The sequence below is a fragment of the Sphaerisporangium sp. NPDC049003 genome (assembly GCF_043197795.1).
Lineage (GTDB): Bacteria > Actinomycetota > Actinomycetes > Streptosporangiales > Streptosporangiaceae > Sphaerisporangium.
The window spans coordinates 113558-168183 of the sequence record NZ_JBICTU010000013.1; the positions used below are offsets into that span (position 1 = coordinate 113558).

Annotated in this window: 57 protein-coding genes (1 of these 57 cut by a window edge); 28 read left to right on the plus strand and 29 right to left on the minus strand. The window is 71.2% G+C overall.

Features of this window, described 5'->3' with window-relative positions; all coding sequences use genetic code 11:
• The 3 genes in view from ACGFIV_RS16220 to ACGFIV_RS16230 are tightly spaced (each overlapping or abutting the next) and all read right to left on the minus strand, a layout consistent with a single transcriptional unit that may run on beyond the window.
• A protein-coding gene (locus ACGFIV_RS16220; protein WP_358561220.1) for a VWA domain-containing protein crosses the window boundary here: on the minus strand, positions 1-628 show its 5' portion. 320 nt of this gene lie to the left of the window's left edge; only the first 628 of its 948 coding nucleotides appear in the window; it begins with the start codon at positions 626-628; its stop codon lies off the left edge, out of view.
• On the minus strand, positions 625-1608 hold the full coding sequence (locus ACGFIV_RS16225) for a DUF58 domain-containing protein (RefSeq protein WP_392835718.1): 984 nt from the start codon (positions 1606-1608) through the stop codon (positions 625-627). Before ACGFIV_RS16225 ends, ACGFIV_RS16220 begins: the two co-directional genes overlap by 4 nt.
• Positions 1608-2636, minus strand: coding sequence for an AAA family ATPase (locus ACGFIV_RS16230; protein ID WP_358561217.1), 1029 nt, complete (start codon positions 2634-2636; stop codon positions 1608-1610). The genes ACGFIV_RS16225 and ACGFIV_RS16230 overlap by 1 nt, the downstream gene beginning before the upstream one ends.
• A gap of 74 nt (positions 2637-2710) precedes the next feature.
• Between ACGFIV_RS16230 and ACGFIV_RS16235 the strand changes: the two genes are divergently transcribed.
• A complete protein-coding gene (locus tag ACGFIV_RS16235) occupies positions 2711-3463 on the plus strand; it encodes a hypothetical protein (RefSeq protein ID WP_392835542.1) in 753 nt (250 codons plus the stop codon).
• Between the two features lie 19 nt (positions 3464-3482).
• Here the strand turns inward: ACGFIV_RS16235 and ACGFIV_RS16240 are convergent, their stop codons facing one another.
• Both ACGFIV_RS16240 and ACGFIV_RS16245 read right to left on the minus strand, forming a co-directional pair.
• Positions 3483-4757 (minus strand): MFS transporter, encoded by a 1275-nt coding sequence (locus ACGFIV_RS16240; protein ID WP_392835545.1) that lies wholly within the window; start codon positions 4755-4757, stop codon positions 3483-3485.
• Positions 4754-5563 (minus strand): DeoR/GlpR family DNA-binding transcription regulator, encoded by an 810-nt coding sequence (locus ACGFIV_RS16245; RefSeq protein ID WP_392835547.1) that lies wholly within the window; start codon positions 5561-5563, stop codon positions 4754-4756. Before ACGFIV_RS16245 ends, ACGFIV_RS16240 begins: the two co-directional genes overlap by 4 nt.
• Between ACGFIV_RS16245 and ACGFIV_RS16250 the strand changes: the two genes are divergently transcribed.
• Positions 5562-6587 (plus strand): YafY family protein, encoded by a 1026-nt coding sequence (locus ACGFIV_RS16250; protein WP_358551636.1) that lies wholly within the window; start codon positions 5562-5564, stop codon positions 6585-6587. The two genes, ACGFIV_RS16245 and ACGFIV_RS16250, sit on opposite strands and share 2 nt — an antisense overlap.
• On the opposite strand, the gene ACGFIV_RS16255 is transcribed toward ACGFIV_RS16250, so the two are convergent.
• Both ACGFIV_RS16255 and ACGFIV_RS16260 read right to left on the minus strand, forming a co-directional pair.
• Positions 6565-7056, minus strand: a complete 492-nt coding sequence (locus ACGFIV_RS16255) for a universal stress protein (protein ID WP_392835551.1) — start codon at positions 7054-7056, stop codon at positions 6565-6567. The two genes, ACGFIV_RS16250 and ACGFIV_RS16255, sit on opposite strands and share 23 nt — an antisense overlap.
• A 278-nt stretch (positions 7057-7334) precedes the next feature.
• Positions 7335-8159, minus strand: a complete 825-nt coding sequence (locus ACGFIV_RS16260) for a TetR/AcrR family transcriptional regulator (RefSeq protein WP_358551632.1) — start codon at positions 8157-8159, stop codon at positions 7335-7337.
• A gap of 74 nt (positions 8160-8233) precedes the next feature.
• On the opposite strand from ACGFIV_RS16260, the gene ACGFIV_RS16265 reads away from it, so the two are divergent.
• Both ACGFIV_RS16265 and ACGFIV_RS16270 read left to right on the plus strand, forming a co-directional pair.
• Positions 8234-10534, plus strand: a complete 2301-nt coding sequence (locus ACGFIV_RS16265) for an ATP-binding cassette domain-containing protein (protein ID WP_392835554.1) — start codon at positions 8234-8236, stop codon at positions 10532-10534.
• A 28-nt stretch (positions 10535-10562) separates the two neighbouring features.
• A complete protein-coding gene (locus tag ACGFIV_RS16270; RefSeq protein ID WP_358551628.1) occupies positions 10563-11453 on the plus strand; it encodes a siderophore-interacting protein in 891 nt (296 codons plus the stop codon).
• A gap of 66 nt (positions 11454-11519) precedes the next feature.
• On the opposite strand, the gene ACGFIV_RS16275 is transcribed toward ACGFIV_RS16270, so the two are convergent.
• The 5 genes from ACGFIV_RS16275 to ACGFIV_RS16295 all read right to left on the minus strand — a co-directional run bounded on the left by ACGFIV_RS16275 (position 11520) and on the right by ACGFIV_RS16295 (position 15281).
• Positions 11520-12146 carry a hypothetical protein gene (locus tag ACGFIV_RS16275; protein WP_358551626.1) on the minus strand — a complete coding sequence of 209 codons (627 nt, stop codon included), beginning with the start codon at positions 12144-12146 and terminating at the stop codon, positions 11520-11522.
• Complete coding sequence (locus ACGFIV_RS16280) at positions 12143-12751, minus strand: RNA polymerase sigma factor (protein ID WP_358551646.1); 609 nt, start codon at positions 12749-12751, stop codon at positions 12143-12145. Before ACGFIV_RS16280 ends, ACGFIV_RS16275 begins: the two co-directional genes overlap by 4 nt.
• A gap of 130 nt (positions 12752-12881) precedes the next feature.
• Positions 12882-13865, minus strand: coding sequence for an aldo/keto reductase (locus tag ACGFIV_RS16285; RefSeq protein WP_358551624.1), 984 nt, complete (start codon positions 13863-13865; stop codon positions 12882-12884).
• Between the two features lie 151 nt (positions 13866-14016).
• A complete protein-coding gene (locus tag ACGFIV_RS16290; RefSeq protein WP_358551622.1) occupies positions 14017-14817 on the minus strand; it encodes an SDR family oxidoreductase in 801 nt (266 codons plus the stop codon).
• Between the two features lie 14 nt (positions 14818-14831).
• Positions 14832-15281, minus strand: a complete 450-nt coding sequence (locus ACGFIV_RS16295; RefSeq protein ID WP_358551620.1) for a MarR family transcriptional regulator — start codon at positions 15279-15281, stop codon at positions 14832-14834.
• 128 nt (positions 15282-15409) lie between these two features.
• Between ACGFIV_RS16295 and ACGFIV_RS16300 the strand changes: the two genes are divergently transcribed.
• The 9 genes from ACGFIV_RS16300 to ACGFIV_RS16340 all read left to right on the plus strand — a co-directional run bounded on the left by ACGFIV_RS16300 (position 15410) and on the right by ACGFIV_RS16340 (position 25483).
• On the plus strand, positions 15410-18697 hold the full coding sequence (locus ACGFIV_RS16300) for an efflux RND transporter permease subunit (RefSeq protein WP_392835561.1): 3288 nt from the start codon (positions 15410-15412) through the stop codon (positions 18695-18697).
• 49 nt (positions 18698-18746) lie between these two features.
• Complete coding sequence (locus tag ACGFIV_RS16305; protein WP_358551616.1) at positions 18747-19166, plus strand: recombinase family protein; 420 nt, start codon at positions 18747-18749, stop codon at positions 19164-19166.
• Positions 19167-19221: 55 nt separating this feature from the next.
• Positions 19222-19710 carry a recombinase family protein gene (locus ACGFIV_RS16310; protein WP_392835565.1) on the plus strand — a complete coding sequence of 163 codons (489 nt, stop codon included), beginning with the start codon at positions 19222-19224 and terminating at the stop codon, positions 19708-19710.
• Between the two features lie 585 nt (positions 19711-20295).
• The gene (locus ACGFIV_RS16315; RefSeq protein ID WP_358551612.1) at positions 20296-21087 is read left to right on the plus strand and encodes an Ig domain-containing protein; all 792 of its coding nucleotides are present in this window, start codon (positions 20296-20298) and stop codon (positions 21085-21087) included.
• Positions 21088-21183: 96 nt separating this feature from the next.
• A complete protein-coding gene (locus tag ACGFIV_RS16320; RefSeq protein WP_358551610.1) occupies positions 21184-21327 on the plus strand; it encodes a hypothetical protein in 144 nt (47 codons plus the stop codon).
• A 473-nt stretch (positions 21328-21800) separates the two neighbouring features.
• Positions 21801-21971, plus strand: coding sequence for a hypothetical protein (locus ACGFIV_RS16325; protein ID WP_358551608.1), 171 nt, complete (start codon positions 21801-21803; stop codon positions 21969-21971).
• Between the two features lie 187 nt (positions 21972-22158).
• Entirely contained in the window at positions 22159-22731 is a 573-nt protein-coding gene (locus ACGFIV_RS16330) for a hypothetical protein (RefSeq protein ID WP_358551606.1), read from the plus strand.
• Positions 22732-22878: 147 nt separating this feature from the next.
• Positions 22879-24309: an adenylosuccinate lyase gene (gene purB, locus ACGFIV_RS16335; protein ID WP_392835570.1), complete on the plus strand. Its 1431-nt coding sequence runs from the start codon at positions 22879-22881 to the stop codon at positions 24307-24309.
• A gap of 130 nt (positions 24310-24439) precedes the next feature.
• On the plus strand, positions 24440-25483 hold the full coding sequence (locus ACGFIV_RS16340; RefSeq protein WP_358551602.1) for a DUF4037 domain-containing protein: 1044 nt from the start codon (positions 24440-24442) through the stop codon (positions 25481-25483).
• 16 nt (positions 25484-25499) lie between these two features.
• Here the strand turns inward: ACGFIV_RS16340 and ACGFIV_RS16345 are convergent, their stop codons facing one another.
• Positions 25500-26477 (minus strand): aldo/keto reductase, encoded by a 978-nt coding sequence (locus ACGFIV_RS16345; protein WP_358551600.1) that lies wholly within the window; start codon positions 26475-26477, stop codon positions 25500-25502.
• Positions 26478-26509: 32 nt separating this feature from the next.
• Between ACGFIV_RS16345 and ACGFIV_RS16350 the strand changes: the two genes are divergently transcribed.
• A complete protein-coding gene (locus tag ACGFIV_RS16350; protein ID WP_392835574.1) occupies positions 26510-26635 on the plus strand; it encodes a hypothetical protein in 126 nt (41 codons plus the stop codon).
• On the opposite strand, the gene map is transcribed toward ACGFIV_RS16350, so the two are convergent.
• Complete coding sequence (gene map, locus ACGFIV_RS16355; RefSeq protein ID WP_392835577.1) at positions 26622-27389, minus strand: type I methionyl aminopeptidase; 768 nt, start codon at positions 27387-27389, stop codon at positions 26622-26624. The two genes, ACGFIV_RS16350 and map, sit on opposite strands and share 14 nt — an antisense overlap.
• Before the next feature lie 56 nt (positions 27390-27445).
• Between map and ACGFIV_RS16360 the strand changes: the two genes are divergently transcribed.
• Positions 27446-27724 carry a helix-turn-helix transcriptional regulator gene (locus ACGFIV_RS16360; protein ID WP_358551594.1) on the plus strand — a complete coding sequence of 93 codons (279 nt, stop codon included), beginning with the start codon at positions 27446-27448 and terminating at the stop codon, positions 27722-27724.
• Between the two features lie 251 nt (positions 27725-27975).
• Positions 27976-28542: an NUDIX domain-containing protein gene (locus ACGFIV_RS16365; RefSeq protein WP_358551592.1), complete on the plus strand. Its 567-nt coding sequence runs from the start codon at positions 27976-27978 to the stop codon at positions 28540-28542.
• Between the two features lie 158 nt (positions 28543-28700).
• Here ACGFIV_RS16365 and ACGFIV_RS16370 read toward each other — a convergent pair whose 3' ends face one another.
• From ACGFIV_RS16370 to ACGFIV_RS16385, 4 genes are all read right to left on the minus strand, one after another.
• Positions 28701-29756, minus strand: a complete 1056-nt coding sequence (locus ACGFIV_RS16370; RefSeq protein WP_358551590.1) for a DUF6183 family protein — start codon at positions 29754-29756, stop codon at positions 28701-28703.
• Positions 29753-30115 (minus strand): STAS domain-containing protein, encoded by a 363-nt coding sequence (locus tag ACGFIV_RS16375; protein WP_358551588.1) that lies wholly within the window; start codon positions 30113-30115, stop codon positions 29753-29755. Before ACGFIV_RS16375 ends, ACGFIV_RS16370 begins: the two co-directional genes overlap by 4 nt.
• A 348-nt stretch (positions 30116-30463) precedes the next feature.
• Positions 30464-30820 carry an ATP-binding protein gene (locus ACGFIV_RS16380; RefSeq protein WP_392835583.1) on the minus strand — a complete coding sequence of 119 codons (357 nt, stop codon included), beginning with the start codon at positions 30818-30820 and terminating at the stop codon, positions 30464-30466.
• A 290-nt stretch (positions 30821-31110) separates the two neighbouring features.
• Positions 31111-32271, minus strand: a complete 1161-nt coding sequence (locus tag ACGFIV_RS16385; protein WP_392835587.1) for a leucine-rich repeat domain-containing protein — start codon at positions 32269-32271, stop codon at positions 31111-31113.
• A 264-nt stretch (positions 32272-32535) separates the two neighbouring features.
• Here ACGFIV_RS16385 and ACGFIV_RS16390 point away from each other — a divergent pair, with 264 nt between their 5' ends.
• Positions 32536-32904, plus strand: coding sequence for a nuclear transport factor 2 family protein (locus tag ACGFIV_RS16390; RefSeq protein ID WP_392835590.1), 369 nt, complete (start codon positions 32536-32538; stop codon positions 32902-32904).
• A 34-nt stretch (positions 32905-32938) separates the two neighbouring features.
• On the opposite strand, the gene ACGFIV_RS16395 is transcribed toward ACGFIV_RS16390, so the two are convergent.
• Positions 32939-34087 (minus strand): winged helix DNA-binding domain-containing protein, encoded by a 1149-nt coding sequence (locus tag ACGFIV_RS16395; RefSeq protein WP_392835593.1) that lies wholly within the window; start codon positions 34085-34087, stop codon positions 32939-32941.
• 63 nt (positions 34088-34150) lie between these two features.
• Here ACGFIV_RS16395 and ACGFIV_RS16400 point away from each other — a divergent pair, with 63 nt between their 5' ends.
• Positions 34151-35110 carry a helix-turn-helix transcriptional regulator gene (locus ACGFIV_RS16400; RefSeq protein WP_392835596.1) on the plus strand — a complete coding sequence of 320 codons (960 nt, stop codon included), beginning with the start codon at positions 34151-34153 and terminating at the stop codon, positions 35108-35110.
• A gap of 426 nt (positions 35111-35536) precedes the next feature.
• Positions 35537-36406, plus strand: a complete 870-nt coding sequence (locus tag ACGFIV_RS16405) for an isocitrate lyase/phosphoenolpyruvate mutase family protein (RefSeq protein WP_358551576.1) — start codon at positions 35537-35539, stop codon at positions 36404-36406.
• 3 nt (positions 36407-36409) lie between these two features.
• On the opposite strand, the gene ACGFIV_RS16410 is transcribed toward ACGFIV_RS16405, so the two are convergent.
• Positions 36410-36970, minus strand: coding sequence for an ArsR/SmtB family transcription factor (locus ACGFIV_RS16410; protein ID WP_392835601.1), 561 nt, complete (start codon positions 36968-36970; stop codon positions 36410-36412).
• Between the two features lie 51 nt (positions 36971-37021).
• On the opposite strand from ACGFIV_RS16410, the gene ACGFIV_RS16415 reads away from it, so the two are divergent.
• Together ACGFIV_RS16415 and ACGFIV_RS16420 are read left to right on the plus strand one after the other, a co-directional pair.
• Positions 37022-37996, plus strand: a complete 975-nt coding sequence (locus ACGFIV_RS16415) for a cation diffusion facilitator family transporter (protein WP_392835605.1) — start codon at positions 37022-37024, stop codon at positions 37994-37996.
• 125 nt (positions 37997-38121) lie between these two features.
• Complete coding sequence (locus ACGFIV_RS16420) at positions 38122-39111, plus strand: sulfotransferase (RefSeq protein ID WP_358551570.1); 990 nt, start codon at positions 38122-38124, stop codon at positions 39109-39111.
• A gap of 86 nt (positions 39112-39197) precedes the next feature.
• Here the strand turns inward: ACGFIV_RS16420 and ACGFIV_RS16425 are convergent, their stop codons facing one another.
• Together ACGFIV_RS16425 and ACGFIV_RS16430 are read right to left on the minus strand one after the other, a co-directional pair.
• Positions 39198-40097, minus strand: coding sequence for a hypothetical protein (locus ACGFIV_RS16425; RefSeq protein WP_358551644.1), 900 nt, complete (start codon positions 40095-40097; stop codon positions 39198-39200).
• A 156-nt stretch (positions 40098-40253) separates the two neighbouring features.
• The gene (locus tag ACGFIV_RS16430; protein ID WP_358551568.1) at positions 40254-40970 is read right to left on the minus strand and encodes a VIT1/CCC1 transporter family protein; all 717 of its coding nucleotides are present in this window, start codon (positions 40968-40970) and stop codon (positions 40254-40256) included.
• A 149-nt stretch (positions 40971-41119) separates the two neighbouring features.
• On the opposite strand from ACGFIV_RS16430, the gene ACGFIV_RS16435 reads away from it, so the two are divergent.
• Positions 41120-41938: an alpha/beta fold hydrolase gene (locus tag ACGFIV_RS16435; protein WP_392835722.1), complete on the plus strand. Its 819-nt coding sequence runs from the start codon at positions 41120-41122 to the stop codon at positions 41936-41938.
• A 171-nt stretch (positions 41939-42109) separates the two neighbouring features.
• On the opposite strand, the gene ACGFIV_RS16440 is transcribed toward ACGFIV_RS16435, so the two are convergent.
• Together ACGFIV_RS16440 and ACGFIV_RS16445 are read right to left on the minus strand one after the other, a co-directional pair.
• Positions 42110-42811 (minus strand): TetR/AcrR family transcriptional regulator, encoded by a 702-nt coding sequence (locus tag ACGFIV_RS16440; protein ID WP_392835610.1) that lies wholly within the window; start codon positions 42809-42811, stop codon positions 42110-42112.
• Positions 42812-42931: 120 nt separating this feature from the next.
• On the minus strand, positions 42932-44107 hold the full coding sequence (locus ACGFIV_RS16445) for an MFS transporter (RefSeq protein ID WP_392835614.1): 1176 nt from the start codon (positions 44105-44107) through the stop codon (positions 42932-42934).
• A gap of 76 nt (positions 44108-44183) precedes the next feature.
• On the opposite strand from ACGFIV_RS16445, the gene ACGFIV_RS16450 reads away from it, so the two are divergent.
• The 4 genes from ACGFIV_RS16450 (at position 44184) to ACGFIV_RS16465 (ending at position 47719) form a co-directional block, all read left to right on the plus strand.
• The gene (locus tag ACGFIV_RS16450) at positions 44184-45839 is read left to right on the plus strand and encodes a TIGR03086 family metal-binding protein (protein ID WP_392835617.1); all 1656 of its coding nucleotides are present in this window, start codon (positions 44184-44186) and stop codon (positions 45837-45839) included.
• A gap of 69 nt (positions 45840-45908) precedes the next feature.
• Positions 45909-46535: a helix-turn-helix domain-containing protein gene (locus ACGFIV_RS16455; RefSeq protein WP_358561643.1), complete on the plus strand. Its 627-nt coding sequence runs from the start codon at positions 45909-45911 to the stop codon at positions 46533-46535.
• A 1-nt stretch (position 46536) separates the two neighbouring features.
• Positions 46537-47286: an SRPBCC domain-containing protein gene (locus tag ACGFIV_RS16460; protein WP_392835621.1), complete on the plus strand. Its 750-nt coding sequence runs from the start codon at positions 46537-46539 to the stop codon at positions 47284-47286.
• Between the two features lie 79 nt (positions 47287-47365).
• Complete coding sequence (locus ACGFIV_RS16465) at positions 47366-47719, plus strand: YciI family protein (RefSeq protein WP_392835725.1); 354 nt, start codon at positions 47366-47368, stop codon at positions 47717-47719.
• A gap of 107 nt (positions 47720-47826) precedes the next feature.
• Here the strand turns inward: ACGFIV_RS16465 and ACGFIV_RS16470 are convergent, their stop codons facing one another.
• From ACGFIV_RS16470 to ACGFIV_RS16480, 3 genes are all read right to left on the minus strand, one after another.
• Positions 47827-48567 (minus strand): SRPBCC domain-containing protein, encoded by a 741-nt coding sequence (locus ACGFIV_RS16470; RefSeq protein WP_392835624.1) that lies wholly within the window; start codon positions 48565-48567, stop codon positions 47827-47829.
• Position 48568: 1 nt separating this feature from the next.
• Positions 48569-49225, minus strand: a complete 657-nt coding sequence (locus tag ACGFIV_RS16475; RefSeq protein WP_358561484.1) for a helix-turn-helix domain-containing protein — start codon at positions 49223-49225, stop codon at positions 48569-48571.
• Between the two features lie 111 nt (positions 49226-49336).
• Positions 49337-50536, minus strand: a complete 1200-nt coding sequence (locus ACGFIV_RS16480; RefSeq protein ID WP_392835629.1) for a carotenoid oxygenase family protein — start codon at positions 50534-50536, stop codon at positions 49337-49339.
• A gap of 82 nt (positions 50537-50618) precedes the next feature.
• Here ACGFIV_RS16480 and ACGFIV_RS16485 point away from each other — a divergent pair, with 82 nt between their 5' ends.
• Entirely contained in the window at positions 50619-51326 is a 708-nt protein-coding gene (locus ACGFIV_RS16485; protein ID WP_358561490.1) for a TetR/AcrR family transcriptional regulator, read from the plus strand.
• Between the two features lie 91 nt (positions 51327-51417).
• Here the strand turns inward: ACGFIV_RS16485 and ACGFIV_RS16490 are convergent, their stop codons facing one another.
• Positions 51418-52842: a sensor histidine kinase gene (locus tag ACGFIV_RS16490; RefSeq protein WP_392835634.1), complete on the minus strand. Its 1425-nt coding sequence runs from the start codon at positions 52840-52842 to the stop codon at positions 51418-51420.
• A gap of 70 nt (positions 52843-52912) precedes the next feature.
• A complete protein-coding gene (locus ACGFIV_RS16495) occupies positions 52913-53698 on the minus strand; it encodes a sugar phosphate isomerase/epimerase family protein (protein ID WP_358561692.1) in 786 nt (261 codons plus the stop codon).
• A gap of 307 nt (positions 53699-54005) precedes the next feature.
• On the opposite strand from ACGFIV_RS16495, the gene ACGFIV_RS16500 reads away from it, so the two are divergent.
• A complete protein-coding gene (locus tag ACGFIV_RS16500) occupies positions 54006-54542 on the plus strand; it encodes an NAD(P)H-dependent oxidoreductase (protein ID WP_358561689.1) in 537 nt (178 codons plus the stop codon).
• Positions 54543-54626: the final 84 nt, after the last annotated feature.

Below are 54626 nucleotides of genomic sequence, written 5' to 3' on the forward strand. Positions count from 1 at the left end.
TCGCCTCGTTGACCGACCGGCCGGAGGTGTTGTCGCCGTCGGACAGCAGCACGATCGCCGACGGCGGCGGGTCGGTCACGGCCCGCTGGTCGAAGGAGCGCACGGAGTCCAGCGAGTTGAACACCGCCTCGCCGATGGCCGTGCCCGGACGGGTGGACAGGTTGCCGATCGCGGTGATCACGGCCAGGTGGTCGGTGGTGGGCGAGATGACCACCGAGGCCGAGCGCGCGAAGGACACCAGGCCGACGTTGAACCGTTCAGGAAGATCCTTGACGAACTGCTGCGCGGCCTGCTGGGCGGCGACCAGCCGCGTCGGGGAGACGTCGGCCGCCTCCATCGAAAGCGAGATGTCCACCGCGACGATGATCGTCGCACGGTCGCGCGGCACCCGCGTGGCGTCGGCCGGCCGCGCGGCGCCGAGCACCAGCAGGCTCATCATCAGCAGGAACAGCGCGGCGGGCAGGTGGCGCCGCCATCCGGGCCGTTCGGGGGCGACCAGGCTGAGCAGGGCGAGGTTGGTGAACCGCACGGCGTACCGCCGGCGGACGAACTGCAGGTAGATGTACGCGCCCACGATCAGGGCGAGCGCCGCGAACAGCCACAGCCAGCCCGGAGAGAGAAAGATCACGCGCCTGCCCTCCTGGTGGGGTGCCGCCCGGCGAGGTGGGCGGTGCGCCGGTGCCTGAGCGTGTACTGCGCGATGTCGAAGACCCAGTCGCGGTCGGTGCGCAGCACCAGGTGCCCGGCTCCGCACCGGCGCAGCGCCACCCGGGTGGCCTCCCGCTGCGCCGCGGCCGCCTCGGCGTAGTCGCGGCGGATCTTCGGCGACAGGTGGATCTCGCGCGTGCGCCCGGTCTCCGGGTCGGTGAGGGCGACCAGTCCCACGTCGGGCAGCTCAAGCTCGCGGGGGTCGATCACCTCCACGGCGAGAACCTGGTGGCGGGCGGCCAGGTGGCGCATCGGCCGCTCCCACTCGCGCTCACCGCCCGGGTCGCCGCCCCGTCCGAGGTCGAGGAAGTCGGACACGATCACGCGCAGGCCCCGCTTGCGGCGCGCGGCGCCGAGCAGCCGGATCGCGTCGGCCAGGCGCGTGGGACCGGGGGCGGGCATCCCCCGTGGCGCGTCCAGAAGCGTCTGCAGCAGCGCGTACATCGCCGGACGGCCGGTGCGGGCCGGGAGGCGGTGTACCTGGTCGCCGTGGATGACGTACGCGCCGAACCGGTCACCGACGCGGCTGGTCAGAAAGCCCATCGCGGCGACCGCCGCGATCACCAGGTCGCGCTTCTCCATCGCCGCGGTGCCGAAGTCCATGCTCGGCGACAGGTCGGCCAGCACCCACGTCTCCCGCTCGCGGTCGGCGACCAGGTCGCGGACGTGCGGGATCGTCGTGCGGGCCGTCACCGACCAGTCCATGCGGCGCACGTCGTCCTCACCCGGCACGTACACCCTGCTGTCGCCGATCTCGCTGCCGGCGCCAGGGACCAACCCCTGGTGCTGCCCGTGGAGCAGCCCGTCGAGGCGGCGCACCACGGTCAGCTCCAGGCGGCGCAGGGCGTGCTCGGGGCTTCCCTCGCGTCCGGAGCGCGCCTCGGGACCTTCCCTGGTGATCACCGCTGGGCCTGGTTCCAGACGACGAGCGGGGGCGGCACGGAGGCCAGGATCTGGCGCACCACGTCCTCGGGGTCGACCCCGTCGGCGAGGGCGTCGAAGGTGAGCATGAGGCGGTGCCCCATGACGTCCACCGCGACGTCGCGCACGTCGTCGGGGAGCAGGTAGTCGCGCCCGCGCAGCAGCGCCAGCGCGCGGCCCGCCGCGACCAGGCCGAGGGTCGCGCGCGGGCTGACCCCGATCTCGATGGCCTCCTCCAGGTCGCGCAGCCCGTACTCGGCGGGGGATCGGGTCGCCATCACCAGCCGTACGACGTAGTCGGCGACGAGCTGGTGTACCGACACCTGGTCGGCGAGCTTCTGCAGCGCGAGCAGCCGTGAGGGGTCGAGCACCCGTCCGGGCAGCGGCGGGGAGACGCTCATGCGGTGGAGGATCTCCAGCTCCTCGCCGGCGGTGGGATGGACCACCCGCACCTTGAACAGGAACCTGTCGCGCTGCACCTCGGGCAGGGGATACACCCCTTCGGACTCGATGGGGTTCTGCGTGGCCAGCACGATGAACGGCCGGGGCAGCGGATGCGTGCGCCCGGCCAGGCTGACCTGACGTTCGGCCATGACCTCCAGCAGGGCCGACTGCACCTTGGCGGGCGCCCGGTTGACCTCGTCGGCGAGCAGGAAGTTGACGAACACCGGCCCGAGCTCGACGTCGAAGCTCTCGCTGGACGGGTGGTAGACCCGGGTGCCGACGATGTCGCTCGGCACGAGGTCGGGGGTGAACTGGATGCGGGCGAAGGTGCCGCCCACCACGGTGGCGAGGGTCGATGCCGCGAGCGTCTTGGCGACGCCCGGCACGCCTTCGAGAAGGCAGTGACCGCGGGCGAGGAGCGCCACCAGCAGTCTTTCGATCATGTGGTCCTGGCCGACGATGACGCGCCGGACCTCTGTGAGGGACTGCTGGAGGAGACGGAGGTCCGCGTCGGCACCTTCGTCCGGCCCGGATCCGTCACTGCGTTCTTCCGCAACGGTCATGCGGCCATTCCATCAAACACGGCGCAAAGGTGCACGGCACCGTCACGGTGAGCCGAGTGTCGAGGTGTGCTTTCATGGCAACCGTGGCCACTCCGCTCCAGTACGGCGACCCGCCCCGGCTGGGTGCCTACGTCGTGCAGGCGCGGCTCCAGGCGCTCGCAACGGGTTTCGTCTACCTCGCGCAGGACGCCGGGGGGCGCGCGGTCTCGATCGCGCTGCTGACCCGGGGCGCGGCCCTCGACGCGGCGGCACGCGAGCGGTTCCTGACGGCGATCCGCCAGGCCGGGCCCGCCCGCGGCGTCAGGGGCTGGGTCGCGCGTGCCCGAGGGCGAGGCCCGGCCGCCGCTCCGCAGATCATCGCCATCGACGACGGGCTCGCGCCGTGGGTCGCGGTGCCCTACACGCCGGGAGGCGTCGGCGCCGAGTGGTTCCTTGAGACGGTGCTGGTCAGCGGCACGCTGATCGGCGAGACCCACGGGCCCGACTTCGTCCCCTACTGGCTGGGCGACCGTGCCCCGGCGATCCCGCTCCCGCCGCCGCCCGCGCCGCCGGCGACCGAGACCAGGCGCGCCGTGCTGGTGGCCATGTCGGTCCTGGTGGCGCTGCTGACGCTGACCGGGGCGATCGCGTGGCTGCTGCTCGGAAGGGGGGACGAGCTGCCGCCGCCCTCCCGCCCGCTCCCGCCGACGATGTTCGTGCCGACGCCGCCGCCCCTGCCCTCGCCCAGCGACACCCTCAAGCCCTCGCCGTCCCCGTCCCCGGGAGACAGCGGCAGCGCCTCGCCGGGCCCCTCTCTGCCCGGCGAGGACCCCGGCCAGGCGATCTGACCGGGCAGGACGCCCGTCGTCAGCCCGCGCGGCCGGCGGCGTGGTCCGGGGCCTGCCCGGTGGCGACCGGGGCCGGCGCGGGCTTGCGCACGGCCGGGGCGGCCAGGGCGACGAACAGCGCGAGCAGGGCCGGTATGGCCAGGGCGCGCGGCAGGTCCAGCACCTCGGAGGCGGCCCCGATCAGGACCGGTCCTGTGAGGAATCCCAGGTAGCCGAGGCTGGCCACCCGGGCGAGCGCCTGCCCGGCCCGGGCGGGGTCGCGGTGGCCCGCCGCCGAGAACACCTGCGGGACGATGCACGAAAGGCCCGCGCCGAAGCAGCCGAACCCGATCACTCCGGCCACCGGGTGACCGATCAGCAGAGCCGCCGACAGGCCCGCCCCGGCCAGCAGCCCGCAGCACCGCACCAGCGCGACGGGGCCGAACCGGGCCGAGAGGCGGTCGCCGACCAGGCGTCCCGCGGTCATCATGATCGAGAACGCGGCGTACGCGGCGGCGGCGAACCCGGCCGAGCTGTGGAGGTCCTCCCGCAGGTAGACCGACCCCCAGTCGGCGGACGCGCCCTCACCGACCATGCAGCAGAAGCCCAGCACGCCGAGGAACAGCACTCCCCGGGCCTTGGCGCGGGGCGCCCCGCGCCGGCCCTTTTCCGGGGGCGTCGATTGACCGGTCCCGTGCTCCGATCGGCCGGTCCCGCGTTCGGAGGGGATCAGAAGGGCCCAGCGGGCGGTGAGGAGCGCCACCGCCGCCAGCAGGACGCCGGTGGCGGAGAGCGTCGGCCAGGCCCCGACCCCGGCGTGGGCGAGGACGCCGCCCAGGGCCGCGCCGGCGAAGCCCCCGATGCTGAACACGGCGTGGAAGGACGACATGAGCGGCCGTCCCCATGCCCGCTCGACCTCCACCGCGCCGGCGTTCATGGACACGTCGAGGCTGCCGTGGGCGGCGCCGAACAGCGCCAGCGAGGCCGCCAGCGTGATCAGGTCCGGCATCGCGGCCGGGAGCAGCAGCACGGCGCCCTGGGCCACGGCCAGGGGGACCATGACGCGGGCGCTGCCGTACCGGTCGACCAGGCGCCCGACGACCTGCATCCCGGCGAGCGCCCCCGCCGCGATGGCGAGCAGGGCGAGGCTGAACTGCCCGTCGCCGAGCTCCAGCCGTTCCTTGAGCGCGGGGATGCGGGCCGTCCACACGCCGATGGAGACGCCGGGGATCAGGAACATGACGTACACCGCGAGGCGGGCCCTGCGCAGCGCGGGGCCGTGTTCCGCCGGGCCGTGTTCTGTCAGGGGGGTCATGCGACGACGCGAACGGTGACACCGGCGGCGGTGAGCGCGTCGTGCTGGTCGCGGGGGATGCCGGCGTCGGTGACGAGCACGTCGACGTCGCCGGGCGGGCAGACCGTGGCGAACGCGGTCTGGCGGAACTTCGAGGAGTCGGCCGCGACGACGACGCGCCGGGAGGAGCCGATCGCGGCCTGCTTGACCGCGACGTCCTCCAGGTCGTGGGCGGTCAGCCCGTGCTCGGCCGAAAGGCCGCAGCAGCCGATGACCGCGGTGTCGAAGCGCAGGGAGCCGATGGTGTTCACCGCCAGGGGTCCGGTGATGTTCAGCTCGCCGTGCCGCACCTCGCCGCCGGGGAGCACCATCCGTATGCGCGGCGCGCCGCTGAGGGCCTGGATCGACTGGACGGACAGCGGGAGCACGGTCAGCCTGCGGTCGTGGATCTCCCTGGCGACCGCCAGCGCCGTGGTGCCGCCGTCCAGCACGACCGCCTCCCCGTCGGCGATCAGGCTCGCCACCTCGGCGGCGATGCGCCGCTTGCCGTCCGGCGCCTCGTGCTCGCGGACGCCGAACGGCGGCTCCTCGCCGCGCAGCAGCAGGCTCTGTGCCCCGCCGCGGATCCGCCGGGCCACGCCCTGCTGGGCAAGCTCGTCGAGGTCGCGGCGGATGGTCATCTCGGACACGCCGTACTCGGCCGCGAGCTCCGCGACCGACACGCTGTCCGATGTCATCAGGGCATCCATGATTGCCCGCAAGCGGTCCATGCGTTCATATGAACATTGTTGGTGTTCGTTTGGCAAATCAGGGAGACTGGGTGGCATGCGCGCGAGCCGGCTCCTGTCCCTTCTCCTGCTGCTCCAGACACGCGGCCGGATGACGGCCGCGGAGCTGTCGCAGGAGCTGGAGGTGTCGGTGCGCACCGTGTACCGCGATGTGGAGGCCCTGTCGTCCTCCGGCGTCCCGGTCTACGCCGACCGAGGGCCGGCGGGCGGCTACCAGCTCCTCGACGGCTACCGCACCCGGCTCAACGGCCTCACCGCCGAGGAGGCCTCTTCGCTGTTCCTGGCGGGACTGCCCGGCCCGGCCGCCGAGCTGGGCCTCGGCGAGGTGGCCGCCGCCGCCGAGCTCAAGCTGCTGGCCGCCCTGCCCCCCGAACCGCGCTCGCACGCCTCGCGCATGCGCGACCGGTTCCTGCTGGACGTCCCCGGCTGGTACCGCGACGCCGACGACGTCCCCCACCTCGGCGCCATCGCCGACGCCGTGTGGGAGGAGCGCAGGATCCGCATGCTCTACCGCCGCTGGGGCCCGGCCGAGGTCGTGCGGGAGGTGCGCCCGTACGGACTGGTACTGAAGGGGGGTTCGTGGTACCTGGTCGCGGCTCCGGACGACGCGCAGGCGCGCACGTACCGCATCTCGCGCGTCGTCTCGGTGGAGGTGCTGGCCGAGCGCTTCGCCCGGCCCGAGGGCTTCGATCTCGCGGACTTCTGGCAGACCTACGCGAGCGATTTCCGCGACCGCATGTACTCCGCCGAGGCGACCGTCCGGCTGGCGCCCGGGGCGGAGGGGCTGCTGCGGGTGACGGCGGGCACGCGGCCGGTCGACGCCGCGCTGGCGGACGCCGGGCCGCCCGGTGAGGACGGCTGGACGGTGCTGCGCCTGCCCATCGAGTCGGTGAGGCACGCCTGCTGGCTCCTGCTGCGGATGGGCGCGAGCCTGGAGGTGCTCGGCCCGCCCGAGCTGCGCGAGATGATGGCCACCGCCGTGTCGGAGCTGGCCGCGGTGTACGGCTCCGGCCCGCACGCCGGTGACGCCACCGCGTCGGTCACCCGGTCCGCGCCCCGCTGAGGCTCTCGTCGTACGGCTGGAACGCCCGTGCGGCGACCGCGTGGGGAGAGACCACGACGACCGGGCACCGGGCCCCCATGACGCACGCGGCGAGCACCGGGGTGGCGGCCACGGGGATGCCCGCCTCGGGCCTGCGGATGCCGAGCACGAGCATCGCGGCGCCCTCGCAGTGGTTGAGCAGCACCTGGGCCGGCGGGCCCTGCGCCACGATGGGCTCGATCGACGCCACCTGGGCGACGATGGCGCGGGTCTGTTCCCTGGCCGCTTCGTACTCGTCGTCGTGGGAGCGCCAGGAGCCCATCGGCGCGTACGAGGCGCGATGCTGGCCGGACCACTGCCAGGCGTGAACGGGCTGGATCACCGCGTCTCGCAGCCGGGCCTCGCCGAGGGCCCAGATCAGTGCGGCGTTGGCGGCGGGGGAGTGGCTCACGCCCACGACGATGCGTGGCCGAGTCGATTTGTGCGTCACGGGAACCTCCTCCTCACAGAGCATGGCGCGCCTGGAGTGACGTCCCGTCAAAGTGCCGGGAAAATCACCACTAAATGTCACATTTTCTGCACAGACCGCGACGGTGGTTTGTGAAGGGACATGTCCCGGCACCTGCCGCGAATCTACAAAGTAAAGGCGGTCGCCGGTGATCGAGGCGGCCGTACCGCTCAGGGCCGTACCGCTCAGGGCCGTACCGCTCAGGGCCGTACCGCTCAGGGCCGTACCGCTCAGGGCCGTACCGCTCGCCGCGACGAGGATCACGCCGACGGTCGCGCCCCGGCTCCCCGCACGGCGACCTCGATGCCGTCCAGGACGACGGCGAGTCCGGCCTCGAAGGTCTTGCGCGCCTCTCTTTCGAGGTAGGGCACGCTGTCGTCCCGCGCCGTGTCCGCGCGCTCGTCCTCGGCCGCCCGGAGCCGCATCCGGTTCACCATCGGGAACCGCTCGGCGAAGTCGGGCGCGAACCGCTCCAGCACGGTCGCGCGGGCGAGCCACCACTCCTCGTCGGACACCCCGGTCGCCGCCGGGGCCTGTCGTGACTCCGCGATCGTCTGCGCCGCGCCGCGCACGAAGTGGGACAGCGTCCCGGCCAGGCGCCGGAGCATCCCGGCGTCCAGCCCGGTCCCGTCAAGGATCCGCAGCAGCGTTTCGAGCGTGACGTACTCGTTGGGCCCGAGCACCGGACGCGCCTGGGACACCTGGAGCACCCAGGGATGGCGCAGGTAGAACGCCCAGGTGTCCTCGGCCCAGGCCGTCGTGGCCGCCCGCCAGCCCGCGCCCGGCTCGTACCCGGTGGGCAGCTCGGCCAGCGCCCGGTCGTACATCAGGTCGACCAGCTCGCTCTTGCTGGGGACGTAGGTGTACAGGGCCATGGCCGTACGGCCGAGCCGCTCGCCCACCGCGCGCATGGACAGCGCCGCCATTCCCTCGGCGTCGGCGACCGAGATCGCCGTGTCGACGATCAGGTCCACGCTCAGCCCCGGCTTGGGTCCCGGACCGGTGCGGACCGGCGCCGGCCCCGCCGCGCGCCACAGCAGGGCCATCGAACGGTGCGCATCGCCCTGTCCGGCGTAGACGACCACTTGCAACTCCTTATGGCATAAAGTAACTTTGCCGGGCTATCTCTTTACGCCATAAGGATATCAGGAGCGATCATATGGACCCCCATCCGTCCAGCCCGCCCCGGCGGGACGCCGCGGACAGCCATGGCGTGATCGAGGTCCGCGGCGCCAGGGAGAACAACCTGGCCGGCATCTCGCTGGACATCCCGAAACGGCGGCTCACCGTCTTCACCGGCGTCTCGGGGTCGGGGAAGTCCTCCCTGGTCTTCGGCACCATCGCCGCGGAGTCGCAGCGCCTGATCAACGAGACCTACACGACGTTCGTCCAGTCGTTCATGCCGAGCCTCGGCCGGCCCAACGTCGACGCCCTGCGCAACCTCAGCGCGGCGATCGTCGTCGACCAGGAGCGGATGGGCGCCAACTCCCGTTCCACGGTGGGCACGGCGACCGACGCCCACACGATGCTGCGCATCATGTTCAGCCGGCTCGGCACCCCGCACGCCGGCACCTCGGCCGCCTTCAGCTTCAACAGCGCCGAAGGCATGTGCCCCGAATGCGAGGGGCTGGGCCGGGTGTCGGACATCGACGTCGGCGAACTCGTGGACGTCGGCCTCTCGCTCAACGAGGGAGCGATCACCGTCCCCGGCTTCGCCGTGGGCTCGTGGTACTGGCAGATCATGGCCCAGTCGGGGTTCTTCGACCCCGACGTCAAGCTGAGGGACTACAGCCCCACCCAGTGGGAGGACTTCCTGCTGTACAAGCCCACCGCCAAGATCAAGGTGGGCAACGTCAACGCCGCCTACGAAGGCCTCGTCGTCAAGGTGCGGCGGATCTACCTCGACAAGGACCGCGAGTCGGCGCAGCCCCACATCCGCGCGTTCATCGACAGGGCCGTGAAGTTCACCACCTGCCCCGCGTGCGGCGGCACCCGGCTCAACCCCGCCGCGCTGGCCTCCACCATCGACGGGCGCGACATCGCCCAGTGCTCGGCCATGCAGATCGGCGACCTGGCCACCTTCCTGCGGGGCATCGAGGACGCGTCGGTCGCGCCGCTGCTCGGCACGTTGCTCGACACCCTGGACTCCCTGGTCGAGATCGGCCTCGGCTACCTCAGCCTCGACCGCGAGTCGGGCACCCTGTCGGGGGGCGAGGCCCAGCGGGTGAAGATGGTCCGGCATCTCGGCTCCAGCCTGACCGACGTCACCTACGTCTTCGACGAGCCCACGGCCGGGCTGCACCCGCACGACATCCAGCGCATGAACGACCTGCTGCTGCGGCTGCGCGACAAGGGCAACACCGTCCTGGTCGTCGAGCACAAGCCCGAGGTGATCGAGATCGCCGACCACGTGGTCGACCTCGGACCGGGGGCGGGTCCGGCCGGGGGACAGGTCTGCTTCACCGGCGACGTGGCGGGGCTCCGGAGGTCCGGCACCCTGACCGGGCGCCACCTGGACAACCGGGCCCGGCTGCGCGAGCGCGTACGGACGCCCGGCGCGCGGCTGCCGATCACCGGCGCCCGCCTGCACAACCTCAAGGACGTGAGCGTCGACATCCCGCTCGGCGTGCTGACCGTGGTCACCGGCGTGGCAGGATCGGGCAAGAGCTCGCTGATCCACGGTTCCCTTGCTCACCGGGAGGACGTGGTCGTGGTCGACCAGTCCGCGATCCGCGGGTCCCGTCGCAGCAATTCGGCGACCTACACCGGCCTGCTCGACCCGATCAGGACCGCCTTCGCCAAGGCCAACGGGGTCAAGGCCGCCCTGTTCAGCGCGAACTCCGAGGGCGCCTGCCCCACCTGCAAGGGCATCGGCCTGGTCTACACCGACCTCGCCATGATGGCCGGGGTGGCCTCGGTCTGCGAGCAGTGCGAGGGCAGGCGGTTCACCCCCCAGGTGCTCACCTACAAGCTACGCGGCAAGGACATCAGCGAGGTGCTGGCCATGCCGGTGGCCGAGGCGCTCGGCTTCTTCCCCTCGGGCGCCGCCCGGGCCATCCTCGACCGGCTGGACGCCGGGGGCCTCGGTTACCTCGGTCTCGGGCAGCCGCTCACGACCCTGTCCGGGGGCGAGCGGCAGCGGCTCAAGCTGGCCGTCCGCATGGCGGAGAAGGGCACGACGTACGTGCTGGACGAGCCGACCACCGGCCTGCACCTGGCCGATGTGGGACGGCTCCTGGCCCTGCTCGACCGGCTCGTGGACGACGGCGACACCGTCATCGTCATCGAGCACCACCAGGCCGTGATGGCCCACGCCGACTGGCTGATCGACCTCGGGCCGGGAGCCGGCCACGACGGCGGCCAGGTGGTGTTCACCGGCACGCCCGGCGACCTGGTCTCCCAGGGGGACTCGCTCACCGCCCGGCATCTGCGCGCCTATCTGAAGGGCGCCGCGGCCTAGCCGGCCCTTTTCACCCATGGAGGATTCAATGGAGCTGGCCGTCTCGTTGATCACGGTCACCGGTGTCAGGCGCGTCACCCCGCACATGGCGCGTGTCACCTTCGACGCGGGCGAGGTCGCGGGCGCGATCGGCGATGAGCCCGACCAGCAGGTGAAGCTGTACTTCCCGAAGCCGGGTCAGGCGGTGCCCCGGCTTCCTGAGCCGGGCGGAGACTTCGGGCGGTGGTACGAGGCCTTCAACGCGATCCCCGAGGACGAGCGGCCGTGGACGCGCAGCTTCACCATCCGGGCCCGCGACCGCGAGCGCGGGACGGTCGACATCGATTTCGTGCTGCACGGGGATGGGGGCCCGGCGGCGCGGTGGGCGGGGTCGGCGCGGCCCGGTGACGTCCTCGGGATGTTCGGCCCGTCGGCGATGTTCGCCCGGCCTGTCCCGCTCAGTGCCGCCATCGGCGCGAGCGACTGGTTGCTGCTGGCCGGGGACCAGGCGGCGCTGCCGGCGATCGGCACGCTGATCGAGGCCCTGCCCGAGGGCTTCCGGGCGGTGGCCTGCGTCGAGGTCGCGGACGCGGCCGAAGAGCAGTCGTTCGCCACGCGCGGTCAGGTGAGCGTGCGCTGGGTACACCGCGGCGAGGTTCCGCCCGGGAAGGGCGACGCCCTGCTCCACGCCGTGCGCGCGGTGGAGTTCCCCGCAGGGAGGGTGTTCGCCTGGCTGGCCGGCGAGGCGGGCACCGTGCGCGCGCTGCGACGGCACCTGGTCGGCGACCGCGGGGTGGACAAGCGGTCGATCGACTTCACCGGATACTGGCGGCTCAAGCTGACCCAGGACGACGCCCCCACCGAGCAGGACCTCACCGACGCGGCGGAGTTGCTGGCACGCGCGCGGGAACTGTCGGCGGAGGCCCGGGGCAACGGCTGAGGCGGGTGATGACGCCGCCCATAGCGGGCCGGCCGGCCGGGGGCCGGCCGGCCCGAGACTGGGCTATCAGCCGTTTTCGGCCGGGGCCTCGGTGCTGTCGACCAGCACGCAGTCGGCCACGGGTCCGTTAGAGACGTGCGCCGAGCCCTGGGCGATCGTCATGTCCGGACCTTCGTAGACGCTGAACTCCAGCACCGCGGTCTGGCCGGCCTTGACCACCTTGGGGTCGATCGTGAAGTCCTGGCCATTCCGCGGAGGGACGGCGAGGGGAGCTTCCTCATCGGACACGAAGTCCTGGCTGCGGGGCTGCGGGCTGCACTCCTTGCCCATGGGGACGTAGTCCACGACCGCGTTGAGGCCCATGGCCCGAAGGTCCGCCTGAAGGTCCTTGGGCTTCTTGGCCTCGTTGATGGTGATGCTGATGAGTCCGTCGTCCGTCTTGGTGACGGCGTAGGCCTGGGCACCGCCGCCGAAGGCGAGCGGCACGGCGATCGCCATGATGGTGGCGGAGGCCAGGACCGGGGCCAGGACGGCGGGGCGCGACAGGCGCCACTTCGGCTTGGCGGGTCGGTCGTTCTGATGGATCTCGGTCATGACGAACTCCTTGATCTGCCGGTGCCGGCCCTCGGGGAGCTCCGGCTCGCCCTGAAACGGCAGAAGCCTGGCCAGCTCGTCTCGCTCGCCTGCGTTCATTGGTGCTCCTCCTTCTTGGACCGGACCGCGATGTCGCGGTCACCTCTTACCTGTCGGGGCGGGAGTGGGGGTTCCATTCCGGCCGAAAGTTTCTCCAGCTTCTTCCGAGCCCTGGAGAGCCGGGATCGGACCGTGCCCACCGGGACGCCCAGTGCCTCGGCCGCCTCGGCGTAGTCGAGGCCCGACCACACGACGAGCGCGAAGACCTCCCGCTCCGGGCGGCGCAGCGAGCCGTACGCCTGCCGGATCGCGGCCAGTCGCTCGGCGTCGTGGATGCGCCCGACGACCTCGTCGGCGAAGTCGGGAACGTCCTCACCTCTGGGCATGCGGGACAGGGCGTCGTCCGCCCTGCGGGCGGCTCGGCGGGCGTTGCGCGCGATGTTGGTGGCGATGCCCAGCAGCCACGGCCGCAGTGAGCCGCCCTCGGCGTCGACCCGTTGCCGCAGCCGCCAGGCCTCCAGGAACGTCAGCGACATCACGTCCTCGGCGGCCGACCAGTTTCCCGTCAGCCTGAAGGCATGGCCGTACACCGACCGGGAGAACTCATCGAAGAGGCACTCGAACGCCTCGCTGTCCCCATCACGTATCCGGACGCGTATCGACATATCCACATAGAGATACTGTCCGCGGCTTCCGCCGGGTTCCGACAAATTTCACAGGAAAGCGCGATGGCGCCGACGTTGGTGGCCCGTCGGCGCCATGCTCGCCGCGAACACGGCGGTGTGGTGTGGTCCGTCAGGACCTGATCTGCGGGACGCTGCCCGCCGCGTAGCGCTCGCCGGCGACGGCGCCCCTCGGGGCGGCCTTCTCCAGCGCCGCCAGCTCGTCCCGCGTCAGCGCGATGTCGACGGCGGCGACGTTCTGCTCCAGGTAGGTGCGGCGCTTGGTGCCGGGGATGGCCACGATGTCCTCGCCCTGGGCGAGCACCCAGGCCAGGGCCAGCTGTCCCGGGGTGACTCCCTTGGCCTCCGCCACCTCCTGGATCTGGATGACGAGCCGGTGGTTGGCGTCGAAGTTCTCCCCCTGGAAGCGGGGATTGGAGGCGCGGAAGTCGCCGGCGTCGAACTGGTCGGTGCTGGTGATCGTGCCGGTGAGGAACCCGCGGCCGAGCGGGCTGTAGGCGACGAGCCCGATGCCGAGCTCCCGGAAGGTGGCGAGGATCTGGTCCTCGGGGTCGCGGGTGAACAGGGAGTACTCGTACTGGCCCGCCGTGATCGGGTGGACCGCGTGGGCGCGGCGCACGAGGTCGGGCGAGGCCTCGGAGATGCCGAGGTGGCGCACCTTGCCCGCGGCGACCAACTCGGCGAGCGCGCCCCAGGTCTCCTCGACCGGGACCGAGGGGTCCACGCGGTGCTGGTAGTAAAGGTCGATGTGGTCGACGCCCAGCCGCTCCAGGGAGGCGTCGCACGCCCGGCGGAGGTAGTCGGGCCGGCCGTTGACGCCGACGCGGGCGCCGTCCTCGGCGCGCTGGATGCCGAACTTCGTGGCCAGCACGACCTCGTCCCTGCGCCCGGCGATCGCCTTTCCGACGAGCCGCTCGTTGGTGAACGGCCCGTACATGTCGGCGGTGTCGAGGAAGGTGACCCCGAGGTCGAGGGCCTTGTGGAGGGTCGCCGTCGACTCGGTCTCGTCGCCCTGACCGTAGAACTCGCTCATGCCCATGCATCCGAGGCCGAGGGAGGAGACGGTCAGGCCCCGGCCGAGGGTTCGCTGCTTCATACGTGGTTCTCCTCGATGCTCTCGCGGTAGATCTCGATCTTGCTGTCGATGAGCGTCGTGCATGCCCTCCAGTCTCGGCGTTGGAGGGCACTCCAGGTCAAATGGACCACGATGACTTACTTTGTAAAGGCGGCGCCGGTTGGGCCGGGGTCTAGTGGACGGAGAAGCCGCCGTCGACGCAGATCGTCTGGCCGGTGATGTAGGCCGCCGCGTCACCGGCCAGCAGGACGGCGGCGCCGGTGAAGTCGGCGGGCAGGCCGTTACGCCCGGTCATCGATCGGGCCGCCAGGGCCTCGACGCGGCCGGGGATGGACTGTGCCGGTTCGGTGAGCGGGGTGAGCACGAACCCCGGCACGACCGTGTTGCTGCTCACCCCGTGCCGGGACCACGCCTCGGCCTGTGAGCGGGTGAGGCCGGTGATCGCGGCCTTGCTGACGCCGTACGCGCCGCTGTCGCCGAACGCGCTGATCGACTGTTGCGAGCCGACGTTGATGATGCGACCCCAGCCGCGCGCGGCCATGCGGGGCCCGAAGTGCTGGCCGAGCAGGTACGGGGCGGTGACGTTGACCCGCATCGTGACGTCGTAGTCGTCGGGGGTGAGCTCGCCCATGGGGAGGCGGATGTTGTTGGCGGCGACGTTCACGAGGATGTCGATCTCGCCGAAGAACGTGCCAGCCTCGTCGCACACGCGCTGGACGGCCGCGGCGTCGCCGAGGTCGGCGCTGATGGTCGCGGTGCGCACCCCGTGGCCGCGCAGGCGGGCGGCGGCGTCGGCCAGCTCGCGCTCCCTGCGGGCGACGATGACCAGGGCGGCCCCGGCGCGGCCGATGCCCTCGGCCATGGCGTACCCGATGCCGGAGCTGCCGCCGGTGACCAGGGCGGTGCGGCCGGACAGCGAGAACAACCCCTTCAGGTAGCCGTCCGGGTCCGGCGCGTCATGCTCGGAGACCATGGGGTGTGAAGTTATCACCACGTGCCGTAGAGCTCGGCGGCTGCCGTGCTCAGCTTGCGCATGACCTCGTCGAGCTGCCGGAGGGTGCCGAGGTCGAGGCCGTCGAGCAGGCGGCGGTAGCCGGTGAGGCCCGCGTCGGCGAGCTCCTCGGTCATGCGCCGCCCCGCGTCGGACAGCTCCACCCTGCGGATGCGGCGGTCGCTCGGATCCTCGCGGCGCGTCACCAGGCCCTGGGCGACGAGACGGTCGACGATGCCGGTGACGGTGCCGAGGCCGGTGCCGAGGGTGTGGGCGAGCTCCTGGCCGGAGACCGAGCCGCGGCTGGCGAGGATCAAAGCGACCTTGAGCTGCTGCATGGTCAGGTTGACGGCGAGCAGCGGCATGGAGCGATCGTGGGCGAAGACCCGCCCGAGGGCGTGCTGCGACTCGACGATCCGAGCGACCAGCTCTTCTCTCTCGTCCACTTCCACCTTCCACCCGGGCTTGATCAGGTTACCAGGAGTTCACGGTCCAGCTAAATATTCGTGCAATACGAAGTGTTAGCATTGCCCAAAACTCCCACGTTTCGCAAAATCCCGGAAGGTCCACGTCTATGACCGCATTGGCAAGGCTGAGCCTCGCCAGCCGCAGTCTCGTCATAATGATCGCGGTTGTGATCAGCGCGTTCGGTGCCTTCGCGATCCCCTCGCTGAAGCAACAGCTGCTGCCCTCGCTGTCGTTCCCCGGGGCCTTCGTGGTGGCGCCCTACGCCGGCGCCTCCCCCGACATCGTCGAGGAGCAGGTCGCCAAGCCGATCGAGAGCAGCCTCCAGGGCATCGCCGGAGTCACCGAGATCACCTCGACGTCCCGGGAGGGCTCGGCCCAGATCCAGGTGTCGTTCGAGTACGGCACCGACGTCGAGGCCGCGGTCGGCAAGCTGCAGCAGGCGGTCGCCCGGCTCGGCGCCCAGCTTCCGAGCGGGGTGGAGCCCATGGTCGTGGCGGGCAACACCGACGACATCCCGGTGATGGTGCTGGCGGTGAGCGACGGCGGCGACCAGCGGGCCATGCTCGACAAGCTGGAGCGCATCGCCGTCCCCGACCTGCAGGGCGTCACCGGTGTACGCGAGGTCGCGGTGACCGGGGCGAGCAAGCAGACGGTCGTCATCACGCCGAACCTCCTGAAGATGGCCTTCCTCGGGCTGTCGCCGGCGTCGATCCCCGAGGTCCTGCGGGCCAACGGCACGCCGATCCCGGCGGGCACCCTCACCGAGGGCGGCAGGGCGCTGACCGTGCAGATCGGGCGGCGGATCTCCTCGATCGACGACCTGAAGAACCTGTACCTGACGCCGCAGGCTCCCGCCGCGCAGCCCCAGACGACATCGCGCGCCCAGGGGCAGCAACCCGGACAGGGTCAGCAGGCAGGTCAGGGCCAGTCGGCCGGGCAGGGCCGGGCGGCGGCGGGCGCGGCGCGGACCGCGCAGGCGGCCCCGGCCGCCCCCAAGCCGGTCAAGCTGGGAGACGTCGCGACGATCGAGGAGAAGCCCGCCGACGCGACGACGGTCACCCGCACCGACGGCAAGGCGAGCCTCGGCATGTCGATCACGATGACGCCCGACGGCAACGCTGTGCAGATCTCCCACGACGTGAACGACAAGCTGGCCGAGCTGACGCGGGCGCTCGGCGACGCCTCCGAGATCACGGTGGTGTTCGACCAGGCCCCGTACGTCGAGCGTTCGATCGAGGACCTGTCCACCGAGGGCCTGCTCGGCCTGGTGTTCGCGGTGATCGTCATCCTGCTGTTCCTGCTGTCGCTGCGCTCGACCATCGTGACGGCGGTGTCGATCCCTCTGTCGGTGGTGATCGCGCTGATCGCGCTGTGGGTGGGGGACTACTCGCTGAACCTGCTCACGCTGGGCGCGCTGACGATCGCGATCGGCCGGGTGGTGGACGACTCGATCGTGGTGCTGGAGAACATCAAGCGGCACCTCGCGTACGGCGAGGAGAAGCGCCAGGCGGTGCTGACGGCCGTGCGCGAGGTGAGCGGCGCCGTGACGGCGTCCACGCTCACCACGGTCGCGGTGTTCCTGCCGATCGCGTTCGTGGGCGGCATGATCGGCCAGCTGTTCGCGCCGTTCGCCATCACGGTCACGGTGGCGCTGCTCGCGTCGCTGCTGGTCGCGCTGACGGTGATCCCGGTGCTGGCCTACTGGTTCCTGAGGGCGCCGCGGCTCTCCGAGGGGGAGGCGCGGGCCGTACGGGAGCGGGCGGAGGCCAAGGAGCTGCGCAGTCCTCTTCAGCGCATGTACCTCCCTGTGCTGAGGTTCGCGACGCGGCGGCGGTTCGTGACGCTGCTGGCCGGGTTCCTGATCTTCGTGGGGACGCTGGCGCTGGCGCCCGGGCTGAAGACGAGCTTCATCGACTCCTCGGGCAACGACACGATCTCGGTGACGCAGAAGATGCCGGCCGGCACCGATCTGGCGACCACCGACGCGGCGGCCAAGAAGGTGGAGGAAGTGCTCTCCGTCATCGGGGAGATCGCGTCGTACCAGGTCAACGTGGGTACGGGCGGCACGTTCTCGGGTGGCGTCGGGGGTTCGCCCGACAGAGCGACGTTCTCGGTCACGGTGGCGGAGGGCGTGGACACCCCGGTGCTGGAGCAGACGCTGCGCGACCGGCTGGCCGCGCTGCGGGACGTGGGCGAGGTGACCGTCGGCGGCCAGGCCGGTGGCGGGTTCGGCTCCGACCGGGCCGAGGTGATCCTTCAGGGTCCTGACCAGTCATCGCTGCAGTCGGGTTCCGACACGGTGCTCGCGGCGATGAAGCGGATCGAGGGGCTGCGCGACGTGAGCTCCAACCTGGAGGCGAGCGCGCCGCGCATCGAGGTCAGGGTCGACAGGGAGAAGGCGGCGGCCAAGGGCCTGACCGAGGCGGGGATCGGACAGGCCGTCGCGCAGGCATTCCGGGGCGCACCGATCGGCCAGATCACGCTGGACGGCCGGCCGAACGACATCATCCTCAGGGCCGGCGGCGACGCCCCCGAAGACCTGGCGGCGGTACGGGCGCTGAAGCTGCCGGCCGCCTCCGGGCTGGTGAAGCTGTCGAGCGTCGCGGAGGTGCGGCAGGTCGCCGGTCCGACGCAGATCACGCGCAAGGACGGCGCCCGCACGGCGTCGGTGTCGGCGGCGGCGACGGCCAGCGACCTGGGCAGCGTGACCGCGAAGATCACCGAAAGGATGAAGTCGCTGACGCTGCCCGCCGGGGTGACGTACACCATCGGCGGGGTGAGCGCCGACCAGAGTGAGGCGTTCTCGCAGCTGGGCCTGGCCATGCTGGCGGCTATCGCGATCGTGTTCATGATCATGGTGGCGACGTTCCGCAGCTTCGTGCAGCCGCTGATCCTGCTGGTGTCGATCCCGTTCGCGGCGACCGGCGCGATCGGGCTGCTGCGGCTGACCGACACGCCGCTGGGCGTCCCGGCGCTGATCGGCATGCTGATGCTGATCGGCATCGTGGTGACCAACGCCATCGTGCTGATCGACCTGATCAACCAGTACCGCGAGCAGGGCATGAGCGTGGTGGACGCGGTGGTGGAGGGCGGCCGGCGCAGGTTGCGGCCGATCCTGATGACCGCGATCGCGACGATCTGCGCGCTGACGCCGATGGCGATCGGGCTGACCGGGTCGGGAGGGTTCATCTCGCAGCCACTGGCGATCGTGGTGATCGGAGGCCTGGTGTCCTCGACGTTGCTGACGCTGGTGCTGGTGCCCACCCTTGTGGTCAGTACGACTCTGATCCGTGATCGTCTCACCAGGCGGCGGCCTCCTTCCGGCGATCGGGTACATCCGGGTGCCGGAGATGAAGGACGGCGAAGGGAAGATCTCACCGTTTATCCGGCGTGACGCCATCCAGGCGATGGCGGCGGGCATGGCCAACGCGTACCGATGGTGAGTGGCCGACGGCGGACGGATCATCGAGCTGGATGTCACGGGCCGGAACTTCAACCGTGACATCCAGTTCGCCATCGACGCCATCGAGAACCGCCTGGCCCACGCGATCATCGTGTTTAACTTCTCCCGGTTCGGTCGCGATCGTGAGGGCAACCCCGTCCACGTGGCCCGGATCGAGCGGGCAGGCGGAGAACTCTTGTCGGCCACGGAGGATGTGGATGCCCGGACGTCATCGGGAAGACTCGCCCGTGGCATCCACTTCGAGTTCGCCGCCTACTACTCCGACCTGGTAGGGGAGGCGTGGGGCGACGCCTACCGGAACCGTGTAGCGCGTGGCCTGCCACCCTTTTGGGGAGTACCTCGGGTATGTGCGACGCGGGCGCATGCCACATCCGCTCTTCCCAACTCGGACGTTGCGTGACCCCTCGGATAGCGAGGAACGGTATGAACCGGACATCGCTTCGGGGAAAGCCCAGATGCTCGCCATTCTCTATGAACTCTGGGTGGTCGATCAGAACTTCACTGCCCTGGCCAAGAGACTCAATCGGCACGGTTTCACCACCGAGGGTGGTCTGCCCTGGAGCGGTGAGACGGTCCGCCAACTCATGGACCAGGGTTTCGCGGCTGGCCTGATCCGAGTCCATGATCACAATTGTGATTGCCGGAACGCCCCCCGATGTCAGCGGAAGATCTTGCTGCCTGCGGCGCATAAGCCTTTGATCAGCAGCGATCTGTGGGATCGGTTCTCACGGTTGAGGGCCGGGAAGGTGACGCGTCCCGCTCGGTCTCTGCATCAGTTCACGGGGTTCATCAGGTGCTGGCACTGCTGCGGCGGAATGCACTTCAAGACGGGAACCGCCGCGTTTATCTGTGGTTCCCGTTCCCGGCATGATGAGGTGGTGTGCGGTTCTCGGCATCGTGCGTTGCTCGCGGCGAGCAGTCCGGGGGAGGCCAGGGCGATGTAGCGTGAGCGGCTTGGGCAGGTGGGGTCGTGAAGGCTGCTGGATCACCGCCGAAAGATCGAGTGTGGGGGAGCGGAGATGACGTGTTCGCGCGTCTCAGTCGCACGGTAAGCGCTTGTCGGAGTGCATCCGATGTCTCCGGACGCGTCGGACGTTTGGCCACGAGAACAAACGAGCCAGAGTGGTTGGCACTGCGGCCCTTACTTAACGTCCGAAGAGTTCTACAGTTCGAGTTCACGCGTGCCGGCGTCGCAGCCGCTGGCGGCGGGGACTGGTGGACTTATGCGATCATGACCGCACCCGACTGGGCCGCGTTGGCGAGCGTGATCAAGACTTTCCTGACCCGCCGCAGCCCACTGCTAACTGCCACTCCCCCCCAGCATCAGCAACTCGCCAACCGCCCTTCCGTCGCAGCCGTATCCCTCACAAGAAATGGCCACTGACGACCGATATCAACTGGCCCCGGCGGGTTGATATTTTGATGGGGTACGTTCGTCCGAAGGCTCGGCCGTTGCCGACTCCGGCGTCTCCATGCGAGCATAAATTATGTATGTCAAACTCTTGCGTCGCAGCAGATCCCGATTACTGATGACCGTGGCAGCGGTTGCCATGGTCATCGCGTCTCTGGGCTTCGCCAAACCGGTGTCCGCCGCGGTTCCCGACGGCCACAACTCCCTGGGCTTCGCCAAACCGGTGTCCGCCGCGGTTCCCGACGGCCACGTCTGTTGGTGGATCCGGCCGGACAACCCACCGTACAAGCTTGACGCCAAGACCGTCCACTACGGCGTAAGTGTCCAGTGCGACGGTCCAGTGCGTAGCGTCGACTTCACCGTGGAGTTGCTCTACCACGGGCTGGTCGGCGGCCCCGGCCAAACAGTGAACGGCCGTACAGAGGTTTTCCGGGACATGCCCGCAAACATAATCCTGTTCGGTCTTGGCGTCATCAACCCGGGCACCGTCTGCGAGTCGGGCTACTACTCGGGTCGCGCGACCGCCACAGTCCACTACCTTTCGGGGACTCCGGAGTACATCACCAGAGAGACAGGGTCTCAGCCGGTATCGCTGAGCTGCCCGCCACCGGATATTCCTATTCCCACACCCTCGCCGAGTCCGACGGTCGCCAACCCGGGCGCCCAGAGCAACCTCAAGCTGGACGCCGTGGCGCTGCAGATGCAGGCCACCGGCGGGAGCGGGTCGTACACCTGGTCGGCGACCGGCTTGCCTCCTGGACTGGCCATCGACCCCTCAAGCGGCTGGATCATCGGCACACTCAGCAACATAGGAAGCTACACCGTCACGGTCACGGCCAACGGAGGCGGACAGGGAAGTACCACCTTCACCTGGAGCGTCAGAAAAGAATCGTCCTGCCAGCGCTGCTGATCAACTGCCCTACGGGAAAGCTCTGGCAGAAAGGAGACGCCGCGCATCGTCTGCGGTCCCGGGCCAGTCCTCTTCTCCAACCCCGCTCGCTGAGGGTTGGAGAAGAGCAACACCGCAGCCGAGGACGGCCGCACGGCCCGGTTCGTCGCGCTCGGCAACCACATCCGCTTGGTTGGTGAGCTGCCCGCCCTCGTACTGGCCGCGCTCGCCCTGGCGTCCTCCTCACGCCCGTGGGGGTGAGCCGGATTTCGGCTTAAACCGGGGGCTGGGCGGCGCTTCTCGAGGAGAAGCCGTGATCGGCGGAGGCGATGTTCTGGGCCTGGTGTGGGTAGCGGGTGTCGTCGTCCAGGCGCCGCGCATCTTGAAGCGGTGGTCGCTTCTCACTACCTGAGACCCGGTCAGCCTGTGCGAGGGGTGCCGCGACGAGCGCAGGCGTGTCATGCACGATGCCGACGATTTCGAGATCGTCGTCGCGCTTGGTGGGCCAGTGATGGTGATGGTGGAGGCTTTCGGCTGGTACCTCAAGCCGTTCCTACCTGCTATCCGTAGGTCTGCCGGGCGGGAGCCGTACCTGCCGGCGGCCTCCTTCCGGCGATCGGGTACATCCGGGTGCCGGAGATGAAGGACGGCGAAGGGAAGATCTCACCGTTTATCCGGCGTGACGCCATCCAGGCGAAGGCGGCGGGGCATGGCCACCACATAGCGGATGGTGAGTGGCCGACGGCGGACGGATCATCGAACTGGATGTCACGGGCCGGAACTTCAACCGTGACATCCAGTTCGCCATCGACGCCATCGAGAACCGCCTGGCGTTCGCGATCATCATGATCGAGCTATTGACAGGCCGCCTGACCGAGATCACAGTGTGCGTTTATAGGTGCTAATCGGCACCTGTGAAGGTGGTTCGGCAGCGTGGCCGCATGAATGGCCGGACCGGATTTCCTCCGTGGTGAGCCCGAGGTCAGGTGGAGGAAGAGATTGGCCGGGATTCGAGGCGAGGCACGCAATCGGTGGCGACCTGGAATCGCCGGGAGGTTCAGCGGACGGCGCAGGCGGCTCACCGCGTTCGCGGTGCTCACCGTTCTAATCCCCGGGCTGGCAGTGGCGGTCACGCCTGGTGTGGCGTACGCCGTCCCCGATTTCGGTCCGGTGATTTCCTGCCCTAATGACCCCAACATCGTGTGGCGTTGGATACTCATCGGCCGCACCCCGTATTACGAGGGGTACCGATACAATTCGGTTTCCGTGGTTCCGGCGTTCAACGTGAGCGACGCCCGTGTCGTCGACAACACCCTCGATACGCCGATCAACGCGACATTCACTTCATCGCAGTCTCGGACGTGGCGGGTCACCATTACGGCCACAGTGGGTACGACCTCCGAGCTGACCAAATCCCTTCAGGCCAGTGTCAGCACGCAGATCGTGCAGGAACGGACCACCGCCATCGGTGTGAACGCCAGCCTCGTCGTCGCCCCGCACAGCCGGGTGACCGGCCAGTACGGAGTGCAGGCGTACGACGTTGTCTATGACGTCCAGACGGTGCGGACGTCGAACAGTCACGCGAAGTGCTGGGACCAGGGCACCCAGCGGGGCACCACCAACGCTCCGACCATCACCGAAGGCTGGCGCTTCATCGCGGGCTGACAGGACTCGGGGGTACCGAGATCGTCGCCCTCCTCAGTACACAGTCACCGAACCGTTGTGCGGATGAGGGCGGTACCGCCCGGGCAGGCGATGAGGCGGTGGGCCGGTCGCCGCCGCCGGGGGCCGGGCCCCATAGACTGAGGCAACGTGACCGCCAAGCCGCGTATCCCCAATGTCCTCGCCGCCCGTTACGCCTCGCCGGAGCTGGCCCATGTGTGGTCGCCCGAGCACAAGGTGCTGGCCGAGCGGCGGTTGTGGCTGGCCGTGCTGAGAGCACAGGCCGAGTTGGGCGTCGAGGTGCCGCCCGGGGTCGTCGACGACTACGAGGCCGTGGCCGCGAAGGTCGACCTGGGCTCCATCGCCGAGCGCGAGCGCCTGACCCGCCACGACGTGAAGGCCCGCATCGAGGAGTTCAACGACCTCGCCGGGCACGAGCACGTGCACAAGGGCATGACCTCGCGCGACCTCACCGAGAACGTCGAGCAGCTGCAGATCCGCGACAGCCTCGTCCTGGTCAGGGACCGCTGCGTGGCGCTGCTCGCCCGGCTGGCCGACCTCGCGGCGGGGAACGCCGAGGTGGTGATGGCCGGCCGCTCGCACAACGTGGCCGCGCAGGCGACGACCCTCGGCAAGCGGTTCGCCACGGCGGCCGACGAGATGCTGGTGGGGTTCGCCCGGCTGGAGGAGCTCATCGCCCGCTACCCGCTGCGTGGCGTCAAGGGCCCGGTGGGCACCGCCCAGGACATGCTCGATCTGCTCGGCGGCGACCAGGCCAAGCTGGCGGCGCTGGAGGAGCGGGTGGCGCGGCACCTGGGATTCTCGACGGGCTTCACCAGCGTCGGCCAGGTGTATCCCCGGTCCCTGGACTACGAGGTGCTGACGACGCTGGTGCAGCTGGCGGCGGCGCCGTCCAGCCTGGCCAAGACCATCCGGCTGATGGCCGGGCACGAGCTGGTCACCGAGGGCTTCAAGGAGGGCCAGGTCGGGTCCAGCGCGATGCCGCACAAGATGAACACCCGGTCCTGTGAGCGGGTGAACGGCCTGACGGTGGTGCTGCGGGGCTACGCCTCGATGGCGGGCGAGCTGGCGGGCGACCAGTGGAACGAGGGCGACGTGTCGTGCTCGGTGGTGCGCAGGGTGGCGCTTCCCGACGCGTTCTTCGCGTTCGACGGGCTCGTGGAGACGATGCTGACGGTGCTGTCGGAGTTCGGCGCGTTCCCCGCCGTGATCGCGGCCGAGCTCGACCGTTACCTGCCGTTCCTGGCCACGACCAAGATGCTCATGGCGGCGGTACGGGCCGGGGTGGGCAGGGAGACCGCGCACGAGCTGATCAAGGAGCACGCCGTGTCCTCCGCTTTGGCGATGCGCGAGAGCGGCGCGCCGAACCTGCTGCTGGAGCGCCTGGCGTCGGACGAGCGGTTCCCCCTCGACCGGGCGGCCCTGGACGCGTTGCTGGCCGACCCGGCGCCGTTCACCGGTGCCGCGGCCGCACAGGTCGCCGAGGTCGTGTCGCGGGTGGGCGCCGTGGCCGCCCGTCACCCGCAGGCCGCCGCCTACCGTCCGGGCGCCATCCTGTGATCCGGGCGCACCGAGGCCGGTGACGTCGCCGCCGCCATCTCATGATGGTGGGGGCGGCGCGGGGCACGGCCACCGGGGGCTCGGAAAACCAGGTGAAGCTTGGGACTTCGGCATGCACAGTTATTGAGTGATGTCCGATTTCCTTCCTGGCTTCGTTCCCGGCCGAGAGTTGTCGCGTGCGTTCTACGCGGAGGTGGTCCAGCCGCTCATCGGTGAGGTGCCTCACGGCGCCGCGCTGATCGGCCCCGGTTCGGAGGTGCTCGCCTTCGACACCGAACGCTCCACCGACCACGACTGGGGCCCGCGGGTCCTGGTGTTCGTGGAGCCCTCCGTGGTGGCCGGGCTCTCGGCGCGGCTGGACGCCGGGCTGCCCGAGCGGTTCGGGGGGTATCCCACGGCGTTCGGGTCCGACCGGAACCCGGTGAGGCACGGCGTCCTTGTCACCGGGTTCGGGTCGTGGGCGCGCGCACGGCTGGGGTTCGACCCGCGCGGCGAGATCACCACGACCGACTGGCTGGGGGTGTCCTGGCAGCGCCTGGCCGAGGTGACCAGCGGCGAGGTCTTCCACGACGGGCTCGGCGAGCTGGGCAGGGCACGGGCGAACCTGCGCTGGTATCCCGGCGAGCTCTGGAGGTACGTGCTGGCGTGCCAGTGGCGGCGCGTCGCCCAGATCGAGAGCTTCCCCGGCCGCTGCGGTGAGGTGGGGGACGACCTCGGATCGGTGGTGGTCACCGCCCGCCTCGTCGAGGACCTGATGCGGCTGTGCCTGCTCATGCGCCGCCGCTACCCCCCGTACGCCAAGTGGCTGGGCAGCGCGTTCGCCCGAATGTCCGGGTCGGCCGAGCTGGGGGAGATGTTCGCGGCGGCGCTGTCCGCGCGTGGCTGGCGCGAACGTGAGGAGCACCTGGGCCGCGCCTACGAGCGGGTGGCCGCGCTGCACAACCGCCTGGCGCTCACCGAGCCGCTGGAGCCCTCCGTACGGCCGTACTTCGACCGGCCGTTCCGGGTGATCGGCGCGAGCCGGTTCGCCGACGCGCTGCTGGGCACGGTCGGCCCGTCGGTGCGGTCGCTGGCACCGACGGGATCGGTGGACCAGTTCTGCGACAGCACCGACGTGCTCGGCGACTCCACCCGATCCCTCGCACTCACCCGGGCCGCCCACGCGCCGGCGTGAGCCCCGCCGCCGGGGGTTACCAGCGGTGGTGGACCTGGGGGCGGATCAGCTCGTCGTACACCCCGGCGACGGACGCCCGGGTCGCGTCGTCCAGCGGGGGCAGGTCCGCCGCGGCGGCGTTGCCCCTGGCCTGCCGCTCGTTGCGGGCGCCGGGGATCACCACGCTCACCCCGGGCTGGTCGATGATCCAGCGCAGCGCGAACTGGGCGGTCGTCATGCCCTCGGGCACCAGCGGCCTGAGCCGGTCGACGGCCCGCAGGCCGGTGGCGTAGTCGACCCCCGAGAACGTCTCGCCGACGTCGAAGGCCTCGCCGTGGCGGTTGTACGCCCGGTGGTCGTCGTCGGCGAACCGGGTGTGCTCGTCGTAACGGCCCGACAGCAACCCGCTGGCCAGCGGCACCCGCGCGATGATGCCGACCCCGGCCTCGATCGCCGCGGGAAGGACGCGCTCCAGCGGCTTGAGGCGGAAGGCGTTGAGGATGATCTGCACGGTGGCGACGTTCGGCCGCGCGATCGCGGTCAGGGCCTCCTCGCACGTCTCCACGCTCACCCCGTAGGCGGCGATCCTGCCCTCCTCCACCAGCGTGTCGAGGGCGTCGTACACGGCGGGGTCTGAGTACACGGCCGTCGGCGGGCAGTGCAGCTGCACCAGGTCGATGGTGTCGACGCCGAGGTTCTGGCGCGACCGGTCGTTCCAGGCGCGGAAGTTGGGAAGGGTGTAGGCCGAGGGCTCCTGCGGCACGCGGCGGCCCATCTTGGTGGCCACGGTCAGGCCCGGCCGCTCCTTGAGCAACCGGCCGACGATCTGCTCGCTGCGGCCGTCGCCGTACACGTCGGCCGTGTCGATGAACGTCACCCCGGCGTCGGCGGCGGCGTTCAGCGTCGCCAGCGCCTCGTCCTCGCCGACCTCGCCCCAGTCGGCGCCCAGTTGCCACGCGCCGAGGCCGACGACCCCGACCTGCCTGCCCGTTCTGCCCAGTTCACGGTTCTCCACAACCCCGATCGTAAGGGCCGTACCGGGAACGCGTGCCCGCTTCTCCGACCGAGGCGCTGGGCGGGGTCAGGAAGAGCCTGGAGGCCGGCCCCGAGCCCGCGCGCGGTGTCGTGGACGGCGGGCCCGGGAGCGGCCGCGGCGGGATCACGGCAGGGTGAGGACGCGGGGGCCTTCGTCGGTGATCGCCACGGTGTGCTCGGCGTGTGCGGCGCGGCTGCCGTCGACGGTGCGCAACGCCCACCCGTCGGGCGCTGTCCAATAGCGGTCGTCGCCTCCCGCCATGAACATCGGCTCGATCGCCAGCACCATGCCGTGCCGCAGCGCCATCCCCCGTCCGGGCCTGCCCCGGTTGGGGACGTGCGGGTCCTCGTGCATGTGCCGTCCGATGCCGTGGCCGCCGAAGTCGACGGGGATGCCGCACCCGACGGCCTTGCCGATCGTGGCGACGGCGTGCCCGATGTCGCCGATCCGCCCGCCGGGGACCGCCGCCTCGATCCCGGCGCGCAGTGCTCGCTCGGTGGCCTCGATCAGGCGGGTGTCCTGCGGGCGGGCGGGGCCGACGGTGAAGCTGATCGCCGAGTCGCCGGTCCAGCCGTCCAGCCGTGCTCCGCAGTCGATGCTGACGAGGTCGCCGTCGCGCAGCCGGTAGCCGTCGGGGATGCCGTGGACGATCACGTCGTTGACGGACGCGCAGATCACCCCGGGGAACGGCGTGGGCGCGAAGGACGGCTTGTAGTTGAGGAACGGCGCGGTCGCCCCGGCCTCGAAGATCACGGTCCGGGCGATCTCGTCCAGTTCGGTGAGGGTCACCCCGGCGACCGCGCGCTCGCGTACGGCCGCGAGCGCTCGGCCCACCACCCGCCCCGCCTCGCGCATCGCCTGCAGCTCGGCGTCGGTCTTGATCTCCACCATCTCGCTCTGACCTCCAATTTAAATACCGGTATTAGTATCACGCTACTATAGATCGCATGGTGCGCATCCCCTTGACCGGGCCCGAACGCCGGCGCGGTGAGCTGCTCGGCTCCCTCATCCGCCAGGCGCGTGGCGACCGGAGCATGGCCGAGGTCGCGACGGCGGCGGGGATCTCCGCCGAGACCCTGCGGAAGATCGAGACGGGCCGGATCCCGACGCCCGCGTTCTTCACCGTCTCCGCCCTGGCCGAGGCGCTCGGCATCTCCCTCGACACCTTGGCCGCCGTCTGCGCCGAGCACACGACCCGGTACGGTCCGGGCAGGCTGGCCGGGTAGGCGGCCGAGCGGGCCGTCGGGCGGCCAGGTCGGCGTACGGGCGTGCGGGCCGGCTGGCTCGGCGTAACGGGTGGCCGGCCAGGTTGGCGTACGGGCGGCCGGGTGGGCGCGCCGGGGCCGCCTTAATCGTTTGCGAGGGGCTCGCCGCGTGTGCGAGCCTCTGCGGGGTCCTCACGCGGTCCGGTCCGTACGTACGCGGGCACGCGGCGGTGTGTCGTGGAAAGGGTGAGCCTGTGACCTCGGGGAGTGGCATGGCGACGGCGAACGATCTCGGCACACCCGGCCCGCTGGTCGCGTCACTGTCCCGGCACCGGCCCCTGACCCCGGCGGAGGCCGCCGACCTCGAACGGACCCTCGCGCTGCCTGCCGCCGGTGACCCGTGGCATCGTTCGACGGCCCTGCACGTCACCGCCTCGGCGCTGATCGTCCATCCGCCGACGCGCCGGGTGTTGCTGCGCTGGCACGCGCGCCAGCGGGCGTGGCTCCAGGTCGGCGGGCACGGCGACCCGGGTGAGTGCGACCCCCTGGCCATCGCGCTCCGCGAGGGCAGGGAGGAGACCGGCCTGGAGGACCTCGCGCCCTGGCCCGGCGCGGGGATCGTCCACGTGGTCATCGTCCCGGTGCCGGCGGCCCCGCACGAGCCCGCGCACGAGCACGCCGACCTGCGGTTCGTCCTCACGACGGGCACACCAGATGCGGTCAGGCCGGAGAACCCGTCGGCGCTCCTGCGGTGGCTGTCCATCGAGGAGGCCCGCGCCACGACGTCGGAGGAGAACGTACGCGAGACGCTGTCACGGGTGGGCCGCCTGCTCGGCTGAGCCTCCGCCCCACGAGGCTCCAGACCCGGCCGACTCTCCGCGGTGGACACCAGGTTCGGACCCGTCGAACCGGCGATCCCCGCATACGCGAGGCCGCCGGTTCCGCACCGCCTCGGTGGCCGCGCACATCCACGATCACCGAGCGTGGAATCGATCTTCTAGTCGGTGTCGTGGGAGATCAGCAGGCTCAGCACGTTTCCGCGCGGGCTGAGCGCGCCGATCGCGAGCCCCTGGTACACCCAGTACGGCTGCCGCCTGGTGGTCCCGAACGCCATCCATCGCCACCGGGCGGCAAGCTCGTTGACGCGGTGGACCGACGACCCGGCGGCGGCGCGCACGAGGCCCGCGACCGACTGCCAGGCCCGCAGCCTGCCGTACCCGGCGCGGAGCCCTCGGTTCCAGCTGGCGTCGCAGTAGGCCTTGGTGAAGAGCTCGTCCACCACCCCGTCAAGGCTGACCCGCACGCCGGTCAGCGCGGTATGGGCGCGGAAGGTGCCTGAGAGGAAGGTGTTCACCCCCAGGGGCAGCAGTTCCTGGAGGTCGAAACACCGGGGTAGCTCGATGATCCTCGCCTCCTCCCCCGGCGAGCTCCAGTGCTCCAGCGCGGCGGTGATGTTCCGCTCGTCCTCGCGGGTGCTCACGACCCGGCCCGCAGACCCTCCGCTCTCGGCCCAGGCGTCCCACAGCGGGGTGGGGCGCTCCCCGTCTCCCCTGGCCGCAGGGCCTTCCGGATCGGCAGGGCCCGGGAGGAGCCGCGTGATCTCCGGGTGCTCGGGGGCGGGGAGCCCGCGGTAAGGCGCCGAGCCGGGATCGAGGCAGGTCCTGTTCATCCAGCGCTCTGCCCGGGTGCGTTTCAGGGGCAGGTCGGCCAGAGGATGGCCCAGCTCCCGCAGGGCCGCCGCGCACCGCGCCGCCGCGGGCACCCGGGTCAGGTTGACGCGGCGTACCACCAGTTCCTGCGTCAGGCAGGCGATCAGCTCCGCCCACGCGTCCGGCTCGGCGGGCACGTGCTCCAGCAGGGGAAGCAGGTGGTGGACCTGCCGCCGCTCCGCCAGCAGCGCGGCCAGGTCACGGATCTGTCCGCGCTGCCGGTCGACGCCGTATTGGTCGCCGCCGTACTGCCCGCGCACCAGCTCGGCCAGCGCGCCGGGGTCGCCCGGGACGCGCGACAGGGCCGGATCGTGCAGTCCGCTCGTGATCTCGTGCGAGGTCATGCCGTGACGGCGGCCCGGGCCTGCTCGGCCGTGGCATAGGTGGGGAAGGCGCGGGCCAGCCCGGTGAGCCGGAAGATCCTCTCGATGCGCGGGTTGAGGCCGGCCAGCGAGACGGTCCCCTCGCGGGCGGTCATGGCCCGGCGGGCGCCGAGGAAGACGCTGATTCCCGTCGAGTCGCAGAAGGCCAGGCCGGTGACGTCGATCACCAGATGGCGGCAGCGCTCGGCGTAGGCGTCCTCCAGAGCCCGTTGCAGGTGGGGGGCGCTGCCGTGATCCAGTTCTCCGGTGAGCACCAGGGTGCGCACCTCGGAGGGGCCGGAGTCGCCGGTCCCGGTGTCGATGTGCACGGTGAAGTTCATAGGTGGCCTATTCACGAGGCGGTCGCGGGTCTGGTGGGGGATGGCGGGCGCACGACACCGCGCACCGCCGCGTCACCGCTCAGACCCGGGCCGATTCCCGGCAGCGGATGTTCCAGTCGGTGACGATATGCGAAGCGCGTGCCTGCCCACTCATGGTCGATCTCGTGCGAGTGACCACGCCCGGAGGCCATGGGGATTTCGAGGGGGTCCCACGTCGCCTGCTCCCGCGTCCGGTCGCGCACGAAGGCCATGGGGGATTCGACGCGGCGCCATGGTGCCGCGTCCCGCGGTGCCCCTGCCACGTGGTCGAGGCACTTCACCGATGCGCTCCTTGGTCATCGGCGCGGCTCAGTCGTACGCGGGGACGTCGCCGAGCGCCTGCCGCAACAGCACCGCCGACCCCTGCGCGTCCCTGGTGATCTTGACTTCGTCACAGAGCTGCCGCATGAGCCACAGGCCACGGCCGCGTAAGGTCGCCACGCCCGGATTGCCCGCGTCGGCGTGCGCGGGGACCAGGTGCCCGAGGCAGTCGCGCACCTCCACCGTGACGAACCGCTCGTCGTGCCAGGCCTGGACGTCTCCCTCGCCGTCGGCGTGGTCGAGCACGTTCGCGGCGGCCTCGTTCACTGCCAGCACCAGATCTTGCAGGCGGACACCGGACAGCCCGGCATCCCCGGCATAGTTCCGCACCAGCCCCCGCAACACACTCAGATCATCGGTGATCGGCCAGTACGCGGAAACACGCCCACTGCCATCCACCGGCACCCTCCCACGCCGCTCGTCGTCCACCCTGGCAAGACTCGCCACCGCGATGACCATAACGCCTACGGGGCATTGCTCACGCCCCGGCCACCCCATACAACCTCATCCATTGCACGAGAGTGCCCTTCACCCGGCCCCCGCGCGGGCCCACGGAGGTCCACAACGGGTCCCACCGGTATACGGCAGAAACGGGCCGAAGCTGGGCATAGGTGGCCAGGTGAGGCCGGTGGAATTCACCAACCCCAACGCTCCTCATAGAAGGCACTCAGTAAGGTCCTGGTGCCATCGCTGAGGGCGGGAAGGTCGCCCAACCACGCAGGCAGATCAACCAGCGGGTTTTCGCGCACACCGAGCTCGGTGAGCGCGGTGAGGTTCCCCAGCCACTCGGGCACAAAGGTCAACTGGTTACAGCCCAGGTAGAGGTCGGTGAGGGAGGTGAGGTTGCCCAGTGATTCAGGCAGGGCGGTCAGCCGGTTCTTCCACAGGGCGAGCTTGGTGAGCTCGGTGAGGTTGCCCATCGACTCAGGCAGAACGGCCAACCGGTTACCGTTCAGGGAGAGCTCGGTGAGGGCGGTGAGGTTGCCCAGTGACTCAGGCAGGGCGGTCAGCCGGTTATCGTTCAGGGAGAGCTCGGTGAGGGCGGTGAGGTTGCCCACTGACTCAGGCAGAACGGCCAACCGATTACCGTCCAGGGAGAGCTCGGTGAGCTCGGTGAGGTTCCCCACTGACTCAGGCAGGGCGGTCAGCCGGTTCTTCCACAGGGTGAGCGTGGTGAGGTTGACGAGGTTGCCCACGGACTCGGGCAGAGCGGTCAGCCGGTTGTCGCTCAGGTAGAGCTCGGTGAGGTTGACGAGGTTCCCCAGACACTCGGGCAGAACGGCCAACCGGTTGCCATGCAGGGAGAGCTCGGTGAGGGCGGTGAGGTTGCCCACTGACTCAGGCAGAGCGGTCAGCCGGTTGTCGCCCAGGGCGAGCTCGGTGAGGGTGGTGAGGTTCCCCAGTGACTCGGGCAGAACGGTCAACCGGTTGCCATGCAGGGAGAGCTTGGTGAGCTCGGTGAGGTTGCCCAGTGACTCAGGCACGGCGGTCAGCCGGTTCTTCCACAGGGTTAGCGTGGTGAGGTTGACGAGGTTGCCCACCGACTCGGGCAGGACGGTCAACTGGTTGTCACTCGCGTAGAGGCCGGTGAGCGCGGTGAGGTTCTCCAGCCACTCGGGCAGAGCGGTCAGCCGGTTGTCGTGGAGGAAGAGAATGGTCAGGTGGGTGAGGTCGCCGAGCGATTCCGGCACCGTGTCCAGGCCGAGTCCGGACAGGTCCAGTGTGGTCGATCCCTCTCTCCGGCACCTGTCGATCCGCTCGTCAACGGTCATCGGGTCGTTCCCGGTCTCCGTCAAGATCTCTCTCCTTGTCGTCGCTCGGATGCCTGCCCGGTCGCTTCGGGCGCGAGGGCCGGGAATGAGGCTATGGATCTTCGCTGGGAACCCACTTGTGGATCGCTGAGTCGACTCCGGCCAGGCGCTCGCCGAGTGGCCCCGTTACCTGGGGCGTAATCGATTTCCGCGTCCGGTGCCGCCATCGTTGAGGCATGGGGCGGTTCGCCCCGGTCCATCCCACCGATGACGCCGGTCCGTTCCGGCGATTTCCGCAGGAGTACGACGATGAGCGACGTCAACGAGCTTGTGAACCAGTACATCGCGACCTGGAACGAGACCGACCCGGCCGCGCGCCGCGCGGCCGTGGACCGGCTGTGGGCCGAGGGCGGCACCTACGTCGACCCGCTGGCGGCGGCGGAGGGGCGTCAGGAGATCGACGCCACGATCGCGGCCGTTCAGAACCAGTTCCCGGGGTTCGTGTTCCGCCCGGGAGGGCTGGTCGACGCCCACCACAACCTGGTCCGCTTCACCTGGCAGCTGGCCCCGGCCGCCGGCGCCGAGTCGCTCGTGGACGGCTTCGACGTGGCGGTGCTCACCGAGGACGGCCACCTGCGCGACGTCCACGGGTTCCTCGACAAGGTGCCCACCCCCTGAACCTCCCGCCTCACCCCCCGCGCGACAGGGCTGGTCAGGGGGCGGGCTGTAGCCGGACGTCGTGGGACTCGGCGCCGGGGGCGGCGAACCGCAGCAGGCGGGCGCCCTCCCCGGTCACCGCCGCGGCGTCCGGACCGGACAGGGGGCCGTAGGGGCGGATGGTCAGCACGGCCGCGCCCCGCTGACCGGTGATCTTCCAGTCGCCCCGGGTGAAGCCGTCGACCAACACCAGCCGCGGTACGGGACCGTGCGGGCCGTACGCCTGCCGGTGGTAGTCCTCGGTGATCACCCGGCCACGGTCGGCGTGCGACAGCAGCAGGTTGTCGAAGTCGTAGAGGAACCTCGGCGGCGCGGGGGTGTCCGGGTCGGGGCGAGGGGCGTCCGGCAGGTCGAAGAGCTCCCGTCCCTGGTCGTCGCGGAAGGTGAGCAGCTCAGGCCGGAGCGGCTCGACCACCTCACGCAGCCGGGTCAGCCCGGACCACGTCTGGATGTCCATCACCGTCGCGGGCCCGTACGCGGCCAGATAGCGAAGGACCATGCGGCGCGGCGACGGCTCCGCGGTGACGCTCGCACCGAGCCACGACTCGGCGGTGGTGTGGGCGATCGGGCCGCCGCGCCCCCACACCCCGCGCGGCGGCACCTGCACCAGCGGCACCCAGGCACGCATGGCCTGCGCGAGCGAGCCCGGGGCGCGGCCGGGCCACCGCTCGGCGAGCAGCCTCCCGAGCGCCCCGAACGTCAGCGGGCGTTCCTCGACCAGCGCCCGGCCCGCCGCGGCCAGCTCCTCCCGGTCGACTCCGGCCAGATCCCTGCCGAAGTTCGCGTTCAGGCCGCGCTCCATGACCGGCTGGACGACCGGCCGGAGCTCCAGGCAGTCGGCCGCGCTGACCAGGTGGATCGTCGAGCGCATGAGCGGGATGCGCACCAGGCCCCGGCCGGTGAGCAGGTCGGCCGCGTGCTCGGGACGGAACCCGGCGAGGCGGGTCCACAGGCCGGTGTACCAGGTGTGCGGCGTCTGGGCCTGCATGCCGGCCAGGTGCTCGACGGCCTCGGTCACCGACCTGGCCGAGCGGCTGAGCAGCATCTGCCGCTCCAGCGTCGCGCGGTTGAGCGCCCTGCGGCTGAGCGCCGGGGCCGGGGACGAGGTCGTCACGGGGCGGCGCCGGGTCTGGGTGTCTGCCATGCCCTCGACACTAGATACCCATTAGGACGAGGAGCTTCCTAATGGGCTGGCAGGATGCCGGTCATGCTGGAAACCTCGGCGCGGCTGCTCCGCCTGCTGTCACTGCTGCAGACCCCCCGCGACTGGACCGGGTCCGAGCTGTCAGAACGGCTCGGCGTGAGCACCCGCACGGTGCGCAACGACGTCGAGCGGCTGCGCGGCCTCGGCTACCCGGTGAACGCCACCCGTGGCTCGGTGGGCGGCTACCGGCTCGGCGCGGGGTCGGCGCTGCCGCCGCTGCTGCTGGACGACGAGGAGGCCGTCGCGGTCACCGTGGGGCTGCGCACCGTGGCGAGCGGCGCGATCGCGGGAATCGAGGAGACCTCCCTGCGCGCCCTGGCCAAACTGGAGCAGGTGCTGCCCTCACGACTGCGCCGCCGGGTCAACGCCCTGCAGGCCTACACGGTGAGGGTCCCGGCCGACCGTACCGGGCCCACGGTGGATCCCTCGGTGCTGACCCTGCTCACGGCGGCCTGCCGCGACCACGAGCGGCTGCGTTTCGATTATCGCGACCACGGCGGCACGGCCACCCTGCGCGTGGTCGAGCCCTGCCGCGTGGTGAACTGGGGGCGCCGCTGGTACCTCGTCGCGTGGGACACCGGCCGCGACGACTGGCGGTCGTTCCGGGTCGACCGGATGGAACCGCGCACGCCCACCGGCCCCCGCTTCGCCCCGCGCGAGCCGCCCGGCGGCGACGTCGCGGCGTACGTGTCGCGGCGGGTCTCGGCGGCGGCGTGGCGCCACAGGGCCAGGGTCCTCGTGCGGGCTCCGGCCGAGGTGGTCGCGGCGCGGATCAACCCCGCCGTCGGGACGGTGGAAGCGGTCGACGAGGACACGTGCGTGCTGGACACCGGGGCCGACACCGTGGAGACACTTGCGGTCCACCTTGGGATGCTCGGCTGCGACTTCACCGTCACCGATCCGCCCGAGCTGGTCGCCCACCTGCGCGAACTCTCGGCGCGATACGCCCGCGCCACGGAGTGACCCCGCCAGAACCGTACGGCCGGCGGGGTCACGGGGACGTGGCCTCCGTCGTCCCTGGCCGCGGCGCCGGCCGATGAGGACGCCGAGGCCGTCCAGGACGCGCTGGAGGCCGAGCTCGTAGGCGTGGCCGGGGCTGTAGGCCGCGTTGTGCGCCTGGCCCGCCGCCGCGCCGACCCGGGTGGCCGTGGGCCGCCGCACCTGGGCTGGGTTCGTGGTGAGGGCGGATGTTTCGGCGCCCGTCGAAACGATGGGGTCCTAGCGTCGAAAGCATGGAGCCTTCTTCGGATGACGGCATCAGGGTCGTCAGTCATGCCGGGGTGTGTGCCGTCTTGGCCGACCCGTGCTCCACCGTGCCCCCGCTCCCGGGCCGCTCTGGCGGCGAGGAGCCGCCCCGCGCATCCCTGTACGACTGGAGGTTCAGCGCCGATGAACGTGGCGATCGATCGATTCGCGAGGTTCCGTGCCCTGCATCACGGGGAGCGGCCCCTGTTCCTGCCCAACGCGTGGGATCACGCCTCCGCCTCCGCCCTGATGGCTCGGGGGTTCACCGCCATCGGCACCACCAGCCTCGGCGTGGCGGCGGCGGCCGGGAAGCCCGACGGGGAAGCGGCCACCCGGGAGGAGACCGTGCGGCTGGCCGAAGGCCTCGCCCGGCTGCCCGCACTGATCAGCGTGGACATCGAGGGCGGTTTCAGCGACGACCCCGGGCGGGTGGCGGCGCTCGCGGCCGGACTGGCCGAGGCCGGGGTCGCGGGAGTGAACATCGAGGACGGGCGCGCCGACGGCACCCTGACCCCACCAGGCCGCCAGTGCGCGCTGATCACCGCGATCAAGCAGGCCGTGCCGGGGCTGTTCGTCAACGCCAGGACCGACACCTACTGGCTGGGAGGCGGCGACCCGCCATCCCCTCGGACCACCATGGACAGGGCCGAGGCGTACCTCCAGGCGGGGGCCGACGGCATCTTCGTCCCCGGCTTGGACGACGAGCGAGTGATCACCACGCTGGCCTGCGGCCTGGACGCCCCGCTGAACATCCTGTTCACGCCGGGCGGCGCCTCCTTCCGGCGGCTCGCGGCCCTCGGGGTACGGCGCGTCAGCTGCGGCTCCCTGCTCTTCAGGGCGGCCGTGCACAACGCCGTGGAACTCGCCTGGGCCGTCGCGAACGACGACGTGGTCCCGGCGGGACTTCCCTCCTACGCCCAGACCCAGGCCCTGGCCTCCGCCTTCGACGCCCCGTCCCCCGCCTCCGCCCGGCCGGCGAGGTCGGTGTTCAGGGGAGAACGAGGGGCCAGGTAGCGGTCAGGTGTCGTGGCGGGGGATACCGGACACCTCGTGGTCGGCGTGGAAGAGCGCTTCGGCGATCAGGCGGCGGACATGGGCGTCGCGGGCGCGATACAGGACGCGGCGGCCGTGCCTGCGGGCGTCGACCAGCCCGGCGAGGCGCAGCTTGGCCAGGTGCTGCGACACCGAGGGCCGCGCCACGCCGATGGCGCCTGCCAGCGAGGAGACGTCGTACTCACCCGAGGCGAGCAGCCACATCAGCCGCAGCCGCGTCCCGTCGCTGAGCATGCGGAAGGCCTCGACGGCCGTCTCCACCTGTGTGGTGGTGGGTTGCTCCTGCAACGGATGCGCACCTGATTCGTTGTCGCGTGCGTACATGGCTACATATACTCCCCGCAAGCGCCAACGTCCGCAAGCGAGGCAGCCATGTCTTACCAGGAGCGGTCCGAATCGTCGTCCCTCGAAGACCCCCACGGTCACGACCCGGATCAGGGCCGTGCCCACGACCATGGTGACGGGCACGACCACGAGCACGACCACCATGACCAGGACCACGGGCACGGGCACGGTCATGGCCATGGGCACGGGGTGCGGGTTCGGCGGGGGAAGGGTGCCGGGTTGAGGGCGCGGGTGGCGCACATCCTGACCCCGCACAGCCACGACAGTGCCGACAGGACCGACACGGCGCTGGAGTCCAGCAGCCGGGGGATGCGGGTCCTCGGCGTGTCCTTCGTGGTGCTGGTCGTCACCGCCGTCGCCCAGGCGGTGGTGGTGGCCTTCTCAGGGTCGGTGGCCCTGCTGGGCGACACGCTGCACAACTTCGCCGACGCCCTGACCGCGATCCCGCTGGCCATCGCCTTCTGGCTCGGGCGGCGCGTGGCGACCCGCCGCTTCACCTACGGGTACGGCAAGGCGGAGGATCTGGCGGGGCTGGTCATCGTGGGCATCATCGCCGCTTCCGCGGTCTTCGCCGGATACGAGGCGGTCGGACGGCTGGTCACGCCGAAGGATGTCCACGCGCTCGGCTGGGTCGCCGCGGCGGGTCTGATCGGGTTCGCGGGCAACGAGTGGGTGGCCCGCTATCGGATCAGAGTCGGCCGCGAGATCGGCTCGGCCGCTCTGGTGGCCGACGGCCTGCACGCCCGTACCGACGGGTTCACCTCCCTGGCCGTGCTCCTCGGAGCGGGCGGGGCGGCGCTCGGGTTCCCGATCGCCGACCCGATCATCGGCCTGCTGATCACGGTGGCGATCTGCCTGGTGCTGCGGGACGCGGCCCGCGAGATCTACCACCGGCTGATGGACGCGGTCGACCCCGCCCTGCTGGACCAGGTCGAGGCGGTCCTCGCCGCCACCCCCGGCGTGCGGCGGGTGGGGTCGGTGCGGATGCGCTGGGTCGGCCATGTGCTGCGTGCCGAGGTCGAGATCGCGGTCGACCACCGCCTGTCCCTCATCGAGGCGCACGCGGTGGCCGTGGAGGCCGAACACCGGCTCATCCACCAGGTGTCCCGCCTGCGCGCGGCCACGGTGCACGCCGACCCTGACGGTCCGCGCGGCGCCGACCACCACGCCTCCCTTACCGGCCACCGCGAGCCCAGCCCGGCCTGACGGTCTCCGGATCGGACGCCCTGGCATCGTCCACCAGGACACGGGCACAGGAGGGTAAAGCCTGCATTTCCTACGTATTGAGTAGGTATAATGCACGCTGATGTCGCCTGTGCCGAGGAGATCGGATGGCTCTACCGGATTTCCTGGTGATCGGAGCGCCAAAGACGGGGACCACGGCCCTGCACGCGGCGCTTGCACGACACCCCTCCTTGTTCATGTCAGCGGTCAAGGAGCCCAAGTTCTTCCTCAGCGACGGGCCGCCACCGGTGCGGGGCGGCCCCGGGGACGCGCTGACCTTCAAGGAGCACGTCTGGCGCCGGCCGGAGTACGAGGCGCTGTTCGACGAGGCTCCCGAGGGGGCGCTGAAGGGGGAGTCCACCCCGTTCTACCTGTACGACCGCGACGCCCAGCGCCGCATCCAGGCGCTGCTCCCGCACGCCAAGCTGATCGTCATCCTGCGTGACCCGGTCGAGCGCGCGCACTCGAACTGGACGCACCTGTGGTCGGCGGGGCTCGAACCCGTCGGCGACGTCGTACGGGCCTGCGCCGAGGAGGCTCGCCGCGTCGCCGCGGGCTGGTCGGCCTTCTGGCACTACGTCGGCCTCGGCCGGTACGGCGAGCAGTTGCGGCACCTCTTCGGGCTGTTCCCCCGGGAGAACGTGCTGCTGTTCCGCTACCGTGAGCTGGTCGACGAGCCCGTGGCAACGCTCGATCGCATCTGCGCGTTCCTCGGTGTGGAGGAGGGCCTGATCACCGAGGTGCCTCGCGAGAACGTCACGGCGCATCCCGATCCGACGCTGCGCCACCAGGCGCTGTCACGCGTGCTCCGGGCGGGCGCGACGGTGGGACACCACCTGCCGGGTTCGCTGGCCGCGCGCCTGACCGAACCCCTCGAAAAGGCGCTCCAGGACAGGGGACGCCCGCGCCGCCCGCTGAGCTGGGAGGAGCGTCAGGCTCTCATCCCGAGGTTCGAGGACGACATCGCCCTGCTGGAGCGGGTGACCGGGGAGGAGTTCGGCGACTGGCTCGGACCCCGCGACAAGTCGGGCGGGCTCATGGGGGACAGGCCCGCAGGCCAGCGACAGGCCCGCAACGGCCGCCCGCGCCTCCCCTGAACGCGCCTCCCAGAGTAGGTGACCTGCCGCGCGTCCTGGCGCCGTTGCCCGCCAGGTCTGGCAGGCACGGGACGGAACGTAACGGGTCAGTGGAGCTCGGTGCGCAGCTCGTGGGCGCCGTCCTGCCTGGTGAGCTCGTAGTACACGCGCCGGCCGCCGCCGGGCAGGTCGAGGACGTCGAGGTAGCGCAGCCCGCCGTAGGGTGACCGCGCGACCGGCTCGGTGCCCACGGGCGTCAGGGTCGAGTAGTCGGCCCCGGAGGCGAGCCCCGTGCGCTCCTCATAGTTCTCCGCGGCGCTGGCCCGCCCGTCGTAGGCGGCGAGGACCGTGTCGCCGGTGCGGACGACCGCGGTGACCCGGGTGCCGCGCGAGTCCCAGCAGCCCGCCCGCCCGCTGAGGGCGGTGCCGTGCCAGGTCCACTCAAGGCCGTCGGCGCTGGTGGCGTAGTCGGTGACCATCTGGTCCTCCTCGCCCACGTCCGCCAGCGGGTGACATGAGGCCCACAGGTGCCAGACGCCGTCATGGTGCACGATCACGGGGTCCTTCACCCCGGTCTTGGGGTCGCCGGGCAGCACGACCCTGCGCCGGGCGGCGTCGAACCGCGACGGGTCGTCGGCTTCGAGCACCTCGACCCGCCAGTGCTTGGTGTTGTGGGTGGCGCAGCTGATGTACAGGCGCCACCTGCCCTCAGGGGTGCGTACGAGGGCGGGCCGCTCCAGGGACTCGGTGTCGACCTCGTCGCGGCCCAGCGTGTAGATCGTCTCGAAGCGCTCGCCGTCGCCGGACCGCGCGACGACGATGGCGTAGCCGCGTCCCTCGCCGATCGGCCGGCGAAGGCGGTAGGCGAGGTAGATCACGCCATCGCTGAGCACGGAGCTCGGCGCGCCCGCCCAGAAGCCCGGTGCGTCTTCCGGGGGCGCCACGACCAGCACCGAGCGGTCCGGCTGGAGCGGCGGCATGGCGACCTGGAAGTCGTTCTCGTTCATCGGCACGTCGAAACAATAGACAACAATCAGCCTCGATGCCGAAAGGCCGGCCGGTCGGGGGCCGTTTTAGCACCCCCTGATCTCTCCCCCCTACTCTCGGGCGGATCAGGATCCGCTCGGCCGAGCAGAGCTTGCTACGCCTCCGGCCTCGGGGCGTCAGGAGATGATCGCGCCCACGAGGTGACCGATCTCGTACGTCACGGCGGCGGCCGTCGCGCCGAGCAGCAGCTGCCTGGCGCCGCCGAACACCGCGGACCGGCGGGTGAGCCGCGCGACGAGCGCTCCGGTGCCGAACAGCCCGGCCGCCGTGAGCGCCGCCGCCGCGAGCACCGAGCCGAAGCCGAGGAGGAACGGCAGCAGGGGGATGAGGGCTCCCAGCGCGAAGGCCAGGAACGACGATCCGGCCGCCACCCACGGCGAGGGCAGGTCGTCGGGGTCGACGCCGAGCTCCTCGCGGGCGTGGACCCGCCAGGCGACCTCGTCATGGGCGTGCAGCTGGCGGGCGACGTCGCGGGCCAGCTTGGGCGTGAGGCCGCGGGACTCGTACAGCAGCGCCAGCTCCCGCTCCTCCGCCTCGGGGTTCCTGGCGATCTCCCTGCGTTCGACCGCGATCTCGGCCAGGATCATCTCGGTCTGCGACCGTACGGAGGTGTACTCGCCGGTGGCCATGGAGAACGCCCCGGCGGCCAGCCCGGCCAGCCCGGCGATCGCGACGGCCGAGATGCTCGCACCGCTGCCCATCACACCGGCGATGAGCGAGGCGTTCGACACCAGCCCGTCCATGACGCCGAACACCGCCGGTCGAAGCCAGCCGCCCGTCACGTCCCTGTGGCTGTGATGGACCTCGGCGGGGTGCAGGAAAGCGGAGGTCATCGGCGACTCCTTTCAGGCCGGGCCCAGGACGAGCGCCCGTGAGACGAGCGGCCAGGAGGCGACCAGAGTGATGTTGATAGTGTACTGAGCGGCCTTCCCGATCTAGCATCGCCGTGCGAGAGCCGTCGACGAGGGAGGAAGTGGACGTTGTGAGCAGGGCCTCGGTGAACGGGATCACCGTCGGGTACGACGACCGGGGCCGGGGCGAGCCGCTGGTGCTGGTCCACGGCCACCCGTTCGACCGTTCGATGTGGGCGCCGCAGGTCGCCGCCCTCGCCGGCCCGGACCTGCGGGTGATCGCGCCGGACCTGCGGGGTTACGGCGAGAGCACCGTGGTCCCCGGGAAGACCCCGCTGGAGACCTTCGCGCGTGACATCGCCGCGCTGCTCGATCATCTGGGGCTGGAAGAGGTGGTGATCGGGGGCCTGTCGATGGGCGGCCAGATCGTGATGGAGTTCTGCCGCCTGTTCCCCCGCCGGGTGCGGGGGCTGCTGCTCGCCGACACCTTCGCCCAGGCCGAGACCGCTGAGGGCAGGAAGCTGCGCGCCGCTCAGGCCGACCGGCTCCTTCGCGAGGGCATGCGCCCCTACGCCGAGGAGGTGCTGACGAAGATGGTGGCCCCGCACAACGTCGAGGCGCTGCCCGATGTGGCCGCGCACGTGCTCCGAATGATGAGCTCGGCGCCCTCGGAGGGCGCCGCGGCGGCGCTGCGCGGCCGTGCCGAGCGTCCCGACTACAGTGGTCTGCTTTCGGAGATCACGGTGCCCGCGCTGATCGTCGTCGGAGGGGACGATGAGTTCACCCCGGTGGCCGACGCGGAGTTCATGAGCACGCGCATCCCCGGGGCGACGCTCACCGTGGTCGACGGAGCCGCGCACATGCCGAACCTGGAGCGACAGGTGGAGTTCGACAGCGCCCTGCGGGGCCTCCTCGCCGCCGTCGCCCGCACGGCCGCCCACGGCGGGTGAAGGGACGCGCTCCGCGCCCCTCGGCACCCGGAGACCGGGACCAGGGAGCGCGGAGGGGCGGCACGAAGTGCGGGGCCCGACCTACGCACCGAACCTCTGACCACGCGGACCGGCCGGTCCCAGGACCCGAGTTCGACCGCGTTCACCGCGAAGGTGGTTCGCCCGGAGCGGTCAGCCGAGGCCGAACGTCTCGGCGAGGGTGTCGACCTCGGCGTCGAGGAGGGCGCGCGGGTCGTGTCCCATACCGGTGAACTGGCCCTCGACCTCCAGGCTGATCACGCCATGCATGCGCGTCCAGGCCATCACGGCTCCGGCGACCGCGCACCCGTCGCCACCCGCCGCGTACTCCGCCACCCAGCCGGCGACCCGCGGATCGCGTCGCTCCCAGGCCTCCATCTGCTGGACCACCGGCGCCACCGCCGGTCTCGGCCGTCCGCCCTCGAAGACGCTCAGGAAGGGCCCTAGGGCCGCTCGTGCCCGCAGCAGGGTGTCGGGCGGAGCGGTGTAGCCGGGGAGCGGGGAGCCGAAGAGCAGCAGGTAGCGCTGGGGCTGGGACAGCGCCCAGGCGCGGTAGGCGACTCCCATCGCGCGCAGCCGCTCGCGGGGCGTCAGGCCCGCCGCGCCCTCCGCCGCCCGGCCGACGGCCGCCGCGAGGTCGTCGTAGGCGTCGCGGATCAGCGCGTCGGCCAGATCGTCGCGGCCGGCGAAGTAGCGGTACAGGGCGGGCCCCGACAGGCCGAGCTCCTTGGCGATGCGGGTGAGCGCGATGGCCGCGAGACCCCCCTCGGCGAGCTGCCTCAGGGCGATCTCCTTGATCTCCGCGCGCGTCTGCTCGCGGTAGCGGGCACGGAGCCCGCCCTCCGTCGGCGTCATGACCGTCTCCCTCCGCCGTCCGGGCGACCGCCCGGCGTGGATCCCAGGAGCCTACTCCAGAGGCGATTCATTCTAGGGAAAGTTAGTATTTATAACATCAGTGAGATGGTGAAAGTGAGATCACGCGGCGGTGGCGGACTCGGGCTCCCTGGACACCTGGTGCCGCCCGAGCACCCCCGCGCTCATCAGCACCGCCACCATCAGCGCGGTGACCAGCACGAACGAGACCGAGAGGCTGCTCAGCGCCGCGACACCGCCGATCGCGCTGGGCGCGACGAATCCCGAGCTGTAGCTGATCGTCGCCACCCCCGCCACACCCTCGCCCGGCGTCCGCGCGGCGTTGCCGGCCGCCCCGAACACCAGCGGCACGACCACCGCCACCCCGACCCCGATGAGCATGAACCCGGTGATCGCCGGCAGCGGGGTGCGGGCGATCACGACGAGGGCTCCGCCCACCGTGGCGAGCAGCCCGCTGATCCGCACGGTCGTCGCCGCGCCGAGCCGCCGCACCACCATGTCCCCGCAGAGCCGTCCGGCCGCCATGGTGAACGCGAACGCGGTGTAGCTCGCGGCGGCCACCCCGGCCGAGGTCCCGGTGACCTGCCTGAGGTAGACGGCGCACCAGTCCTGGCTGGCCGCCTCGGCGAAGATCGCGCAGAAGCCGATCAGGCCGAGGACGAGCACGTGCCGGGACGGCATCACGAACCTCGGGGGAGCCGCCTCGCCCTCCTCCGCACGCACGTCCAGCAGGAGAGGCCCGGCCGCGCCCCCCACCGCCAGCAGCACCAGGGCCATGACGCCCAGGTGGACGCGGGCGTCCACGCCGAGCTGGGCGGCCGGCACGCCGACGGCGCCCGCCGCCAGACCGCCGACGCTCCACATCCCGTGCAGCCCCGACATGATCGAACGGCCCATCCGCTGCTCGACCACGACCCCCTGCGCGTTCATCGCGACGTCGGCCATGCCCGCCACCGCCCCGTACAGCAGGAGCGTGAACCACAGCACGGCGAGGTTCGGCGCGAGGGCCGGCAGGGCCAGCGCCGCCGACCACAGCGCGATGAGGCATCTTGTGGCCGCCCGCCCGCCGAATCTGTGGATGACGCGCCCGGCCGTCGGCATCGCCACCATGGACCCGACCGCCGGGGCCAGCAGGGCGAGACCCAGCTCTCCCGGGCCCGCGTGAAGGTGGTCCTGCAGCCAGGGGATGCGGGTGGCGAAGCTTCCTGCGACCGCCCCGTGGACCGCGAACGTGACCGCGACCGCCACCCGTGCCCTGCTCACCCCGCGAGAGTCCACCCGAGAAAAGCTAACAGAAAGGTTTCTTTCCCGGGAGTGCGTGATCACATGCCGGACCCGAGTTGACTCTCCCATCATGGGAGGCCTGAGGCTGGGACGCGTGTACGACGACACCGTCCTGTTGAGCATCGGAGAGCTGGCGGAGCGCACCGGGTTGTCGGTGAAGCTGATCCGTCACTGGTCCGACATCGGCGTGGTCCCGCCGGCGGCCCGTACCCCGGCCGGCTACCGCCTCTACGACGCCGAGGCGGTGGCCCGGCTCCAGCTGGCGCGCACGTTGCGCGATCTCGGGATGGGCATGGCCGCGATCCGCGATGTCGTCAACCGGGAGCGCGGCCTCGCCGAGGTCGCGGCGCTCCACGCCGACGCGCTGGAGGTACGGATCCGCACGCTTCGCCTTCAGCAGGCGGTGCTGCGATCGGTCACCGACCGAAGGCCCACCACCGAGGAGCTGACCTTGATGACCGACCTGGCGCGACTGTCCGCCGCCGAGCGCAACGCGATCATCCATGATTTCGTCGCGGAGACGATGGGCGATCTCGACCATTCCGCCTACCGGCAGGGACTCCTCGCCGTGACCCCCGACCTGCCCGAGGAGCCCACGGCCGAGCAGGTCGACGCCTGGATCGAGCTCGGGGGACTGGTCCGCGACCCGGCCCTGCGCGCCGCGATGCGCCGCATGGCCGCGTACGCCGCGAAGCACGCGCCAGGCGACCCCGAGGCGGCCGGGGAGCACGACGCCGGGGACCTCACCGACCTGTGGGTGCGGCGGGTCACCGAGGCGATCGGCGCGGGGATCGCCGCGGACTCCCCGGCGGCCGACCCGATCGTGGCCGGCATCGTCGCGGCCTGGCTGCCGTCCCAGTCGCCCACCGGCTTCGTGCCGGGCGGCGACGGCGTGGAGGCCCGCCGGCGGCTGCTGGAGCAACTGGAGATCGCCGCCGACGCCGGCGCCGAGCGGTACTGGCAGCTGATGTGCGTCATCAACGGTCTGCCGGTGCGCCCCAGCATCGCGGCGGCCGGCCAGTGGCTGATCACCGCGCTGCGTACGAACCCCGAACCGGGTGCCCGGGACGCGAGCGTCGCGGCGACGCTCGCCGAGGACGACACGGCGCCGGCCGGCCTCCTGGACGGCTGCGCACGGGTCCTGGCCGAGGTGGGCGCGCTGGTCGCCGCGGTCGTCCCCGATCAGATGGACGACCCCACGCCGTGCGAGGGCTGGGACGTGCGGGCCCTGCTCGACCACCTGGTCTACGAGAACCTGATGTGGACGAGCCTCGCCGAGGGCGCCCCGCGTTCCGACTTCACGGCCGACCACCTCGGCGACGACCATGTGGCCGCCTTCCGCTCCGCCGCGGCGGCGACGATGGCCGCGTTCGGCAGGCCGGGCATGCTGGAGGAGCGGTTCGGACCGGCGCCCGGCTGGCGGCTGGTCGAGCAGGTCGTCATCGAGATGCTGGTGCACGGCTGGGACCTGGCCACCGCGACCGGCCGTCCCACCGACCTCGCGCCGGACGTCGCCGAGGCCACCTTGCCCGCCGTGCGGGCGATCTACGGAGAGCTGCCCCGGACGCCCGGCGGCTCGTTCGCGCCGGAGCGTGAGGCGCCGCCCGGCGCGACCGCGGCCGACCGCCTCGCCGCCTACCTCGGACGGGCCGTCGGCCGGCCTCCCTCGGAACGTGCCGCCGGATGGCCCGCCACGGAACGGAACCTTCGCCGGACGGGACCGTAGCCACTGGTCGCCATGCCGACGAATTCGCTCATCTTGACGGACAATATTGTCGCTGAAAGTGTTGCGGGCATGTTGGATGTGGCGGTGATCGAGGATCCGGCCGCGGCCGAGGTCTCGCTGGACCCGGTGCGGTCCCGGCTGCTGGCCGAGTTGTCAGAGCCCAGATCGGCGACGATGCTGGCGGCCAGGGTGGGCCTGCCCCGGCAGAAGGTGAACTACCACCTCAAGGCCCTGGAGCGGCATGGCCTGGTGGAGCTGATCGAGGAACGCCGGAAGGGAAATGTCACCGAGCGGGTGATGCGCGCGACCGCCGCGTCGTACGTGATCTCGCCGGTCGCCCTCGCGGAGGTACAGCCCGACCCCTCGCGGTCCCCGGACCAGTTGTCGGCGCGCTGGCTGCTGGCGGTCGCGGCCCGGCTGGTGCGGGACGTGGGCGAGCTCATCACCGGCGCGGCCAAGGCGCGCAAGAAGGTCGCGACGTTCGCGATCGACGGCGAGATCCGGTTCGCCTCCGCGGCCGACCGCGCCGCCTTCGCCGAGGAACTGGCCGACGCGGTGGCCGCTCTGGTGAGCAAATATCACGATGGGGCGGCAGAAGGCGGGCGCGACCACCGCCTCATCGTCGCCGTCCACCCGAGCATCACGGCCAGACCGGTCGAAAACGACACGCCCGAGACACCGACCAAGGAGTTGTAGCATGCGGCACGAATTCGAGGTGCGCGAAGAGATCCTGATCCCGGCGACTCCGGAGCAGGTGTGGGAGGCGATCTCCACCGGTCCGGGCGTCGACTCCTGGTTCATGGGGCAGAACGAGATCGAGCCGCGTGGAGGCGGCACGGTGACCCAGAGCCTCATGGGCAACACCTGGACGGCCACGGTGACCACGTGGGAGCCCTCGAAGCGGTTCATCTACCAGGGCGAGGAGCAGCCGGACGGCACCTTCATGGCGTGGGACTACCTGATCGAGGGCCGCGAGGGTTCGAGCACCGCGGTCCGCCTCGTGCACAGCGGGTTCCTCGGTGACGACTGGGAGGCCCAGTACGACGCCCTGAAGACGGGCGACGTCATCTACATGCGGAAGTTGCTCGCCTACCTCAAGCACTTCCCGGGCCGTACCTCGACGTTCAACACCCTCATCCCGGGCCCGCAGGTGTCCGACAAGGAGCGCGTGTGGGAGGCGTTCAAGGGCGCGCTCGGCGTGACCGGCTCGATCGCCGAAGGCGACCGGGTGCTGCTCACCGTGGACGGGCTCCCCAAGGCCGAGGGCGTCGTCGAGAGCATCGGCTACCCGAGCATCCCGAGCGTCTGCACCGATGACGCGCTGTACACGTTCATGCACGGCTACCGTGACACGGTGGTCGTGGAGCAGCACAGCTTCGCGCCCGGCGTGAACACGCAGGCGACCGAGGACGCCTGGAAGGGCTGGCTCGCCACGGCGTTCGCCTGACGCCTGACGGCAGGCGGCGGCCGCCTCGCCCGTACGCCCGCTCCGGGGCCTGGATCGTATGGGAGGAACCGTGAAGTACATGCTGATGATCTACAACAACCCCGCGATCCTGGGCGCCATGCCCGAGGAGGAGCGCGACGGGCTGATGGGCGAGGTGGACGCGATCATCGAGGAGCTCACCAGGTCGGGGGAGTGGGTCGGCGGCGCCGCGCTGGCCGAGGCGTCGCAGGCCCACACCGTACGGGTGCGGAGCGGCATCCCGGCGACCACCGACGGCCCGTTCGCCGAGGCCAAGGAGCAACTGGCGGGCTACCTGATCGTCGACTGCGAGAGCGCGGAGCGGGCCATCGAGATCGCAGCCCGCTGGCCGGACGCCAAGTACTGGGCGATGGAGGTGCGTCCGATCGTCGACACCGTGGACACCGTGGTGTGACGCGGGCGGCTCGGCTCGTCGGCACCGTGGGCACGGAGGTGTGACGGGCCCGCGCACGTGGAAGGAGCCGGGCCGCCACGGGTGGTTCCGTGGCGGCCCGGCTCCGGTCAGGGGAGCAGCCTCCCGAGCCATTCGTGCCAGGCCCGCTCGGTCTCTTTGGGGTCCACGTCGCCGAAGATGTGGTGTCCCACGACCAGCGTTTCGTCCCTTCCCTGGATGAACCGGTAGAGGCCGTCGTCGTTGCGGACGCCCAGGAAGCCGGGGACGGCGTAGTCGACGACCCCCTCGATCGGGTCGAGACCCGCGGGGGTGAGCCGCACCCGCTCTCCGGGGGTGACGGGACCGGTCAGGCCGACCCCTCGTTCGAGCTCCTGCCACACGGGTTCGCCGCCGCCCGTCTTGGGCCGGGTGCCGAAGACCACCACGGCCGACCGGCCGTGGAAGTGGGTGAGGTACTGGTCCAGGGTGTGCAGGTACAGGTCCCAGCCGCGGCTCAGCGCGTCGTACTCGCCGTCCCAGTCGTCGCCGAGTATGCCGCTCTGCACGAGCCGCAGCACGGTGCTGCCCTGTTCGCGCCCCTCGATGAGGTACTCAAGGGCCATGAACGATCCGTCGGGGCCCTTGTCGCTGCGGAACCCGAATCGCCTGGACGGCTCCCAGGCGGTGACCGTGGCCTCCACGGGGAAGTCGCCGAAGTACTGCCGGGTGGCGCCCCCCTCGCGGGGCTCGATCTCGTTGCGTCCCATGAACCACGAGTCGATTCCCGGGCCGGTGGCGATCGCGTCCCATACCTGCTCGGGGGTCGCCTCCAGCGTGACCTGCTTGCGCAGCTCGAACTCGTGCGGCATCTCAAAGCTCCCTTGTCTCGGTGTCGGCTGTCTCGGTGTCGACCATGAGGGTGTCGACCGTTTCGTGGTCCTCCGGCCGGCCGGAGGACCATGGGTGGACCGCGACGATCACGTGGTGGTCGCGGCCGGCGTCGGCGGTCTCGTCGTGATACGCGCAGACCAGGGCGGCGAACGCGTCGGCCAGATCGTCGGCGAAGGCCGCGCCGTCGGCGGGCGAGGCGAACCGCACCTGGCCGTCGATCGCGAACGTCGCGGCCTTCCTGCGGGCCTTGGCGGCGCCGGTGACCAGTTCGCCCACGTCGCGTAACAGCCGGGAGGCGACGGCCAGCAGCCAGCGCGGGGAGAGCCGGTCGGGGGAGCGGGCGGGGTCGGGGGCCACCGCGGCCAGCGCGACCGGCGAGATGACGTACGACGCCGCGGTGGCGGCCATCACCCGTTCGATGGTGTTGCCCCTGCGGCGCTCCTCCACCAGCTCGACCAGGCCGTGCCGCTCCAGGGCCTTCAGGTGGTAGTTCACCTTCTGCCGCGGCATGCCCAGCTTGGCGGCCAGCATCGTGGCCGACGCCGGCCGGGCCAGCTCGGCCAGCAACCGGGACCGCACCGGATCGAGCGAGGCCTCCGCCGCCGCCGGATCTTCGATCACCGCCACTTCGAACATGCACCAACGTTCTCACCGAACAATTTTATTGTCAAGATGATTGAGATTGTCGGCAGTGGCCACGCCGCCCGGAGGCCTCACGGCGGCCGGGACGGGTGCGGGACGCCGGGCTCAGTGGTGGTGCGCGGGAAGCCAGGTGGTGGAGTGGGCCTCGGGGAAGGTGGCCGGAACGTGGACTACAGCCTCGGGACGGCCGGTCAGGTTGAGGGCGTCGAGCACCAGCAGCTCGCTCCGCCGCAGCGCGGCGTTCTGCGCCAGGACCACGATCCAGCCGTCGCCCTCGGCGACCCCGCGAGGGACGAAGACGGGACGGCCCGCACGCCACCCGGGGCCGAGCTCCCGTAGCTGGGTGGTGCCGGCCGCGAGGTCGTGGCCGATCACCGCCCGGCCGCCGGGAGCGCGGCCGAAGATCAGCTGGTGCCTGTGGCCGGACTGCCGGGGGTCCACGGACGCCAGGTCCAGCGCGCCGGTCAGCGGCCGCTCGTGGGCGGCGCCGGTCGCCAGGTCGAGCGTCCACCGGTACACCCGCGAGGAGCCGGCGGCGTCGCCGGGGCTCCACTCGGGGGTGTCGAAGGCACGCGCGCACCGCACCGCGTCCACGACCACCCGATGGCCGTCGTCGTGGGCGTTGACCGTCTGGAGCACGAAGCAGGGGTCGATCGCGAACCAGAGCGGCTCGGTCGCGTCGCCCGCCCGGCGCGGCAGCAGCCCGATGCGCGCGGGCCGGCCGTGCTGCCAGCGATAGGGGGACCCCGCGCCGATCATGGCCGCCGCCCGGCGGTAGGTCACGGGCAGGTCGAACACCACGACGAACCGGTCGGTGAGCGCGACCGCCCGCATGAGAGGGGCGCCGTCGAGCGCGAACGGCCGGGCGTCGAGCACGCGGCCGTCCGCCCCGATGACCAGGTGCTCGGCTGTGTCCAGGCCGGGGTAGGTGGCGATGGTGTGCCACTCGGCGCAGGCGCGGTCCTTGAGCGGCGGTGCGACGCTCGCGCGGCACGGCCCGTCCGGCGGGGGATCGGCGGGCCCGGTGGGCCTGATCCAGATCGCGGAACCGGGCGCCTGGCCCGGCACGTCGCCGCGGGGCTCCCCGGAAGCCCTGTGCCGGCGGGCGGTGCCTCCGCCGAGTCGCACGCCGGAGACCAGCGCCGGGCCGCCCGCGACGTACGAGCCGCCGGGGGGCGGGCCGGAGAGCAGGAAGGTGCCGTCGAGGCCGAGAGGGAGGGTGCCGTCGACGTGCAGCGACTCGTCGTGGGGCAGGTGGCCGGAGTCGAGCGACCCGAGCGGGTCAACGTGCTCCCTGACAGTCATTTCGAGCACCTCCTCATGAGGCCTGACGAGCTGGCATAACAGCGTTATGTAAAAAATAACGGTGTTATGCCATACTGTCAAGGTGAGTCCACGCCGATCGAATCCGCAGACGCGTTCCACCCTGGTCGACATCGCCGCACGGCTGCTCGCCGACGAGGGTCCCCAGTCGCTGTCGGCCCGCCGCATCGCCGCGGAGGCGGGCAGTTCGACGATGGCCGTCTACACGAACTTCGGTGGGATGAGCGGGCTGGTGCGCGAGATGGTGTACGAGGGGTTCGCCCGACTTGAGGCGTACTTCTCCCATGTCGCGCTGACCGCCGATCCCGTCGCCGACATGACACTGTTCGGGAGGGCCTACCGGCACAACGCCCTGACCAACCCACACCTGTACGCCGTGATGTTCGGCGGGGCGTCGCTGGCCGGCTTCTCCCTCACCGCGGAGGACCGCCAGTACGGCCGGTACACCCTGAGCACCGTGGTCGAATGCGCGAACCGGTGCATCGCGGCCGACCGGTTCCGCACCGGCGACGCCGAACTGGTCGCCCACCAGCTGTGGACCGCGATCCACGGGCTGGTCACGCTCGAACTTGGCGACTACCTCATCGACCCCTGCAACGCCGACGTGGTCTTCGAGGCCCAGCTGACCACCCTCATGGTCGGCGTCGGCGACACCGTGGAGTCGGCGACCCGGTCGGTGGCCTCGTCCCGCCGCCGGCTGAAGAAGGAGGTCGAGGACGTCAGGCCGGACCCGTCGATGGAGGAAGGACCTCGATACAAGCGCACCGTCTGACCGGTGACCATGGGCATTTCCGGCAAGCGGCGGGTGGGCCCCGGGAGCGGGAGGTCAGAGCTCCACCCCGGCCTGCCCTGACGGGCCGTCCTCATCCCAGGTGCCCATGTTCCGGCGGGAACGATTCGCCGCCCGCGCCGGGCTCCGGCAAGGCGAGCGGGAGGCGAAGTACGAAGCGCGCGCCACGCGGGCTGTCCTCGATATTGAGGGTTCCGCCGGACATCTCGGCGATCTGCCGGGCGATCGGCAGCCCGAGGCCGGTGCCGCCCGCGTCCCTGCTGCGTGCGGCGTCCAGCCGGGCGAACCGCTGGAACACCAGCTCGCGCTTGTCGGGGGCGATCCCGGCGCCGTCGTCGAGGACCTCCAGCCTCGCGGTGCCGGCGGCGAAGTGCCCGGCGCCGGTGCCGGGCGCAAGGCACACCGTGATGGTGATCGTGGTGTCGGCGTGCCGTTCGGCGTTGTCGACCAGGTTGGTGACCAGCCGGGCGAGCCGGATCCGGTCGCCCATGACCACGACGTCCTTGTCGAGGACGTATTCGAGCCGCTTGACCGGATGGCGGGCCTCCATCTCGGCGGTGACCAGCTCCGCCAGGTCGACCGGGACGCGGGAGCCGGGCGTGCCGGCGTCCAGCCGGGCGACGGTCAGCAGGTCCACCACGATCGCCTGGAGCCGGTCCAGGCCGCCGAGCACGGCGCGGCCCGTCGCCGGCCAGTTGTGGCCCCTGGAGGCCATCAGCGCGTCCTCGACCTCGGCCCGTATGGCGGTGATCGGGCTGCGCAGGTCGTGGGAGGCGTCCGAGGTGAGCCGGCGCTGCTGCTCCATCGCCGCCTGGAGCCGCCCCAAGGTGTGGTTGACGCTCTGGGCCAGGTCGTGGATCTCGTCCTCGCTGTCGGGGACCGGCACCCGGCGGCCCGGGCAGGTGGCGTTGATCTCGTCCAGCTCCGACCGGATGGCCTCCACGGGGCCGAGGGACGCGCCGATGACACGGTGGGCGCCGTAGGTGATGCCCGCCGTCAGCAGCAGCGCGCTGCCGATCACCAGTGTGGAGATGACCGGATGGACCAGGGGCGGGATGACGGGGGCGGCGCTGTAGATGGTCCAGATCTCGCCGGAGCGGTCGACCTGCTGGGCCGCCACGATGTCGCACTCTCCCTGGGGGAAGGAGTGGTCGCACACGACGGTGGTGCCCCTGTTGTGTCCCCCGGCCAGATCGAATTGGGCCATGACGGGCTTGCCCCGCATCTCCTCGGACGCCGCCACCACCTTGCCCGAGGGGTCGATCACCTGGTGCTTGCGGACGAGGCCGTGCGATATCGGGGTGCGGATATGGCCACGATCGGTGTCCGCGGCGATCCGTCCGGCCGAGCCGACGACCTCCTCGGTGAGATACTCGGTGGCCAGGCGCTGGATGGCGACGAGCAGGACAGTGGCGAGCACGGCGGAGAACAGGGCCGCCACCACGCCCGCGTACACCGTGAGCCGGGTTCTGACCGGCCATCGATGGCGAGAAAGCATCCGAAACCCCTTATAGCAGTCGACCACACCGGGAAAAGGCGGGTCGCCGTGGGGGCGGAGAACAGGTGTGCTAATCGAGCCCGGGCAGGGTGGCCAGCCATGCGCGCCCGGCGCGCAGCGCCTCCTCCAGGGGCGTGGGGGCCGGATGCCACTTGTGCTCCCACTCCAGGCTCACCCACCCACCGTAACCGGCGTCACGCAGGGTGGTGAGCACCGGCCCCAGCGGCAGCATGCCGTCGCCGAGCGGCACCGGCGTGGGGTCCTCCGGCGAAGGCCGGTCCTTCACCTGGACGTGGGCCAGCCACGGCGCCAGCACCGCCGCCGTATCGGCGACCGCCTCCCCGGCCAGACACGGATGGGCGACGTCCCAGATCGCCCGCACCCCCGGGCGGTCCACCACGGACAGCACACGCGCGATGTCACGGCCCCTCGGGTGGGAGTCGTGGGTCTCCAGCCAGATCTCGACGCCGTTGGGCAGCCTCGGCGCCGCGGCGCGTAGCCGCCGTGCCGCCCGCTGGTCGTCGTGCCCGTCACCGAGGCCTCCGGGGAACACGCGGACCGCCCTCGCGCCGAGGTCGCGCGCCAGCTCCGCCTCCGCGAGCAGGGCGGCCACCACCTCGTCGTCCTCGACGCCGAGCTCGGCCACCTTCACGTAGGAGGCGACGCAGATCACCGTCGCGCCCGCCAGCGCGGACCGCGCCGACCTCCTGCCCTCCGGGGAGAGCCCTCGGTGGACGGGTTCGTCCGGTGCGGAACGCAGCTCCAGGCCCGGCCAGCCGGTGCGCGCCGCCATCGCGGCGACCTCGGCCAAAGGCAGTCCTGAGCAGCCCAGCGTGGAAAAGGCCAGTTTCCTCATACCGCGGACGGTACAGAAGCGAGATCCCGGCGTGTGCCGCGTTCGTAACCGGTTTTCGTGGGCAGCGGGCGCTGTGTGGTTGATCGTGAAGCCCGCAGACGCCGGCATCCCGGATCTCGCGCAGGACGGGGTGACCTCTGACGGTGCCGTGGACAGACGCTCCGTGGCCGATCACCACAACGCGGTTGAGCGGTTGTGTCGGACAGCTGGGGGGCTCACGTGCCGGCGGCCGCCGTGAGGCGGCCCGGCCGATGAGGCGCCCCCTCGCTCATAACGTCGCAGGGTCGCGACAGATGCGGGGTCGATCATGAAGGTCGTTGGAATCGCGGGGAGCCTCCTGTCGAAGGCGTACGTCCGCAGGCTGCTGGAGGCCTCGGGGCGGGAGCTGCCCGCGTCGGCGGAGTTGCAGATCTGGGACGGGCTCGACCAGGTGCCGCCCTTCGAGGAAGGCCCGCTGCCGCGCCCCGTCGACGAGCTCTGCCACGCCCTGGCGGACGCGGACGGCATGCTGATCACGGCACCGGGGCACAGCGTCCTGCCGCCCCAGCTGAGCCACGCGCTCGACTGGATGTCCTCCCAGCACGGCGGCACGGTGCTGCTGGGCAAGCCGGTCGTCGTGGTGACGTCGTGCCTGCGCCCGTACGAGTCGATGTGGACGCAGACCCAGCTGCGCCGTGCCCTCGGGGCGGCGGGAGCGGTCGTGTACGGCGCCGACGCCACCGTCTCCCCGGAACTGGGCCAGTTCGACCCCGCCGGAAGGCTCGTCGATCCCGCGTTCCGCGAGCGGCTCCGCGAGGTGCTGTCGCACCTGTCCTCGGCGTCGCTGGCCAAGTCGTCCGCGTGAGCCTGCCGCCCCCCGGGCGCGGGCGTATCCTGCCGGCCCGATCCTCTGGCTAGAATGAAATTCTAGTATTCGATGCCTGAAGGA

Excerpts from the sequence above, each read along its gene's own strand:
- ACGFIV_RS16230 (WP_358561217.1), bottom strand. The coding sequence starts at position 2,636 with ATGACCGTTGCGGAAGAACGCAGTGACGGATCCGGGCCGGACGAAGGT.
- ACGFIV_RS16235 (WP_392835542.1), top strand. The coding sequence starts at position 2,711 with ATGGCAACCGTGGCCACTCCGCTCCAGTACGGCGACCCGCCCCGGCTG.
- ACGFIV_RS16240 (WP_392835545.1), bottom strand. The coding sequence starts at position 4,757 with ATGACCCCCCTGACAGAACACGGCCCGGCGGAACACGGCCCCGCGCTG.
- ACGFIV_RS16250 (WP_358551636.1), top strand. The coding sequence starts at position 5,562 with ATGCGCGCGAGCCGGCTCCTGTCCCTTCTCCTGCTGCTCCAGACACGC.
- ACGFIV_RS16245 (WP_392835547.1), bottom strand. The coding sequence starts at position 5,563 with ATGCCACCCAGTCTCCCTGATTTGCCAAACGAACACCAACAATGTTCA.
- ACGFIV_RS16265 (WP_392835554.1), top strand. The coding sequence starts at position 8,234 with ATGGACCCCCATCCGTCCAGCCCGCCCCGGCGGGACGCCGCGGACAGC.
- ACGFIV_RS16270 (WP_358551628.1), top strand. The coding sequence starts at position 10,563 with ATGGAGCTGGCCGTCTCGTTGATCACGGTCACCGGTGTCAGGCGCGTC.
- ACGFIV_RS16275 (WP_358551626.1), bottom strand. The coding sequence starts at position 12,146 with ATGAACGCAGGCGAGCGAGACGAGCTGGCCAGGCTTCTGCCGTTTCAG.
- ACGFIV_RS16280 (WP_358551646.1), bottom strand. The coding sequence starts at position 12,751 with ATGTCGATACGCGTCCGGATACGTGATGGGGACAGCGAGGCGTTCGAG.
- ACGFIV_RS16285 (WP_358551624.1), bottom strand. The coding sequence starts at position 13,865 with ATGAAGCAGCGAACCCTCGGCCGGGGCCTGACCGTCTCCTCCCTCGGC.
- ACGFIV_RS16290 (WP_358551622.1), bottom strand. The coding sequence starts at position 14,817 with ATGGTCTCCGAGCATGACGCGCCGGACCCGGACGGCTACCTGAAGGGG.
- ACGFIV_RS16300 (WP_392835561.1), top strand. The coding sequence starts at position 15,410 with ATGACCGCATTGGCAAGGCTGAGCCTCGCCAGCCGCAGTCTCGTCATA.
- ACGFIV_RS16310 (WP_392835565.1), top strand. The coding sequence starts at position 19,222 with ATGCTCGCCATTCTCTATGAACTCTGGGTGGTCGATCAGAACTTCACT.
- ACGFIV_RS16315 (WP_358551612.1), top strand. The coding sequence starts at position 20,296 with ATGACCGTGGCAGCGGTTGCCATGGTCATCGCGTCTCTGGGCTTCGCC.
- ACGFIV_RS16340 (WP_358551602.1), top strand. The coding sequence starts at position 24,440 with ATGTCCGATTTCCTTCCTGGCTTCGTTCCCGGCCGAGAGTTGTCGCGT.
- map (WP_392835577.1), bottom strand. The coding sequence starts at position 27,389 with ATGGTGGAGATCAAGACCGACGCCGAGCTGCAGGCGATGCGCGAGGCG.
- ACGFIV_RS16360 (WP_358551594.1), top strand. The coding sequence starts at position 27,446 with ATGGTGCGCATCCCCTTGACCGGGCCCGAACGCCGGCGCGGTGAGCTG.
- ACGFIV_RS16365 (WP_358551592.1), top strand. The coding sequence starts at position 27,976 with ATGGCGACGGCGAACGATCTCGGCACACCCGGCCCGCTGGTCGCGTCA.
- ACGFIV_RS16370 (WP_358551590.1), bottom strand. The coding sequence starts at position 29,756 with ATGACCTCGCACGAGATCACGAGCGGACTGCACGATCCGGCCCTGTCG.
- ACGFIV_RS16375 (WP_358551588.1), bottom strand. The coding sequence starts at position 30,115 with ATGAACTTCACCGTGCACATCGACACCGGGACCGGCGACTCCGGCCCC.
- ACGFIV_RS16390 (WP_392835590.1), top strand. The coding sequence starts at position 32,536 with ATGAGCGACGTCAACGAGCTTGTGAACCAGTACATCGCGACCTGGAAC.
- ACGFIV_RS16395 (WP_392835593.1), bottom strand. The coding sequence starts at position 34,087 with ATGGCAGACACCCAGACCCGGCGCCGCCCCGTGACGACCTCGTCCCCG.
- ACGFIV_RS16400 (WP_392835596.1), top strand. The coding sequence starts at position 34,151 with ATGCTGGAAACCTCGGCGCGGCTGCTCCGCCTGCTGTCACTGCTGCAG.
- ACGFIV_RS16405 (WP_358551576.1), top strand. The coding sequence starts at position 35,537 with ATGAACGTGGCGATCGATCGATTCGCGAGGTTCCGTGCCCTGCATCAC.
- ACGFIV_RS16410 (WP_392835601.1), bottom strand. The coding sequence starts at position 36,970 with ATGGCCATGACCGTGCCCGTGCCCGTGGTCCTGGTCATGGTGGTCGTG.
- ACGFIV_RS16420 (WP_358551570.1), top strand. The coding sequence starts at position 38,122 with ATGGCTCTACCGGATTTCCTGGTGATCGGAGCGCCAAAGACGGGGACC.
- ACGFIV_RS16425 (WP_358551644.1), bottom strand. The coding sequence starts at position 40,097 with ATGAACGAGAACGACTTCCAGGTCGCCATGCCGCCGCTCCAGCCGGAC.
- ACGFIV_RS16430 (WP_358551568.1), bottom strand. The coding sequence starts at position 40,970 with ATGACCTCCGCTTTCCTGCACCCCGCCGAGGTCCATCACAGCCACAGG.
- ACGFIV_RS16440 (WP_392835610.1), bottom strand. The coding sequence starts at position 42,811 with ATGACGCCGACGGAGGGCGGGCTCCGTGCCCGCTACCGCGAGCAGACG.
- ACGFIV_RS16450 (WP_392835617.1), top strand. The coding sequence starts at position 44,184 with ATGGGAGGCCTGAGGCTGGGACGCGTGTACGACGACACCGTCCTGTTG.
- ACGFIV_RS16455 (WP_358561643.1), top strand. The coding sequence starts at position 45,909 with ATGTTGGATGTGGCGGTGATCGAGGATCCGGCCGCGGCCGAGGTCTCG.
- ACGFIV_RS16460 (WP_392835621.1), top strand. The coding sequence starts at position 46,537 with ATGCGGCACGAATTCGAGGTGCGCGAAGAGATCCTGATCCCGGCGACT.
- ACGFIV_RS16465 (WP_392835725.1), top strand. The coding sequence starts at position 47,366 with ATGCTGATGATCTACAACAACCCCGCGATCCTGGGCGCCATGCCCGAG.
- ACGFIV_RS16470 (WP_392835624.1), bottom strand. The coding sequence starts at position 48,567 with ATGCCGCACGAGTTCGAGCTGCGCAAGCAGGTCACGCTGGAGGCGACC.
- ACGFIV_RS16475 (WP_358561484.1), bottom strand. The coding sequence starts at position 49,225 with ATGTTCGAAGTGGCGGTGATCGAAGATCCGGCGGCGGCGGAGGCCTCG.
- ACGFIV_RS16480 (WP_392835629.1), bottom strand. The coding sequence starts at position 50,536 with ATGACTGTCAGGGAGCACGTTGACCCGCTCGGGTCGCTCGACTCCGGC.
- ACGFIV_RS16490 (WP_392835634.1), bottom strand. The coding sequence starts at position 52,842 with ATGCTTTCTCGCCATCGATGGCCGGTCAGAACCCGGCTCACGGTGTAC.
- ACGFIV_RS16495 (WP_358561692.1), bottom strand. The coding sequence starts at position 53,698 with ATGAGGAAACTGGCCTTTTCCACGCTGGGCTGCTCAGGACTGCCTTTG.
- ACGFIV_RS16500 (WP_358561689.1), top strand. The coding sequence starts at position 54,006 with ATGAAGGTCGTTGGAATCGCGGGGAGCCTCCTGTCGAAGGCGTACGTC.